General features: G+C 67.2%; 51 protein-coding genes and 2 tRNA genes (2 of these 53 running past the window's edge). 18 read left to right on the plus strand and 35 right to left on the minus strand.

Annotated elements, in window-relative coordinates; genetic code table 11:
- From AC1MFL_RS02080 to dinB, 6 genes are all read right to left on the minus strand, one after another.
- On the minus strand, positions 1–1,156 hold the 5' portion of the coding sequence (locus AC1MFL_RS02080) for a peptidoglycan D,D-transpeptidase FtsI family protein (protein WP_479813075.1). It extends 641 nt beyond the left edge of the window; 1,156 of the gene's 1,797 nt are visible here — the first part of the coding sequence; the start codon lies at positions 1,154–1,156; its stop codon lies off the left edge, out of view.
- Positions 1,157–1,199: 43 nt separating this feature from the next.
- Positions 1,200–1,889 carry a cell division protein FtsL gene (gene ftsL, locus AC1MFL_RS02085; RefSeq protein ID WP_479813077.1) on the minus strand — a complete coding sequence of 230 codons (690 nt, stop codon included), beginning with the start codon at positions 1,887–1,889 and terminating at the stop codon, positions 1,200–1,202.
- Positions 1,886–2,884 carry a 16S rRNA (cytosine(1402)-N(4))-methyltransferase RsmH gene (rsmH, locus tag AC1MFL_RS02090; protein WP_479813078.1) on the minus strand — a complete coding sequence of 333 codons (999 nt, stop codon included), beginning with the start codon at positions 2,882–2,884 and terminating at the stop codon, positions 1,886–1,888. Before rsmH ends, ftsL begins: the two co-directional genes overlap by 4 nt.
- A 193-nt stretch (positions 2,885–3,077) precedes the next feature.
- Entirely contained in the window at positions 3,078–3,506 is a 429-nt protein-coding gene (mraZ, locus tag AC1MFL_RS02095; protein ID WP_226761014.1) for a division/cell wall cluster transcriptional repressor MraZ, read from the minus strand.
- A 537-nt stretch (positions 3,507–4,043) separates the two neighbouring features.
- Complete coding sequence (locus AC1MFL_RS02100) at positions 4,044–4,418, minus strand: DUF3040 domain-containing protein (protein ID WP_479813080.1); 375 nt, start codon at positions 4,416–4,418, stop codon at positions 4,044–4,046.
- Positions 4,419–4,695: 277 nt separating this feature from the next.
- Positions 4,696–5,958, minus strand: coding sequence for a DNA polymerase IV (gene dinB / locus AC1MFL_RS02105; RefSeq protein ID WP_479813082.1), 1,263 nt, complete (start codon positions 5,956–5,958; stop codon positions 4,696–4,698).
- A gap of 74 nt (positions 5,959–6,032) precedes the next feature.
- Here dinB and AC1MFL_RS02110 point away from each other — a divergent pair, with 74 nt between their 5' ends.
- The gene (locus AC1MFL_RS02110) at positions 6,033–6,566 is read left to right on the plus strand and encodes a hypothetical protein (RefSeq protein ID WP_479813084.1); all 534 of its coding nucleotides are present in this window, start codon (positions 6,033–6,035) and stop codon (positions 6,564–6,566) included.
- Entirely contained in the window at positions 6,563–7,657 is a 1,095-nt protein-coding gene (locus tag AC1MFL_RS02115; RefSeq protein ID WP_479813085.1) for a polyprenyl synthetase family protein, read from the plus strand. Before AC1MFL_RS02110 ends, AC1MFL_RS02115 begins: the two co-directional genes overlap by 4 nt.
- A 148-nt stretch (positions 7,658–7,805) precedes the next feature.
- On the opposite strand, the gene AC1MFL_RS02120 is transcribed toward AC1MFL_RS02115, so the two are convergent.
- Positions 7,806–8,159, minus strand: coding sequence for an Rv2175c family DNA-binding protein (locus AC1MFL_RS02120; protein ID WP_226761685.1), 354 nt, complete (start codon positions 8,157–8,159; stop codon positions 7,806–7,808).
- A 303-nt stretch (positions 8,160–8,462) separates the two neighbouring features.
- On the opposite strand from AC1MFL_RS02120, the gene AC1MFL_RS02125 reads away from it, so the two are divergent.
- Together AC1MFL_RS02125 and AC1MFL_RS02130 are read left to right on the plus strand one after the other, a co-directional pair.
- Entirely contained in the window at positions 8,463–9,839 is a 1,377-nt protein-coding gene (locus AC1MFL_RS02125) for a lytic transglycosylase (RefSeq protein ID WP_479813087.1), read from the plus strand.
- 120 nt (positions 9,840–9,959) lie between these two features.
- Positions 9,960–12,095, plus strand: coding sequence for a Stk1 family PASTA domain-containing Ser/Thr kinase (locus tag AC1MFL_RS02130; protein WP_479815267.1), 2,136 nt, complete (start codon positions 9,960–9,962; stop codon positions 12,093–12,095).
- A 185-nt stretch (positions 12,096–12,280) separates the two neighbouring features.
- Here AC1MFL_RS02130 and AC1MFL_RS02135 read toward each other — a convergent pair whose 3' ends face one another.
- Positions 12,281–13,714 carry a class II 3-deoxy-7-phosphoheptulonate synthase gene (locus tag AC1MFL_RS02135; protein ID WP_479813089.1) on the minus strand — a complete coding sequence of 478 codons (1,434 nt, stop codon included), beginning with the start codon at positions 13,712–13,714 and terminating at the stop codon, positions 12,281–12,283.
- Positions 13,715–13,793: 79 nt separating this feature from the next.
- The gene (locus AC1MFL_RS02140) at positions 13,794–14,537 is read right to left on the minus strand and encodes a lysophospholipid acyltransferase family protein (protein WP_479813091.1); all 744 of its coding nucleotides are present in this window, start codon (positions 14,535–14,537) and stop codon (positions 13,794–13,796) included.
- Positions 14,538–14,648: 111 nt separating this feature from the next.
- Between AC1MFL_RS02140 and AC1MFL_RS02145 the strand changes: the two genes are divergently transcribed.
- Genes AC1MFL_RS02145 through AC1MFL_RS02155 form a run of 3 tightly spaced genes read left to right on the plus strand, consistent with a single transcriptional unit; the run spans position 14,649 to position 16,898 of the window.
- Entirely contained in the window at positions 14,649–15,473 is an 825-nt protein-coding gene (locus AC1MFL_RS02145) for an alpha/beta hydrolase (protein WP_479813093.1), read from the plus strand.
- Positions 15,470–16,273: an alpha/beta hydrolase gene (locus AC1MFL_RS02150; RefSeq protein WP_479813095.1), complete on the plus strand. Its 804-nt coding sequence runs from the start codon at positions 15,470–15,472 to the stop codon at positions 16,271–16,273. Before AC1MFL_RS02145 ends, AC1MFL_RS02150 begins: the two co-directional genes overlap by 4 nt.
- Positions 16,266–16,898: a hypothetical protein gene (locus AC1MFL_RS02155; RefSeq protein ID WP_479813097.1), complete on the plus strand. Its 633-nt coding sequence runs from the start codon at positions 16,266–16,268 to the stop codon at positions 16,896–16,898. The genes AC1MFL_RS02150 and AC1MFL_RS02155 overlap by 8 nt, the downstream gene beginning before the upstream one ends.
- Before the next feature lie 125 nt (positions 16,899–17,023).
- On the opposite strand, the gene AC1MFL_RS02160 is transcribed toward AC1MFL_RS02155, so the two are convergent.
- Positions 17,024–18,115, minus strand: a complete 1,092-nt coding sequence (locus AC1MFL_RS02160; protein ID WP_479813099.1) for an ROK family glucokinase — start codon at positions 18,113–18,115, stop codon at positions 17,024–17,026.
- Between the two features lie 242 nt (positions 18,116–18,357).
- On the opposite strand from AC1MFL_RS02160, the gene AC1MFL_RS02165 reads away from it, so the two are divergent.
- Positions 18,358–20,178 carry an AMP-dependent synthetase/ligase gene (locus AC1MFL_RS02165; RefSeq protein ID WP_479813101.1) on the plus strand — a complete coding sequence of 607 codons (1,821 nt, stop codon included), beginning with the start codon at positions 18,358–18,360 and terminating at the stop codon, positions 20,176–20,178.
- A gap of 235 nt (positions 20,179–20,413) precedes the next feature.
- Here the strand turns inward: AC1MFL_RS02165 and AC1MFL_RS02170 are convergent, their stop codons facing one another.
- Entirely contained in the window at positions 20,414–23,809 is a 3,396-nt protein-coding gene (locus AC1MFL_RS02170) for a pyruvate carboxylase (protein WP_479813103.1), read from the minus strand.
- Positions 23,810–24,144: 335 nt separating this feature from the next.
- Here AC1MFL_RS02170 and AC1MFL_RS02175 point away from each other — a divergent pair, with 335 nt between their 5' ends.
- Positions 24,145–24,993: a ParA family protein gene (locus AC1MFL_RS02175; protein WP_479813105.1), complete on the plus strand. Its 849-nt coding sequence runs from the start codon at positions 24,145–24,147 to the stop codon at positions 24,991–24,993.
- A 129-nt stretch (positions 24,994–25,122) separates the two neighbouring features.
- Here the strand turns inward: AC1MFL_RS02175 and AC1MFL_RS02180 are convergent, their stop codons facing one another.
- The 5 genes from AC1MFL_RS02180 to gcvH form a co-directional block, all read right to left on the minus strand.
- A complete protein-coding gene (locus AC1MFL_RS02180) occupies positions 25,123–25,719 on the minus strand; it encodes a MerR family transcriptional regulator (RefSeq protein WP_069951277.1) in 597 nt (198 codons plus the stop codon).
- A gap of 270 nt (positions 25,720–25,989) precedes the next feature.
- A complete protein-coding gene (locus tag AC1MFL_RS02185) occupies positions 25,990–26,493 on the minus strand; it encodes a bifunctional nuclease family protein (protein ID WP_226762347.1) in 504 nt (167 codons plus the stop codon).
- Positions 26,493–27,209, minus strand: a complete 717-nt coding sequence (gene ftsR, locus AC1MFL_RS02190) for a transcriptional regulator FtsR (RefSeq protein WP_479813107.1) — start codon at positions 27,207–27,209, stop codon at positions 26,493–26,495. Before ftsR ends, AC1MFL_RS02185 begins: the two co-directional genes overlap by 1 nt.
- 23 nt (positions 27,210–27,232) lie before the next feature.
- The gene (locus AC1MFL_RS02195) at positions 27,233–27,709 is read right to left on the minus strand and encodes an FHA domain-containing protein (RefSeq protein ID WP_479813109.1); all 477 of its coding nucleotides are present in this window, start codon (positions 27,707–27,709) and stop codon (positions 27,233–27,235) included.
- 153 nt (positions 27,710–27,862) lie between these two features.
- The gene (gene gcvH, locus AC1MFL_RS02200) at positions 27,863–28,249 is read right to left on the minus strand and encodes a glycine cleavage system protein GcvH (protein ID WP_479813111.1); all 387 of its coding nucleotides are present in this window, start codon (positions 28,247–28,249) and stop codon (positions 27,863–27,865) included.
- Between the two features lie 146 nt (positions 28,250–28,395).
- Between gcvH and AC1MFL_RS02205 the strand changes: the two genes are divergently transcribed.
- Complete coding sequence (locus AC1MFL_RS02205) at positions 28,396–29,265, plus strand: Fpg/Nei family DNA glycosylase (protein WP_479813113.1); 870 nt, start codon at positions 28,396–28,398, stop codon at positions 29,263–29,265.
- 91 nt (positions 29,266–29,356) lie between these two features.
- Here AC1MFL_RS02205 and AC1MFL_RS02210 read toward each other — a convergent pair.
- The 7 genes from AC1MFL_RS02210 to AC1MFL_RS02240 form a co-directional block, all read right to left on the minus strand.
- Positions 29,357–29,427 (minus strand) — tRNA-OTHER (locus tag AC1MFL_RS02210).
- Between the two features lie 173 nt (positions 29,428–29,600).
- Positions 29,601–30,410, minus strand: a complete 810-nt coding sequence (locus AC1MFL_RS02215; RefSeq protein ID WP_479813115.1) for a hypothetical protein — start codon at positions 30,408–30,410, stop codon at positions 29,601–29,603.
- Positions 30,411–30,597: 187 nt separating this feature from the next.
- A complete protein-coding gene (locus tag AC1MFL_RS02220; RefSeq protein ID WP_479813117.1) occupies positions 30,598–30,909 on the minus strand; it encodes a hypothetical protein in 312 nt (103 codons plus the stop codon).
- 670 nt (positions 30,910–31,579) lie between these two features.
- On the minus strand, positions 31,580–32,761 hold the full coding sequence (locus AC1MFL_RS02225; RefSeq protein ID WP_479813119.1) for a phage major capsid protein: 1,182 nt from the start codon (positions 32,759–32,761) through the stop codon (positions 31,580–31,582).
- 320 nt (positions 32,762–33,081) lie between these two features.
- On the minus strand, positions 33,082–33,333 hold the full coding sequence (locus AC1MFL_RS02230) for a hypothetical protein (RefSeq protein ID WP_479813121.1): 252 nt from the start codon (positions 33,331–33,333) through the stop codon (positions 33,082–33,084).
- A 197-nt stretch (positions 33,334–33,530) separates the two neighbouring features.
- On the minus strand, positions 33,531–34,628 hold the full coding sequence (locus AC1MFL_RS02235) for an AAA family ATPase (protein WP_479813123.1): 1,098 nt from the start codon (positions 34,626–34,628) through the stop codon (positions 33,531–33,533).
- Positions 34,629–34,950: 322 nt separating this feature from the next.
- Positions 34,951–35,121, minus strand: coding sequence for a helix-turn-helix domain-containing protein (locus AC1MFL_RS02240; RefSeq protein WP_479813125.1), 171 nt, complete (start codon positions 35,119–35,121; stop codon positions 34,951–34,953).
- Between the two features lie 147 nt (positions 35,122–35,268).
- On the opposite strand from AC1MFL_RS02240, the gene AC1MFL_RS02245 reads away from it, so the two are divergent.
- On the plus strand, positions 35,269–35,859 hold the full coding sequence (locus AC1MFL_RS02245; protein ID WP_479813127.1) for a helix-turn-helix domain-containing protein: 591 nt from the start codon (positions 35,269–35,271) through the stop codon (positions 35,857–35,859).
- A gap of 1 nt (position 35,860) precedes the next feature.
- Positions 35,861–37,132: a tyrosine-type recombinase/integrase gene (locus AC1MFL_RS02250; protein WP_479813129.1), complete on the plus strand. Its 1,272-nt coding sequence runs from the start codon at positions 35,861–35,863 to the stop codon at positions 37,130–37,132.
- 56 nt (positions 37,133–37,188) lie between these two features.
- Here the strand turns inward: AC1MFL_RS02250 and AC1MFL_RS02255 are convergent.
- From AC1MFL_RS02255 to AC1MFL_RS02300, 10 genes are all read right to left on the minus strand, one after another.
- Positions 37,189–37,265: transfer RNA gene (locus tag AC1MFL_RS02255), tRNA-Pro, on the minus strand.
- Positions 37,266–37,417: 152 nt separating this feature from the next.
- Positions 37,418–38,968: a ribosome biogenesis GTPase Der gene (der, locus tag AC1MFL_RS02260; RefSeq protein ID WP_479813131.1), complete on the minus strand. Its 1,551-nt coding sequence runs from the start codon at positions 38,966–38,968 to the stop codon at positions 37,418–37,420.
- Positions 38,965–39,690: a lysophospholipid acyltransferase family protein gene (locus AC1MFL_RS02265; protein WP_479815269.1), complete on the minus strand. Its 726-nt coding sequence runs from the start codon at positions 39,688–39,690 to the stop codon at positions 38,965–38,967. Before AC1MFL_RS02265 ends, der begins: the two co-directional genes overlap by 4 nt.
- Positions 39,691–39,718: 28 nt before the next feature.
- Complete coding sequence (gene cmk, locus AC1MFL_RS02270; RefSeq protein ID WP_479813133.1) at positions 39,719–40,447, minus strand: (d)CMP kinase; 729 nt, start codon at positions 40,445–40,447, stop codon at positions 39,719–39,721.
- Positions 40,447–41,556, minus strand: a complete 1,110-nt coding sequence (locus AC1MFL_RS02275) for a prephenate dehydrogenase (RefSeq protein WP_479813135.1) — start codon at positions 41,554–41,556, stop codon at positions 40,447–40,449. Before AC1MFL_RS02275 ends, cmk begins: the two co-directional genes overlap by 1 nt.
- 2 nt (positions 41,557–41,558) lie before the next feature.
- Positions 41,559–42,848 carry a pseudouridine synthase gene (locus AC1MFL_RS02280; protein WP_479813137.1) on the minus strand — a complete coding sequence of 430 codons (1,290 nt, stop codon included), beginning with the start codon at positions 42,846–42,848 and terminating at the stop codon, positions 41,559–41,561.
- 112 nt (positions 42,849–42,960) lie between these two features.
- Positions 42,961–43,737: an SMC-Scp complex subunit ScpB gene (gene scpB / locus AC1MFL_RS02285; RefSeq protein WP_479813139.1), complete on the minus strand. Its 777-nt coding sequence runs from the start codon at positions 43,735–43,737 to the stop codon at positions 42,961–42,963.
- Positions 43,734–44,585 (minus strand): segregation and condensation protein A, encoded by an 852-nt coding sequence (locus AC1MFL_RS02290; RefSeq protein ID WP_479813141.1) that lies wholly within the window; start codon positions 44,583–44,585, stop codon positions 43,734–43,736. Before AC1MFL_RS02290 ends, scpB begins: the two co-directional genes overlap by 4 nt.
- 8 nt (positions 44,586–44,593) lie before the next feature.
- Entirely contained in the window at positions 44,594–45,493 is a 900-nt protein-coding gene (locus tag AC1MFL_RS02295) for a ParA family protein (RefSeq protein WP_301227750.1), read from the minus strand.
- 252 nt (positions 45,494–45,745) lie between these two features.
- Entirely contained in the window at positions 45,746–47,101 is a 1,356-nt protein-coding gene (locus AC1MFL_RS02300) for a cation:dicarboxylate symporter family transporter (RefSeq protein WP_479813143.1), read from the minus strand.
- A gap of 138 nt (positions 47,102–47,239) precedes the next feature.
- On the opposite strand from AC1MFL_RS02300, the gene AC1MFL_RS02305 reads away from it, so the two are divergent.
- Together AC1MFL_RS02305 and AC1MFL_RS02310 are read left to right on the plus strand one after the other, a co-directional pair.
- Positions 47,240–48,964, plus strand: a complete 1,725-nt coding sequence (locus tag AC1MFL_RS02305) for a sensor histidine kinase (RefSeq protein WP_479813145.1) — start codon at positions 47,240–47,242, stop codon at positions 48,962–48,964.
- Positions 48,961–49,674 (plus strand): response regulator, encoded by a 714-nt coding sequence (locus AC1MFL_RS02310; RefSeq protein WP_479813147.1) that lies wholly within the window; start codon positions 48,961–48,963, stop codon positions 49,672–49,674. The genes AC1MFL_RS02305 and AC1MFL_RS02310 overlap by 4 nt, the downstream gene beginning before the upstream one ends.
- A 315-nt stretch (positions 49,675–49,989) precedes the next feature.
- On the opposite strand, the gene AC1MFL_RS02315 is transcribed toward AC1MFL_RS02310, so the two are convergent.
- Positions 49,990–51,891, minus strand: a complete 1,902-nt coding sequence (locus tag AC1MFL_RS02315; RefSeq protein WP_479813149.1) for an acetate--CoA ligase — start codon at positions 51,889–51,891, stop codon at positions 49,990–49,992.
- A 186-nt stretch (positions 51,892–52,077) separates the two neighbouring features.
- On the opposite strand from AC1MFL_RS02315, the gene AC1MFL_RS02320 reads away from it, so the two are divergent.
- The 4 genes from AC1MFL_RS02320 to AC1MFL_RS02335 all read left to right on the plus strand — a co-directional run bounded on the left by AC1MFL_RS02320 (position 52,078) and on the right by AC1MFL_RS02335 (position 56,358).
- Entirely contained in the window at positions 52,078–52,719 is a 642-nt protein-coding gene (locus AC1MFL_RS02320; RefSeq protein WP_479813151.1) for a GntR family transcriptional regulator, read from the plus strand.
- A 12-nt stretch (positions 52,720–52,731) separates the two neighbouring features.
- Entirely contained in the window at positions 52,732–54,252 is a 1,521-nt protein-coding gene (locus AC1MFL_RS02325) for an MmgE/PrpD family protein (protein ID WP_479813153.1), read from the plus strand.
- Positions 54,252–55,154: a methylisocitrate lyase gene (gene prpB, locus AC1MFL_RS02330; protein WP_479813155.1), complete on the plus strand. Its 903-nt coding sequence runs from the start codon at positions 54,252–54,254 to the stop codon at positions 55,152–55,154. Before AC1MFL_RS02325 ends, prpB begins: the two co-directional genes overlap by 1 nt.
- 64 nt (positions 55,155–55,218) lie before the next feature.
- Positions 55,219–56,358: a bifunctional 2-methylcitrate synthase/citrate synthase gene (locus AC1MFL_RS02335; protein WP_479813156.1), complete on the plus strand. Its 1,140-nt coding sequence runs from the start codon at positions 55,219–55,221 to the stop codon at positions 56,356–56,358.
- 92 nt (positions 56,359–56,450) lie between these two features.
- Here AC1MFL_RS02335 and AC1MFL_RS02340 read toward each other — a convergent pair whose 3' ends face one another.
- Positions 56,451–57,158, minus strand: the 3' portion of a protein-coding gene (locus AC1MFL_RS02340; protein ID WP_479813158.1) for a hypothetical protein. It continues 774 nt past the right edge of the window; the window shows 708 of its 1,482 coding nt (coding positions 775–1,482); its start codon lies off the right edge, out of view; its stop codon occupies positions 56,451–56,453.

The raw sequence follows: 57,158 nt of genomic DNA on the forward strand, positions 1-57,158 counted from the left end.
CCTTGCTGAGCCGCTCGCCCACCATCACGGTGCCGGTGTTCATGGAATAGCCGATGATGCCGGCCAGGGTCCGTTCCTCAGTGCCGTGGACAAAAGCGTCGGTGAAGGTCTGGCCGTCGACGGTGTAGGTCGGCGGAACGGTGATGTGATCCAGCGGGTGGGCGGTGCCTTCTTCGATCGCGGCTGCGGCGGTGATCATTTTCTCCACCGAACCGGGCTCGTAGGCTGCCGTGACGGCCCGGACGCCGCGGTCCTTGGCGTCGGACTTGCCCGGGTCGTTGGGGTCCGGGGAGTTGGTGTCCGCCATGGCGATGATGTTGCCGGTCTTGACATCGGAGACGACTATGACGCCCCATTCGGCGCTGAGCTTGTCTTTCTGGCTCTGGATCGCCTGCTGGGCGAAGTACTGCAGGTCGGAGTTGAGAGTGAGCTTGAGGTCCTTGCCATTGACGGCGGGGGTCAGCTGGTCCACTCCGACCGGGATGCGCAGCCCGTCGGCGCCGATTTCGAAGAGCCGTTTGCCGGGGGTGCCCCGGAGGATCCCGTCCTGGGTCTGTTCAAGGCCGGCCTGTCCGGTGGTGCCGTCCCTCAGGAAGCCGACAATCCCGCCGGCCACCGACCCGTTGGGATAAACCCGCTTGGTGGTGCCCACGGTGACGATGCCGGGGATCTGCAGTTTGGAGATCCGGTCCTCGACGTCAGGCTTGAGGTCCTTGGCCACGATGTAGTACGGCCTGTCTCCGGTGAGTGCCTCCTTGACCGCGGCCATGTCCATGCCCAGCAGCGAGGCAAGCTCGGAGATGCCCTGGTCGCGGGAGACTTTGACCAGCTCATCCTTGCCCTCGTCGAACCGGCGGAACGACTCGGTTTTGGTGTTGACTCTCTGGTCCACCACAACGTTGTAGCGGATCACGCTGCTGGCCAAGACGGCGCCGTTGGCATCGAGGATGCTGCCGCGCTCGGCCGGGAGTTCTATCGGGGTAAGCCTGTTCTGGAGGGCGGCTTCGGCCATGCCCCCGACGTCGAGGCCCTGGACGAGGAACAGCTTTCCGCCGACGACGAGCAGGAGCGTCAGCATGACGCCAAGGCCCAGCCGCAGCCGCAGGGTGGCGCTTGGCGCTTTCGCCTTGCGTGCCCTGCCGGAGTTCTTTGCCACGATGTGTCCTTGCTGCTTGCCTGGCTGGTGGTCCGTCCTGCGTTTACTTTCCCGGGACCTTCTGCGCGGGGGCCGGGACCGAGCCCCCGTGGAGTTCGACAGCCGGCGGGGCCGGCACTGCGGCGGGTGCGGCTGCTGCCGCGGCGGCCGTTGCAGCTGCCGGCGCGGCGGCTGCCGGCGCGGCGGCTGCCTCGGCGGCGGGCTTGCGGTTCGCGAGCGGCTCATTGACGGTCGCGGGCGGAACGACGACGAGTTGTCCGGCTACGGCCGGCGCGGCGATGACGGCGCCGGGGGCGTCGCCCTTCACCGCGGGCTTTGCCTTGCCGCTGACCTTCAGGGTGGAGAGGTCGATCTGGCCCTTGGCCGTGGAAGCCACCATGCCCAGTTCGGTGGCCTTGGCGGCCAGGTTCTGCGGGGCGTCGAAGTTCTGCACCTGCTGGGTCAGGTCCTGGTTCTGCTTCGTCAGCGTGGACTGCTCGCTCCGCAGCTGTACCAGCTGGTACTGCGCCGTGGAGACGGAGATGTTCAGGACCAGCACTGCCATCAGGGCGACGGCGAGGAGGCCAAAGCAGAGCACGACGAACGGGGCGCGGCGCTTGCGCGGGGCTGAGCGCACCAGCGAGAGCGGGGTGCGCGCCTTCCGGTCCGGGCCGGTGCCGGGGGTGATCCCGGGCAGGGCGCGGGCCGTCGCTTCTGTGGCAACGGGGAATCTGCTGACAGCTGCGGTGCTCATGCGGCCCTCCTGGCTTTGATGCGTTCCACGGCGCGGAGCCGGGCGGATGCGGCGCGTGGGTTCTCGGCGATTTCGGCGGCGGTGGGCACCTCGGTGCCCTTCGTCAGGGATTTCAGCTCTGCCTTGTGCTCTTCCAGTTCCACCGGGAAACCCAGTGGTGCGGAGGATCTGGACCCGGCTTGGAAGAAGCCCTTGACGATCTTGTCCTCCAGCGAGTGGTAGGACATCACGACGACGCGGCCGCCGACGGCGATCGCGTCGATGGCCGCGGGGATGGCGCGTTCCAGGACGTCCAGCTCTTCGTTGACCTCGATCCGGAGCGCCTGGAAGGTGCGCTTTGCGGGGTGTCCGCCGGATTTTGCCGCGCCGGCGGGTACGACTCCGCGGATCTGTTCCACGAGCTCACCCGTGGTGGTGAAGGGCTTCACGGCCCGAGCGGTGACGATCCGGTTGGCGATGCGGCCGGCAAACTTCTCTTCGCCCCACTTCCGGATGATCCGGACCAGATCCTCTTCGCTGTAGTTGTTGACGACGTCGGCGGCGGTCTGGCCGCGGCTCGTGTCCATCCGCATGTCCAGGGGCGCGTCGAAGGAGTAGGCGAAACCGCGCTCCCGTTCGTCCAGCTGGAGCGAGGAGACCCCAAGGTCCATGAGGACTCCGTGGACTTCGTCGAAACCGAGGTCCGCCAGGACCTCGGGGATTTCGTCGTACACGGCGTGAACGAGGTCGATCCGGTTGGCGTAGGGCTGGAGGCGCTCCCCGGCGAGGGCCAGGGCTTCTTCATCACGGTCGATGCCGATCAGGTGCAGATCCGGGAAACGCTGCAGCATCGCCTCGGCATGGCCGCCCATGCCCAGGGTTGCGTCGATGGCCACGGGGGTCTCCCCTCTGCTGCGCGCCGCTTCGAACCCGGGTGCCAACAAATTGATGCACCGGTCCTTGAGAACCGGTACATGGCGTTCAGACGTAGGCTTCGACTGGTCAGGGTCCGTCATACCTGCGTCCTTTCGTTGTCCGGCTGATTCGTTGGAGTGCGGCTGCTGCGCGTGCCGCTTCTTAATCCAGATCCCCATCCGCGCCTATCCTGCGTCCGCCTGGCTCCGGGGAAGTGAGCCAGGAAAACAGCCGGATGGGCGGCTGGAGATCTCAATCAAGAATCGTGCCGTGCTGCTTGGTGCGTGTGGGGCTTCAGAAGATCCCCGGTATTGCGTCGTCGGTCTCCGAGAAGGCCGTCTCCTTTTCGGCGAGGTACTCGTTCCATGCCTGGGCGTCCCAGATCTCGGCACGGGTTCCTGCACCAATGACGGCCAGTTCCCTTCCGAGTCCTGCGTACTCCCGGAGCGCCGGCGGAATCGTCACGCGCCCCTGCTTGTCAGGTACCTCGTCGGAGGCTCCAGAGAGGAAGACCCGGATGTAGTCGCGAGCTTGCTTGCTGGAGAGTGGAGCCTCCCGCATTTGCTCGTGAACACGGCCGAACTCCGCTTCACTGAAGACGTAGATGCAGCGTTCCTGGCCCCTTGTGAGCACCAGGCCGCCGGCAAGCTCCTCTCGGAACTTCGCGGGAAGGATGATCCGACCTTTTTCGTCCAGACGCGGCGAATGTGTGCCGAGAAACACGGCCCACCGCCCGTCTGTTCGCAGGAAGCCCAACGTCCCCCGTGCTGCCACTACCCTCTTACGTCCTCCACATTACTCCACATCCCTCCACAGTCAACGACACGCCGAACGTTTCTGCGTCAACTTGTGCTGCAAGCCGGACCGGGCTCCCCGCAATGGCAGGGATCCGGGCCTGGTGGGGCGCAGTGGAGGGGACCGGGGGGCCCGGGGGCGCGGGGGCGCGCGGCGGCGGCGTGCGGCGGCCCGGGCAGGGCAGGGCCCGGGGCCGGGCAGGGCAGGGCCCGGGCAGGGCAGGGCCCGGGCAGGGCAGGGCCTGGGGGCCGGGCAGGGCAGGGCCCGGGCAGGGCAGGGCCCGGAGAGGGCCTCGGAGGAGGGCACTGCGGGGCTCTGTCCGGCGACGAACGCCGTGGCCTGCCGTCGTTAACGGCAAAAGACCCGCCGAAGCGGGTCTTTTGTGCCACGGGGGTCCAGCCGTGGTGGAAAGTGGAGGGCGCTACTGGAGGTCGGGTGCTGGAGCGCGGGTGCGCCGCCGGGCGGTCAGGACTCCCCGCGGTGCCTCTCGTCCCAGCGTTCCTCAAGATTGCTCATGAACGAACTCCTGGGCTTCCCGGATTTCCGGGCTGCCCCTCCGGCTTTGGCTTTGCCCACGGCCGCACCGCGCATGGTTGCGTAGTACACGCCCGCGCCCATAACGACGAAGCCAAGGACTCCTACGAAGATGTTCTGGATCGTCACGCCAAAGAGCAGTAGCACGACGCCGGCGAGGGTCGCCAGGACGCCGATCACCAGATGGCGGGTTGAGAATGAACGTCCTGCGTCCGAGCCCATCGTGCTGGCGAACTTGGGATCGTCCTCATGCAGCTGCTTCTCAAGTTGCTCCAGCAACTTCTGTTCGTGCTCCGAGAGCGGCATCACGACCTCCTTAAGTAGGCCAACGTCCAGACTGACGCGGCCAGTGTCACTAAACCCACAACGTGCGGGATTCCCGTGTGGTTCCCAATGGCCGTCGTTGGTCGAATTGGGGATACCACAGCCCCTTCAGGGGCGATCAGCTGGTCATGCATCAGTCCGAACGCTCGATCCAGTCGTACTAAATCTACGTATAAATAAGGATAGTTTGTCGCGCCCTGTTCTGAAAGATGCCTAACGTCCTCTTGACTTCATCCAGGAGTGAAGGGGATCTCCAGGGTCAGCCCGGGTTGCCCCCGGGGTCCAACAGCCGTGCCGGAAGCACCGATTTGGTGCCAAACTTGCGGGTCACCTGGTCCAGGACCTGCTCGGCGGCGCGCCAGTTGTCATCCCTGCGGTCAAGGCTCAACTGCAGGGGCGCCTGGGCGGCCTCCTCGAGCTGTTCGGCCCTGATTCCCACGAGCCGGACGGTCATGGGGCGGTCCCCGACTGATTCGAGCAGCTGGACGGCGACGGCGTACAGCAGCTGGGCGCTGTCGATCGGGGTGCTGACGGTCCGGCTGCGGGTGATTGTGGAGAAGTCCGCGTAGCGCAGCTTAAGGGCCACGGTGCGGGCGTGCATGCCGGCGCTGCGGAGCCGCTCCGCCGTCCGGTGCGAGAGGCGCAGCAGTTCCCGGTGCAGCAGTGCCTCGTCCGCGGTGTCCACCGCGAAGGTCTCCTCCGCGCCGATGCTCTTCTCCAGCCGGACCGGGGTTACCGGGCGGGGGTCAATCCCCCACGACAGGCGGTAGACGTGCTCCCCGGAGGCACCGAGCACCTTCCGGAGGGACGGCAGCGGGGAGGCCGCGACGTCCGCGACGGTCCGGATGCCCATCCGCGAGAGCACCTCGACGGTCTTGGCCCCGACACCCCAGAGGGCACTGACGGGCAGGCTGTGCAGGTACGGGACCGTCTCTTCCGGGCCGATGAGCAGGAGGCCGTTCGGCTTGCACCGGGTGGAAGCAATCTTCGCTACGAACTTGCTGGCGGCAATCCCCACGGACGCGGTGATGCCCAGCTCGCTGCGGACACGGGTGCGGATGAGTTCACCGATCCGGCGGGGCGGACCCAGCCGGCGGATCGCTCCCCCGACGTCGAGGAAGGCCTCGTCCACGCTGAGGGGCTCCACGAGTTCGGTAATCGACCCGAAGATGTCCATGATCTGGCCCGACACCTCGTAGTAGAGCTTGTGCCGGGGCTCGATAACGACGGCGGAGGGACACATCCGCATGGCAACCACCATCGGCATCGCTGACTTGACGCCAAAGCGCCGCGCTTCGTAGGAGGCGGACAGTACGACGGAACGGTCGGCGGGGTAACCCACGATAACGGGCCTGCCGACGAGTGCCGGACGGGTGCGCAGTTCCACGGAGACAAAGAATGCATCCATGTCCACGTGCATGATGCTGCTCCGCCGGAGCTCGCGCAGGTGGGCCTCGCTGGGCCGTCCGGCTGCGTCGTGGGGAGGCTGCTCCCGCTGCTGTTTATCCTGGTCCGGCCGCACGACTTCAATCCTATGCCCCGGGACTGACTAAACTGGAGGCTGAATCCGGCGTCAACCCCAGGAGGAAAGTCCCTGTGAAGGTATTTGGACCGAGCAAACGTGCTGCGGCAGCTGTTCTGGCGGCGGGCACGCTGATGGCCCTGGCCGCATGCACGCCCGCCAACCCCGGGACCGCTTCCTCGGGCTCCCCGTCAGCTTCGGCTGCGCCCACCGCGGCGCAGCCTTCCACCTCGGCGCCGGCCAGCCCCTCCGCCGAGCCCGGCACATCGGCCACCGTCGGCGCCATGGTGCCCGGCTTCCCGGAGAAGCTTCTGCCGGTGATGCCGGGGGCGAAGGTTGTTTCCAGCAGCTTTGACAAGACCACGGCACCCGCGACGGTGGCGCTGGTAGGCAGCATCTCCGCTCCCGCGGCCGAGGTGCTCGCCTTTTATACGAAGGAACTGGTTGCCCAGGGCTTTACGGCCGTTCCCGGGGAAACGGTGGGAGCGGTGCCGTCCAAGGACTTCCTCCGCGGCAACAACGAAACGGTCAACATCTCGGTGGTGGAATCCGCCGGCGTTTCCACCTTCACCATCGGTGCGAACGTCGCCGCCGAGTCCGTCAAGTGACGCTCGCGGAGCAGTTGCGCCTGGAGCAGGCCGCGTTCGTTGCCGCCGTCGCCGGAAAGCTCACAGATTTCCTCACGACCCGCCAGTCCGTGATGTCCTCGATCTCCCCGGACATTGATCCGCTGATGGGATCCATCTCGAACCTGGTCACGGGCGGAAAACGGATGCGGGCCCTTATGTGCTACTGGGGCTGGCGGGGCGCCGGCGGGGAGGCCGGAGCCAACGAGGTGGTGACCGCGGGTTCCGCGCTGGAACTCTTCCAGGCCGCGGCCCTGATCCACGACGACATCATCGACCGCTCGGACACCCGCAGGGGCGGGCCCAGTGTGCACCGGCGCTTCAGCGAGCTGCACGAGACGCAGGGCTGGGCGCTGGACAGCGAACGGTTCGGCCACGCTGCCGCTATCCTGACCGGCGACCTCTGCCTGTCCTTCAGCGAGGAATCGTTTACCGAAATCGGGGAGAGTGCAGCTTCCGGGAGCCGGGCACGGCTCATCTTCAACCTGATGCGCGCCGAGGTCATGGCAGGCCAGTACCTGGACATCCTCGAGGAAGTCGCCGGGCCCAAGCGGGACCGCGCCGGAGCCGTCAGCCGCGCCCAGTCCATCATCCGCTTCAAGTCCGCCAAGTACTCCACGGAACATCCGCTGGCTTTGGGCGGCGCCCTGGCCGGCGCCCACGACGAGCTGCTGCGCGGATACTCGGCGTTCGCCCTCCCGCTGGGCGAGGCCTTCCAGCTCCGCGACGATGTCCTGGGAGTCTTCGGCGATCCGGTGACCACAGGCAAACCAGCGGGGGACGATCTCCGTGAAGGAAAACGGACCGTGCTGATCGCCTTCGCCCTGGACCTGGCCAGCCCTGCCGAATCGGCCTTCATCGACGCCAAGCTGGGGAGCCCCGGGCTGGTCGATGCCGACGTGGACGAGATCCGCCGGATCATCTCCGATTGCGGCGCGCTCCAGGCGACCGAAGTACTGATCGAGGACTTCGGCCGCGCAGCCTTCTCTGCCCTGGATCTGCTGCCGCTGGAGGAACTGCCCAAGACGGCGCTCCGGAAGCTGGCCGAGGCCACCGTCAGCCGCGCGGCCTGAGCCGCCCGCAACCCGGTTGCACCGCCAGACCCTGCTGTACCCCAAACACTGCCGCACCGACAGCGCAGGCCCCGCACCTGGTATTCACGGTACGGGGCCTGCGTAAATCAAGGACTGCGCCAGTAAAACATCGGTGGGTAGCCGGCGGCTACCAGGCCAGGGACTGCGCCCGGCGCCGGATCTCCGTTTTGCGCCCCTCACGCAGGGCATCGATCGGACGGCCGCGCAGGGATTCGTCCGCGGTAAACAGCCAGGTGATGAGTTCCTCGTCGGAATAGCCTGCGTCCGCGAGAACAACGATCGTCCCCTTGAGGCTGTCGACAGGATGGCCATCCTGGATGAAGTCGGCAGGAACGCAGCGGATCCGGCGCTCACCAACACGCAATGCCGCCAGCGCACGTTCGTCAAGGAGCGCATGGACCTTTGTAATCGAAACGTTCAGAAGCTGTGCGACATCGGGCAGGGGCAGCCATTCGCCCACAAGGCTTTCTACATTACTCACGGATCAAGATTGCCATGCCGGGAGCCTCACCGCCTAGTCGGCACCCACCCGACAAGGGGAACCCGGTGCCCGCCCTATCAATGCAGACCGTCCGGGCGCCTCGTTCCGGCCGCGTCGCCGGCTCCCCCACCGACACTCCGGCAACCCTCTTTGCGGAATGTCAAACAATTCTTGTGCTAATTCCCAATTCATGAGAGATTCACATAGACCACATTTGTAACAGTAATCACTTGAGTCACACTGTTAACATGAGTAATGCCGGCCAGACCCGCAGCGTTCGCCGCTGAGAAGAGGACCTTTCCCATGACGACCTCACGTTCGCCAAAGCCCACTGCGAGGCACAGCCTGCCGATGATAGCGGCTACGACGGCGGCCCTTCCGGCCGTCGTTCTTTCTTCTTTGGCGATGGCGCAGCCGGCTGCGGCGGAATCCCGGCCCCGGGTCATCCCCGCCACACTGGCTGCTGCCATGCAGGCCCAGGCCCAGTTCCAGTCGGCCCGCCCGCTCGCTTTGGCCCTGATTCCGGCCGGATCCGTCCCGTCGGCCGTCCCCTCCGCATTCCGCCCTGCCCAGGTCGCTGCCCCGGCGGAGTACACAGTCGCCCGCGGTGACACCATCAGCGCGATCGCCGGGAAGTTCGGTCTGGACACCTCCGCCGTCCTGGCGTTGAACGAGTTGCAGGCGAACACGATCATCTACCCCGGGCAGAAGATCAAGCTCGACGCTCCGGACGCAGCGCCGGAACCGGAGGCTCCGGCCCCGACGGCGGCCGCTGCCGCCGGCAGCGTCTACACCGTGAAATCGGGCGACACCCTCGGCGCCATCGCGGCACGCCTTGGCGTCAAGCTCTCCGAGGTCTTCGGCTGGAACGGGCTCAACCTGGGTTCCATCATCTACCCCGGCCAGCAGATCAAGATCGGCAGTGGCACTGCAGCGCCCGCGCCGTCGGCTCCGGCCGCTCCCGCCCCGGTGGCGCCGGCCTCGACCCCGGCCGCCCCCGCCTCGGGTTCCTACACCATCAAGTCCGGCGACACGCTCTCCGGCATTGCGGCCCGGAACGGCGTCAAGCTCGCCGATGTCCTCTCCGCCAACCGGCTGACGATGAGCAGCATCATCTACCCCGGCCAGAAGCTCGCGCTTCCGGGCGCGTCCATCGCCCCGGCTTCCACACCGCCCGCGGCGACTGTCACGCCGCTCGTCCCGAGCACCTTCCTCGGCTTCACCTACCCGGCCGCCGTGGTCAACTCGGCCAACGAAAACAAGGCCCTGCTGAACGCCTCGCCGGTGCCCAGCCGGGAGGAAATGAAGACGATCGTGGCGGACACCGCCCGCCGCATGGGCGTAGATCCGTCCCTGGCACTGGCCTTCGCCTACCAGGAATCGGGATTCAACCACCGTTCGGTCTCCCCCGCCAACGCCATCGGCACCATGCAGGTCATCCCGTCCTCCGGCGGGTGGGCTTCAGACCTCGTGGGGCGCCCGCTGAACCTGCTGGACCCGTACGATAACGTCACGGCCGGCGTCGCGATCATCCGCCAGCTGGTGCGCACCAGCGCGGACCTCGACACGGCCATCGCGGGGTACTACCAGGGCCAGTATTCGGTCAGCAAGTACGGCATGTACGACGACACCAAGCAGTACGTGGCATCCATCAAGGCACACCAGAGGACCTTCAGCTAAGGAGCCCCGGACAGCCGCGGCCGCAGCAACCACCCGCTCCGGCCGGGTGCTGGAGCATAACGATAAGGGCCCGGATCGCTTGTCGATTCGGGCCCTTATCCGTGCAGCGATTAGGATCGTATAGTGCAGGATTACTCGTCGGACCCTCTCGTTGGCACTCTGGTGGATGGCCGGTACCTGATTCAGTCCAGGCTCGCCAGCGGCGGGATGTCCACTGTCTATGTGGCCACCGACCGCCGTCTGGAGCGCGATGTGGCGCTGAAGGTGCTGCACCCCCACATGGCCGGAGACCCGCAGTTCCTTGACCGTCTGGGCCGCGAGGCCAAGGCCGCCGCCCGGCTGTCGCACCCCCATGTCGTGGGGGTGCTGGACCAGGGCGAGGATGACCGGGTGGCCTACCTGGTGATGGAGTACATCAAGGGCCACACCCTGCGCGATGTGCTCAAGGAGAAGGGCGCGCTCCCGCCGCGCCTGGCCCTGGCGCTGATCGATCCGGTCGTCGAGGGGCTGGGAGCGGCCCACAACGCCGGCCTCATTCACCGTGACATCAAGCCTGAAAATGTGCTGATCGCCGACGACGGGCGGATCAAGCTCGGCGACTTCGGACTCGCCCGGGCCATCTCGACGTCGACCAGCACCGGGGCCCTGATTGGCACCGTGGCGTACCTGTCCCCCGAACTGGTGCTGGGCCGGCAGGCCGACGCCCGCAGTGACATCTACTCGGTGGGGATCATGCTCTACGAGATGATCACCGGGCGGCAGCCGTTCGACGGCGAGGTTCCCATCCAGGTCGCCTACCAGCACGTCAACTCAACCGTCGGCGCCCCCTCGGCGCTGGTTCCGGGACTCGCCGGCGAAATCGACGAACTCGTCCAGTGGTGCACCGCCAACGACCCCGATAAACGCCCCGTCGACGGCAACGCCCTGCTCTCCGAGCTCCGGCACATCCGGACGAACCTCAGCGACGCCGAACTCGACCTGCAGCCGCCCGGAGCGCGTCCGGCCCTGCCGGTTGTTCCGCCCGCCCCCAGTCCGCCGGCCCGGCGCCCTGGTGGGGCCCCTGATCCGCGCACCGTCGAGGGCGCCACCGAAGTCATCGGCGCCCGGCAGCAGCCCACGGAATTCATTGCCCGCGGCAGCAACCCCACCACCGTAATGTCCGCTGCCCCGCGCCACCCCGGCTACGGCCCACTGTCCGCCCCGGACGAGGCACCGTACCCCGGCGGGCAGTTCGACGGGCAGTTTGACCAGGGGCCCGGATCCGCAGTTCCTGCCAGCAAACGGGCCCAGCGCAAGCAAGACCGTGACGAGGAGAAGGCGCGCCAGAAGGCCGCGGCCACACCGGTCCGGAGCCTGCGCGAGGGAAGCCCGCGGCGCCGCGGCCTGCTCTGGATCCTCGTGCTGGTCATCGCGGCGCTGCTGGCCGGCGGCGCGGGCTGGTTCTTCGGCATGGGTCCCGGCTCCCCCGGCACGATCCCGGAACTCGCGAACAAGACCGTCGCCGAGGCCCAGCAGCTCCTCCGCACGGCCGGTTTCCAGTCCACCACCAAGGACGTCTTCGACGACGGCGTCGCCCCCGGCGTGGTGGTCGGATCCGAACCTGCGGCCGGGGAGGTCATCCGGAAGTTCCAGCCGGTCTCCCTGGCAGTCTCCAAGGGCCCCGAGCTGTTTCCGCTGCCGGAACTGACCGGGAAGTCCCTGGACGACGCGAAGACGGCCCTCAACGGCGCGGGCATGGCCCTGGGGCAGATTGCTGAAACTTTCGATGAGTCCGCCCCCGCCGGCACGGTTCTAGCCCAGGCACCGCGCAGCGGCAACCCGGTCCGGCACGGCACCCCCGTGGACCTCACCGTGTCCAAGGGCCCGCAACCCATCCCGGTCCCGGACGTGCGCGGCCAAGAGCAGGGTGACGCGGTCAAAGCCATCAACGCCGCCGGCCTGAAAGCCGTGGTCGCTCCCGAGACCGCCTTCGACCGCACTGTGCCCAAGGGCTCCGTGGTGGCGCAGGACCCGGCTTCCGGCAATCTGACCAAGGGCGGAACCGTGACCCTGACCGTTTCCAAGGGCCCGAAGCTCGTCCAGGTGCCAAGTTTCATCGGGAAACAGGCCTCGGAGGCCCAGAAAGCCTTGGAGAAACTCGGCTTCAAGGTCAAGATCGACGACATCCTGGGCGGATTCTTCGGAACGGTCCGCGCCCAGGATCCGGTGAACACGAGCGTCCCCGAAGGCTCGACGATCACCCTGACCGTGGTTTAACGTTGGCCTAACGTTGGCCTGACCGGCCCCTGCTGCCCGGCGGCCCCGGCGGCTCGGGCGGCCAGGCGGCTCCGAAGCCGCCCCAGCCCCCGCCCCCGACGCCCGCCCAGCGCGGGCCCGGTCCACAGAAAAGCTCCGCCCGGCTGGTTCAGCCGGGCGGAGCTTTTTTGTTGCGGGCTCTTTGTTTAGTGCTTGGAGAGTGCCCCGGCCACCAGGAAAGCCATCTCGAGGGACTGCATGTGGTTCAGGCGGGGATCGCAGACGGATTCGTACCGGTCCAGGAAGGACTCCTGGTCCACCGGATCGGCGCCGCCCAGGCACTCGGCGACGTCGTCGCCGGTCATCTCAACGTGCAGGCCACCCGGGACCGTGCCGAGCGCGTGGTGGACCTCGAAGAAGCCGCGCACCTCGTCAATGACGTCGTCGAAGTTGCGGGTCTTGTAGCCGTTCGGCGAGGTGACCGTGTTGCCGTGCATGGGGTCGGTGACCCAGAGGACCTGGGCGCCGGACGCGGTAACCCGCTCCACGATCGGGGGCAGCTTCTCGCGGATGTTGCCGGCACCCATCCGCGTGATGAAGGTCAGGCGGCCGGGTTCGCGATCCGGATCCAGCTTGTCGATCAGGCGCAGCGCGTCGTCGCCGCTGGTGCCCGGGCCAAGCTTGACGCCGATCGGGTTGCGCACCCGGGAGAGGAAGTCGACGTGGGCGTGGTCCAGTTCGCGGGTCCGCTCACCGATCCAGAGGAAGTGCGCGGAGGTGTCGTACGGGAAGCCGGTGCGGGAGTCGATGCGGGTCAGTGCGCGTTCGTAGTCCAACAGCAGCGCCTCGTGGCTGGCGTAGAACTCGACACGCTTGAGCGCCTCGAAGTCCGCCCCGCAGGACGCCATGAACTTGATGGCACGGTCGATATCCCGGGCCAGGGACTCGTAGCGCGCGTGGGCGGGGTTCTCGGTGAAGCCCTTGTTCCACTGGTGTACCAGCCGCAGGTCCGCGAAACCGCCCTGGGTGAACGCGCGGATCAGGTTCAGGGTGGAGGCGGAGGTGTGGTAGGCCTTGAGCATCCGGCTGGCGTCATGCGCGCGGGATTCCGGCGTGAAGTCGTAGCCGTTGACGATGTCGCCGCGGTAGGCCGGGAGTGTGACGCCGTCGCGGGTCTCGTCGTTGGAGGAGCGCGGCTTGGCGAACTGCCCCGCCATCCGGCCCATCTTGATGACCGGCATGGCGGCGCCGTAGGTCAGGACGACCGCCATCTGAAGGATGGTCCGGACGCGGGCGCTGATCTTGTCCGCCGTGGCCGCCTCGAACGTTTCCGCGCAGTCGCCGCCCTGGAGCAGGAAGGCCTTGCCCTGTGCCGCGGCAGCGAGCCGTTCGCGCAGGATGTCCACTTCGCCGGCGAAGACGAGGGGCGGGAGTACGGAAAGTTCCTTGACGGACGCCTCGAAGACGGCTTTGTCCGACCAGCTCGGCTGCTGGGAGGCCGGCAACTCCCGCCAGTGGTCCAGGCCGGGATAGTTGGCGGCACCGCTCTGGGCGGTGCTGGTCAGGGCGGAACCCGCCAGGGGCGAGCCATTCGGGGAACTGTTCAGGGGGAGGGCCGTAGCCGCAGATAGCTCAGTCACCCTCTAAGGATAGTTGCCTCCGTGGCGATCGTCAGACCCGCGCCGTCATTGACTGCGCCGGTGCCGTCACACGGTCCGCTCACACACTCCCGGGTGCTGCGGGGCCGGTGCCGGCGGGGCCGTCCTCCGGCACCTCGGTGGCTTTCCGGGCGAGCCGGAGCTTGACGACGGCGGCGTACTCGTCGACGTACTCCTGGCCGGAGAGGCGCATCAGTTCGTACATGATTTCGTCGGTCACGGACCGCTGGATCAGCCGGTCATTCTCCATGCCGTAGTAGCGGCTGAAGTCCAGCGGCTCACCGAAGATCATCCCGATGCGCCGGATATTGGGCATTCTTTTGCCGATCGGCTGGACCTTGTCCGTGCCGATCATCGCGACCGGGATCACCGGGACCCGGGCCTGCAGCGCCAGCCGCGCCACCCCCACCTTGCCGCGGTACAGCCGGGAGTCCGGGCTGCGGGTTCCCTCGGGGTAGATGCCCAGGAGCGAACCGTTCTTCAACACGTCCATGCCGGCATCAAGCGAGCGGGCGGACGCGGCCCCGCCGGAGCGGTCCATCGGAAGCTGGTTGGTGAGCCGGAAGAAGGTGGCCGTGAGCCTGCCTTTAATCCCCTTGCCGGTGAAGTACTCCGATTTCGCGAGGAACACGACGGGCCGGGGCACCATGAGCGGCATGAAAATGGAATCGGAGAAGGAGAGATGGTTGGAGGCCAGAATGGCGGCGCCTTCGGCGGGGACGTTGTCCAGGCCCTTGACCCAGGGCCTGAAAAGCGTCTTCAGGACAGGTCCGAGAACGAACGTCTTCATGAACCAATAAAACACGTGGTGTACCTCTCCGGAAGGCGTCTGGCGGGCCCCGCATCGGACCCGGCCAGCACTTCAATGACACCCTACTCTAGTGAGTTTTGTCCGGAAGAGTGACACGATGGGCTCATGACCGGAAGCAGCACTCCCCTGGCGCCCGCGGCGTTCAATTATCCGGGCCACGGCAGCAATGCGGGCATCGGCGTGGCCCTCTGCCACGGCTTCACCGGCAGCCCCCTGAGCGTCCTGCCCTGGGCCGAGCATCTGGCCCGGCAGGGCTTCGCCGTGTCGGTCCCGCTGCTGCCGGGGCACGGCACCGACTGGCGCGACCTGGCCCGCTGCGGCTGGCAGGACTGGTACCGGGCCTTCGAGACGTCCTACCTTGAACTCGCCGCCGGAACCCGGGAATGCTACGTCGCCGGACTGTCCATGGGCGGCACCATCGCCCTGCGCACTGCGGCCCGCCACGACGTTGCCGGAGTCGCCGTCGTCAATCCGGGGCTGAGCTTCTACGACCGCCGGGTGCGCTATATCGGCCTTTGGAAGCACTTCCAGCGCACCACCGTTCCCGCCCAGGAAGCCAACCCAACGGCGTCGGCCACCGCGGACGGCGACTACTCTCTCACCCCGCTGGAAGCCGTCCACCAATTGAGCCGGCTCTTCCGGGCGGCACTGCGGGAACTGCCCGCCGTCGCCGCTCCGGCGCTCGTGTTCAAGTCCGCGGCGGACAGCGTGGTGCCGCCCTCCTCGGTCGAACTGCTGCGGAACCGTCTGGGCTCGCGCGAGCTTGAGGTGGTCAGTTTGCCGGACAGCGGGCATGTGGCCACGCTCGACGTCGATGCCCCCCTGATCTTCGAACAGTCCACCCGGTTCTTCCTGCACCATGCGGCCGCCGGACATCAGCCCGCGTCGCCACCAGGGAAGACCGCCCCTTCAGCCCCGGAGACCCCATGACCATCCCCCTGGACCACACGCCGTTCAGCAGCCCGTTCACCGGAACCGGGCCCCGCACCGGAGTCCTGGTCTCGCACGGTTTCACCGGCAGCCCGCACGGCGTGCGGGACTGGGCCAGGTCGCTGGCCGACGCCGGCTACGCCGTGCGGATGCCGCTCCTGCCGGGGCACGGCACCAGCTGGCAGGAACTGTCCCGGACGCGCTGGCAGGAATGGCACTCGGCGCTCGACGCCGCCTACCTCGACCTGGCCGGGGACTGTGAGCAGGTGGTGGTGGCCGGGCTGTCCATGGGCGGGGCGCTGGCGCTGCGGATAGCCGCCACCCGCCCGGTGGCGGGGGCCGTTCTGGTCAACCCCGGCCTCGTCATCGACGATCCCCGCGCCCCGCTGGCCGGCATCCTGAAATTCGTGCTCAAGAGCACCCCCGCGATCGCCAACGACATCCTCAAGGAGGGCATCGACGAGGGCGCCTACGCCCGGACACCGGTTGCCGCGGCGCACGAGCTGAACAAAATGTTCAAGGACACCCTGCGGCTGCTCCCGCGGATCACTGCTCCCGTGCGCGTGTACCGCTCGGCAGTGGACCATGTGGTCTCCGAGTCGAGCATGGTGGCCCTGCGCCGCGGCCTGACCCACGCCCCGCTGGAGGTGGTCCGGCTGGAAAACAGCTACCACGTGGCTACGATGGACAACGACGCGCCCCTGATCTTCCGCGGCTCGGCCGAATTCATCCGGTCGCTGGTTGCGGGAGACCCTCCGGACGCCGCCCACGCCAGCCAAAAGGACACGTCAGATGACTAGACCGGACCCCAACGCTCCGGACCCGGATTCCAGCGCCAACCAGGAGGACGCCGTCTGGCTGGATCTGGTCGCCAGGCTGGAGGGCAGGGACCAGGGCGCAAACCCGGGCCCCGCGGAAACCCGTGAGGCCGCCGAAGGCCCGGAGCTGCCGAAGGTGCCCGTCACGGACGGCGCGGGGGCCGACAGTGCCGCAGTGCCCCGGCCGTTCAGCGACTTCGACCCGCTGGGGCTTGCCGCCGGGGTGCCGATTGAACTCTCCGCCGAGGAGCGGCTGGCACGGGGCGAGGCCGCCGTGGGCGCCTTAGAGGGTCCGGCCGCGGCCGGTGGCCAGGACGGTGGACCGGGCCCGCGTGACTATGAAGCCTCGGACGACGACCCGTTCGGGCCGGGCGAGTTCGTGCCGGAGGAACCTCCCAGCCTCGCCGGAACCGACCCGCTGACCGTACTGGCCTGGCTCGGTGCCGTCGGTGGTCCCGTGGCCCTGCTGCTTTCTGCGATGTTCTGGCGCTCCGCACCGCTGATGGCCATCCTCGGAATGGTCGCCGCCTTCGCAGCCTCGCTGGTGTTCCTGATCATGAAACTGCCGGGCGAAAAGGATGAGCACGACGACGGCGCCCGCATCTAACTGATTCCCTCGCGTTCGGGCGCTTTCCATGGCGTCCGGGCGCCACCCGGGCCGCCGCGGGGGGCGCCGGCTCACGGCGGCGCCCACTGGCGCCTGACGCCCCGTTTCCTGCCGGTGGCAGGCTGCTAGCTGTGCATGCGGCTGCTGACCCGGGACAGGTCCGCGGCGCCGATCAGGCCGGCGTTCGGGCCGAGGGCCGCGAGCTCGATTTCCGCCGCGGGCCGGAAGCCGCGGCCGGTCAGGTTCCGGGCGAAGGCCTTCCGGGCCGGCCCGACCAGCAGTTCACCGGCGTCACAGAGTCCGCCGCCGATCACGAACTTGCCCGGATCCAGCGCGGCGGCAAGGTTCGCGAGGCCCAGTCCGAGCCATTCCCCGACGTCTTCGAGCAGCTCCCGCGAGGTCGCGTCCCCGGCCTTCGCCAGCTCGGTGACAATCACGCCGGTGATGCGATCCACGTGGCCGTCGACCGCTTTGAGCAGTTCCTGGGCCACCGGGGAGTTCGCGGCGGCGAGTTCCCGGGCCTCCCGCCCAAGTGCATTGCCGGACGCGTACTGTTCCCAACAGCCCCGGTTGCCGCACTCGCAGCGGTGGCCGCCGGGCATGATGATCTGGTGGCCGAACTCCCCCGCCACACCAAAGCGCCCGCGTTCCAGCCGGCCGTCCATCACCATGGCCCCGCCGATGCCGGTTCCGAGGGTGATGCAAACCAGGCGGCTCTGGCCCTGCCCGGCGCCGAAGCGCCACTCCGCCCAGCCGGCCGCATCGGCGTCGTTGGTCAGCAGCACCGGCCGGCGAAGCAGCCGCTGCAGGTTGTCGCGGAGGGGCTCGTTGCGCCAGGCCAGATGGGGGCTGAAGAGCACCGTGCCGCCGTCGAGGTCCATCCAGCCGGCCGCGCCGATCCCGACCGACCAAATCCGGTGGCCCTCGCCCAGCTCCTCGACCAGCTCCACAATCACCTGTTCCACCGCACGGGGGTCGTTGCCCGGCGTGGACCGCTTGGCCTGGGCCAGGATCCGTCCCTCCGCGTCGACCACACCGGCCGCCACCTTGGTCCCGCCGATGTCCACGCCAATGGCGAGGCCCTTGCGGCCCAGCCGCAGGTGCTCACGGAAACCCTGGCCGGCCGGCCCGGCGGGTGCGCCGGCCAGCGTCCTGCGCCGCCAGGCGGCCGTCCTGCGGTACGGGCCGGGCTGCTGTCCAGGTGTAGGTGTGTGCATGGTTCCCTATCCTATTCGCCGGAACGGCCGGGCACGGGCCGCATCACCGGACAGCCCGGGGATCTCCACAGGACCGGGGCTCCGCCGGCAGCCATTGCCTGAAAATCCTCTCCGGCGGCCGCGCCGGGGTTACCAAACTGTAAGGTTACTCGCCGGTAGGTGTTGTAGAACACACATGCCTGGAACCGCATACTAGTGTTAGTCGTACCCCTCGCGGGTCCATGGATATCAAAGGAGCTAACGTGCGAGAAATCAGTGTCCCGGCCCTGGTGAACACCCCCCGGGAAATGAACGTCACGGATCTGGTCCTGCGCCAGGCGGCCAAGGCCTCGAATCCGGCACTGTTCTCGAAACTTGACGCCGCAGGAGCGTGGCAGGACATCCGGGCCACCGACTTCCTGGCCGATGCGTCGCTGCTCGCCAAGGGCCTGATGGCCAGCGGCGTCGCCGCCGGCGACCGGGTCGGCATCATGTCCCGCACCCGGTACGAATGGGCCCTCATTGACTTCGCCATCTGGTTCGCCGGTGCGGTCTCCGTGCCGATCTATGAGACCTCCTCCCCTTCCCAGGTGGCCTGGAACCTGGGCGACTCCGGCGCCGTCGCCGCTTTCGGCGAGACCGCTCACCACGAAGACATCATCCGGCAGGCCGCGACCTCCGAAGGCCTCACGCACCTTGCCCACGTCTGGCAGCTCGAAGGAACCGGCCTCGACGAGGTCCGCGCCGCCGGTGCGACGGTCAGCAACGAGGAGCTTGAGGCGCGCCGCAGCCTGGCCACCCTCGACGACCTCGCCACGATCATCTACACCTCCGGCACCACCGGCCGGCCCAAGGGCTGCGAGCTGACCCACGGCAACTTCGTGGAACTCTCCGAGAACGCGCTGGCCACTTCGCTGAACAAGATTGTCCACGAACAGGCCCGGACGATCATGTTCCTGCCGCTCGCCCACGTGTTCGCACGCTTCATTTCAGTGCTCGCGGTCGCCGCCGGCGTCACGGTGGCACACACGCCGGACATCAAGAACCTCCTGCCGGACCTGCAGAGCTACAAGCCAACCTTCATCCTCGCGGTGCCGCGGGTCTTCGAGAAGGTCTACAACTCGGCGCTCACCAAGGCCGAGGACGGCGGCAAGGGCGCCATCTTCCACCGGGCCGCCGACACCGCCATCGAATTTTCCCGCGCGCGCCAGGCCGGCAAGATCAGCCTGGGCCTCAAGCTCAGGCACACCGTTTTCGACAAGCTCGTCTACGGCAAGCTCCGCGCCGCCATGGGTGGCGAGGTGGCCCACGCTGTCTCCGGCGGCGGCCCGCTGGGCGAGCGGCTGGGGCACTTTTTCCAGGGCATCGGCATGCAGATCCTGGAGGGCTACGGGCTGACCGAAACGACGGCCCCGGTCACCGTGAACACGCCGGACCTGATCAAGATCGGTACCGTCGGCGCCCCGATTCCCGGCAACGCCGTGAAGATCGCCGACGACGGCGAAATCCTCGCCAAGGGCGTGTGTGTCATGCGCGGCTACTACAAGCGCGAGGACCTCTCCGCTGAGTCCTTTGTCGACGGCTGGTTCCGCACCGGCGACATCGGAATGCTCGATGAGCAGGGATTCCTGACCATCACCGGGCGCAAGAAGGAAATCATCGTCACGGCCAGCGGCAAGAACGTTGTACCGGCCCTGCTGGAGGACCAGATCCGGGCCGACGCGCTGGTCTCGCAGGTGCTGGTGGTCGGTGACAACCGGCCGTTCATCGGCGCCCTGGTCACCCTCGACGAGGAGGCCCTGCCGGGCTGGCTGCACCGCCACGGGCTGCCCGCTTCCACGACCGTTGCCGAAGCCACCGACAATGCGGCGGTCAAGGCCGCGGTGCAGGAACTCATCAACGGTGCCAACCAGTCGGTCTCCCAGGCCGAGGCGATCAAGTCCTTCCGGATCGTGCCGGCCGACTTCACGGAGGCCTCCGGTCACCTGACGCCGTCGATGAAGGTCAAGCGGGCCCAAGTGATGAAGGACTTCGAAAACGTCATCGAGGAGATGTACGGCGCCCCGCGTCCCAGCCAGGTCTAGGCGCCCCGCCCCACCCCAAACAAAGCGCACCCCCAAACAACGCGCACCCCCAAACAACGCGGGGTCAGATACGGCCCATCCGCATGCCACGGAGGGGCCGTATCTGACCCCGCGTTGCTGTGCCGCGTTGGTGTGCCGCCTCGGTGTGCCGCCTTGGTGTTTGTGGTTCCGATACGGCGAAGGGTCCTTCCAGCTTTGGCCGGAAGGACCCTTCGTTGTAGTCGCTGCGTTGCGGCTATTCGACGACCAGCAGAAGGTCCCCGCCCTGGACCTGCTCGATCGCGCCGACGGCGAGGCGCGAGACGGTGCCGGCCACCGGCGTCGTGATGGACGCCTCCATCTTCATGGCTTCGATCGTGGCGACGGTGTCGCCGGCCTTGACCGACTCGCCCGCCTTGACGGTCAGGGTGACGGCGCCAGCGAACGGTGCGGCCACCTGGCCCGGCTGGGAGGCGTCGGCGCGCTCGGCGGCCTTGACGTTGCTGACCACGGAACGGTCACGGACCACGACTGGGCGGGACTGGCCGTTGAGCGTGCACATGACGGTGCGCATGCCCTTCTCGTCCGGTTCGGAAACCGCCTCGAGCGAGGCGATCAGGCGGACGCCCTTCTCCAGCTCGATCTCGTGCTCGGCGCCGCGCTGCAGCCCGAACAGGTAGTCGCGGGTGTCCAGCACCGAAAGGTTGCCGTAGGACTCCACGCTCTTCTGGTAGTCCTTGGTGGGACCGGCGAAAAGGAGCCGGTTGAGCGTCTGCTGCACGGTCTTGGAGTCGGACTTGAGCGCAGCGCTGTCCTCGGCGCTGAGCTCGACGTCGCGGACCTTGACCGTGCGGCCCTGCAGGGCCTTGGTGCGGAACGGTTCCGGCCAGCCTCCGGGCGGGTCGCCCAGCTCACCGGACAGGAAGCCGATCACGGAATCCGGGATGTCGTATTTCTGCGGGTTCTCGTTGAAGTCGGCGGGATCGGCGTTGAGGCCCACAAGGTGCAGGGCCAGGTCACCCACGACCTTGGAGGACGGCGTGACCTTCACGAGCCGGCCCAGGATGCGGTCGGCGGCGGTGTACATGTCCTCGATGGCCTCGAAACGCTCCCCGAGTCCCAGCGCGATCGCCTGCTGGCGCAGGTTGGAGAGCTGGCCGCCGGGGATTTCGTGCTGGTAGACCCGTCCGGTGGGGCCCGGGAGGCCCGATTCGAAGGGTGCGTAAACGCGGCGGACGGCTTCCCAGTAGGGTTCCAGGGCGCAGACGTTCGCCAGGCTCAGCCCGGTGTCCCGCGGCGTGTGGGCAAGGGCTGCCACCAGGGCGGAGGCCGAGGGCTGGCTGGTGGTGCCGGCGAGCGAGGCGGAGGCGACGTCGACGGCGTCGACTCCGGCGTCGACGGCGGCCAGCAACGTGGCCAGCTGCCCGCCGGCGGTGTCGTGCGTGTGCAGGTGGACCGGGAGGTCGAAGCGTTCGCGCAGGGCCGTGACGAGGCGTGCAGCCGCGGCGGGACGCAGCAGGCCCGCCATGTCCTTGATCGCCAGGATGTGAGCGCCGGCGTCGACGATCTTCTGTGCCAGCTCCAGGTAGTAATCCAGGGTGTACAGCGTCTCATCCGGGTCCAGCATGTCCGCGGTGTAGCAGAGTGCGACCTCCGCGACGGCGGTGCCCGTCTCACGGACGGCGCGGATTGCCGGTGCCATCTGGTTGACGTCGTTGAGCGCATCGAAGATGCGGAAGATGTCGATGCCGGTGGCGGCGGCCTCGTTGACGAACGCGACCGTGACCTCTTCCGGGTACGGGGTGTAGCCGACCGTGTTGCGGCCGCGCAGGAGCATCTGCAGGCAGACGTTCGGCAGCGCCTTGCGCAGCGCGGCGAGCCGGTGCCAGGGGTCCTCGCCGAGGAAGCGCAGGGCCACGTCGTAGGTGGCACCGCCCCAGGCCTCGACGGAGAGCAGTTCCGGGAGGAGCTTGGAGACGGCCGGGCCGGCTGCCACGAGGTCGCGGGTCCGGACCCTGGTGGCGAGCAGCGACTGGTGGGCGTCGCGGAACGTGGTGTCCGTGACGGCGACCGCGTTCTGCTCGCGGAGGGCCTTCGCGAAGGCTTCCGGGCCCAGCTCCAGCAGCCGCTGCCGGGAGCCGGGCGCGGCGGCGGCGTCATTCAGGGCGGGGAGCTTGGCGGCGGGATCGCTGTGGACCGTGAGCTCGCCGTTGGGCTTGTTCACGGTCACTTCGGCGAGCCAGGTCAGCAGTTTGGTGCCGCGGTCAGCGGAGACCCGGGCCTTGAGCAGCTGGGGGCGTTCGTCGATGAACGAGGTGGCCACGTTGCCGGCAATGAAGTCGGCGTCGTCCAGGACAGCCTGCAGGAAGGAGATGTTGGTCGAGACGCCGCGGATGCGGAACTCGGCGAGGGCACGGCGGGCCCGGGCCACGGCGGCCGGGTAGTCGCGGCCGCGGCAGGTCAGCTTGACCAGCATCGAGTCGAAGTGCGGGCTGATCTCGGCTCCGGAGTAGACGGTGCCGCCGTCGAGCCGGACACCGGCGCCGCCGGCGGAACGGTAGCCGGTGATCTTGCCGACGTCGGGCCGGAAGCCGTTGGCCGGGTCCTCCGTGGTGATGCGGCACTGCAGGGCGGCGCCCTTGAGCTGGACCGTCTCCTGCGAGAGTCCCAGGTCCGCGAGGGTCTCGCCGGCGGCGATCCGCAGCTGCGCCTGGACCAGGTCGACGTCGGTGACTTCTTCGGTGACGGTGTGCTCGACCTGGATCCGCGGGTTCATTTCGATGAAGACGTGCTGGCCGGCCCGCTCCCCGACGGTGTCGACGAGGAATTCCACCGTGCCGGCGTTGACGTAGTTCAGCGCCTTGGCGAACTTCACGGCGTCCCGGTACAGTGCCTGGCGGATGCCTTCGTCCAGGTTCGGCGCCGGGGCGATCTCGATGACCTTCTGGTGGCGGCGCTGGATGGAACAGTCGCGTTCGAAGAGGTGCATCACGTTGCCCTCCGCGTCGGCCAGGATCTGGACCTCGATGTGGCGGGGGCGCAGCACGGCCTGTTCCAGGAACATGGTGGGGTCGCCGAAGGCCGCGTCGGCCTCGCGCATGGCGGCCTGCAGGGCTTCGGGCAGGGCATCGCGGGTGTCGACGCGGCGCATGCCGCGCCCGCCGCCGCCGGCGACGGCCTTGGCGAAGATGGGGAACCCGATGACGTCGGCGGCCGCGATGAGCTCGTCGACGTCCTTGGAGGGCTGGGAGGATCTCAGGACGGGGACGCCGGCTTTGCGGGCCGCCTCAAGGGCTGCGACCTTGTTGCCGGCCAGTTCCAGGACCTCGGCCGGCGGCCCCACGAAGGTGATGCCTGCTTCCGCGGCGGCCCGGGCCAGGCGCGGATTCTCGGAAAGGAAGCCGTAGCCGGGGTAGATGGCGTCGGCGCCGGATTCCTTGGCCACGCGCACAACCTCGTCGACGTCGAGGTAGGCCCGGACGGGATGGCCCTCTTCACCGATCAGATATGCCTCGTCGGCCTTCTGGCGGTGGATTGAGTTGCGGTCCTCGTTCGGGAAGACAGCTACGGTCTTGGCACCAAGTTCGTAGCCGGCGCGGAAGGCACGGATCGCGATTTCGCCGCGATTGGCCACCAGAATCTTCGAAAACATGCTTCTCCTGCATCATCGCGGGTGTATCGGTAAGTGGTCACAGTGTCTAAGACACGGACGGGCAAACACAAATTATTGTGGCGACCGTCACAGCGGTGCGCGTCACGTATGCCGGATTAGGCACGTAGATCACGCAACGCCGGATCCCGGCCCCGGTTGCAGCATATCCATGATCCGCCGCTCCGGCACGCGACGGGGCACCCGATGAGGCGGGTTTCGGCGGAACGGCAACATATGATGAGGGGGTGGGTGGCGCATGCTCGCCCCGGTTCCGGAGAACGCAGGAGCCGGCAGGACCCCGTCCCGGCAACCGGCGTTAGGTATTGGTTTCTCAAGTGCAAGTAGTCAGCATCAGCAGCCTCAAAGGCGGTGTCGGCAAGACATCGGTGACCACAGGACTGGCGTCCGCGGCATTGGCCGCCGGCATCCCCACCCTCGTCGTCGACCTTGATCCCCACGCGGATGCCAGCACGGCCCTCGGAGTCCGGCCGGGCGACCAGCTGGACATCGGCCGGATGCTCAAGTCTCCCCGGCGGGCCCGGCTGGCCGAGAACGTGGTTCCGAGCGGCTGGGCGGACCGCGCATCCGCCAACGGCGGCGCTCCCGCCGGCCGAACAGCCGTCCTCGATGTGGCTGTCGGCTCCGCCTACACCGGCATCTACGACCGCCCCGACCTGGGCCGCCGCGACCTGCGCAGGCTCTCCGCCGTGCTCGCCGGCGCGGAGAAGTACGAACTGGTCCTCGTGGACTGCCCGCCGTCCCTGAACGGGCTCACCAGGATGGCCTGGTCCGCCAGCGACAAGGTCACCCTCGTGGCCGAGCCCGGCCTCTTCTCCGTCGCGGGCACGGAACGCACCATGCGGGCCATCCAGCTGTTCCGGCAGGAATTCGCCCCGAACCTCTCCCCCGCCGGCATCGTCGCCAACCGGGTGCGCACCGGGTCCGCCGAACACACCTTCCGGCTCGCCGAGATGGAGTCCATGTTCGGCGAACTGCTGCTCTCCCCGCACATCCCGGAGCAGGCCAACTGGCAGCAGATCCAGGGCGCGGCGCACTCCATCCACCACTGGCCAGGGGACTCGGCCAAGAATACCGCCGCACTGTTCGACACCCTGCTGGCGAACCTGCTGAAGGCGGACGGCCGGCCGTCCGGCGCCCCGGTCCGGGACCGCGCCCGGCGCTGAGCCCCGGTCGCCCCACCCGGGCAACCCCAAAACAACACAAACGCGGGGTCACTTAGCGCCTGTCCGGCCTGCCGTAATGGGCGCTAAGTGACCCCGCGTCGGTGTTTGGGGGCGTTGCTGGTGGGCGGGTCAGCCGATTTTGCGGGCGGCCCTGCGCTTGCCGAGCTCGTCGCCGGGGAAGGACTGGTCGCTGGCGTGTTCGCTGGGAAGGGCTGCGAGGCTGCCTTCCACTTCCCGCCAGACGCGGCCGACGGCGATGCCGAAGACGCCCTGGCCGCCCTGGACGAGATCGATCACTTCGTCGGCAGAGGTGCACTCGTACACGCTGGCGCCGTCACTCATCAGGGTGATCTGGGCGAGATCCTCGACGCCGCGTTCCCGGAGGTGCTCGACGGCGGTGCGGATCTGCTGCAGGGAAACGCCGGTGTCGAGGAGCCGCTTGACGACTTTGAGGACCAGGATGTCGCGGAAACCATAGAGCCGCTGGGAGCCTGAACCGGCGGCGCCGCGGACGGCAGGTTCCACCAGTCCGGTGCGTGCCCAGTAATCCAGCTGGCGGTAGGTGATGCCGGCCGCCTTGCAGGCAGTGGGACCGCGGTAGCCCGCGTCCTCATCCAGGACAGGGAGATCCTCGGTGAACAGCAGGCCCTGGGCACCGCTAGCGGGCACGGCTACACCAGCCGTCGAGGGCTGCTTGAGCTCGCCCGCTTCGCCTTTCGGACTCACGTGGATCCTCCTTGTCTTGGCTCCCCTGCGGAAAATGCAGCAACAACCAGTTGTCACTAGCTAAACAAAACACGGGTGGATAAAATTCATCCGTGTAATTCTGCCGGGGCTGCACCTTCCAGTGTGACCTGAGCGGCTGTTGCGTGCAATGGGAACTTGTACTTCTGACGTTAGGCCCGCCGGGGCCCAAGGTCAAAGACGTTCGGGGTATTGCCGGGGCGTGTCGAAACTTTCATCCTCGACTTTAACCTTGGCGCGGGGTCAGCCGGCTCAACCGGCGAAGTCTTCAGGCTCAACGTCGTCGAGGAACTCGCGGAAGCGGCGCAGTTCGCCCTCCTCGTCGACGGCGGGACCCGGGTGGGTGTCCTCGCCCTCGTCGTGTTCGGTGATCCGGACGCCCGCCTCTTCCATCACGGCGTCGGCGCACCAGATGCGGCACTTCGCGCGGAGAGCCAGTGCCAGGGCATCGGAGGCCCGGGAACTGACCGTGGTCCCGTTCTCGAACTGCAGCTGCCCGTAGAAGATGTTGTCCTCCACGGCCACAATGTTGACGCTGACGATCGAGTGGCCGAGGGTTTCGACGACGTCGATCAGCAGGTCGTGGGTCATCGGGCGCGGCGGCACGACCCCCTGCTGGGCGAGGGCGATGGCGCTGGCCTCGGGGGTGCCGATCCAGATCGGCACGTGCCGCTCCCCGTGGATTTCCTTAAGCAGGACAAGCGGCTGGTTGGACGGCAGTTCAATCCGCACGCCTACAATTTCGACCTCAATCATCAGATGTCCATCCTCGAGATCCGGTCCTGGACCAGGGCCCGGTGCAGCGTGAGGCAGAGCTCGCTGATTTCCCGGGCAGCCTCGGCGGCACGGGCGTGGGAAGCGGCGTCCTTGCGCGAGGTCAGCGTCGCCACGGCACGCTCCACCAGCCCGAACTCGCGTTCGGCGGCAGCCTGGAACGGCCGCAGGTGCCGCGGTTCCAGTCCGTGGCCCTCCAGTTGGACGCAGGCGCGGGCAACCTGGAGGGCGTGCTCATCGAATTTTCCATTGACATGGCCGATCAGGCCGAAACTCAGGAGCGATTCGACCAGCGGCACGCTCGCGCCGGACTCGGCGCGGAGTTGTTCCTCGGAGAGCCGGCGGACCCGGTTCTGCAGCTCGGCAGCCAGTTCCTCGGAAACGATCCGCGGCGAGACCGTGACCCCGGGCGGCAGATTGTCCGGGCGTTCCCCGCGGTCGATCGCATCGAGGTAGTCCTTGATGACCTTCAACGGCAGGTACTGGTCGCGCTGGAGGGACAGCACGAAGCGCAGCCGCTCGACGTCGCTCTCGGAGTACTGCCGGTACCCGGCAGGTGTCCGCTGGGGATTGATCAGTCCCTTTTCCTCCAGGAACCGGATTTTTGACGCAGTCATGCTTGGGAAGTCGTCGCTCAGCTGAGCCAGGACTTCCCCGATGTTCAGAACCTGGGGTCCGCGCCGTTCCGCTTGTGCCATGGCCACAGGCAGCTACCCCGGAATCAGACGTTGCCTGCTGCGCGGGCAGGGCTCAGGTAGAAGGTAAGGCGGAACTTCCCGATCTGCACTTCGTTGCCGGACTTCAGCTCCACGCTGTCGACGCGGTCGTGGTTCACGTAGGTGCCGTTCAGGCTTCCGGTGTCCACTACTTCGAAGCTGCGCGCCGTGCGGCGGAACTCGACGTGCCGGCGGGAAACCGTGACGTCATCGAGGAAAATGTCGGCGTCCGGGTGCCGGCCCGCCGTCGTGATGTCCGAATCCAGCAGGAAACGGGCGCCGGTGTTGGGGCCGCTGTGCGCAACCAGCAGGGCAGAGCCGTACGGGAGTGCCTCGACCGCGGACCGCTCCTCAGCCGAGAGCTTCGGGGCGATGGTCGGTTCGTCGCGGATCGGGGTGAGGTTGATCGACGTGGTCTCCGAAGCCTTCACTCCACCCGTGCCATAACCGTCACCGGTGTTGTTGCGTTCGTGCCCAAACATTGATTCCTCCATTCGCTGCAGGTGTCCCCCCTGCAAACAACGCATGCCGTCCGGAAAAGCCTGGCAAATCCGGGATACAGCCCCTCGGCGGGCGCTGTTCCGCCGGTTTCCCGACGGTTGTTCCAACGACCCGGCCCGAAAAAGGGCTTAGCTTTAGCCTACCTGTTGTTCGTACTCCGATGCACTGAGGAGCGACTCGACCGCGTCGGCTTCCGCGAGCTTGATTTCCAGCAGCCAGCCCTCACCGTACGGATCCGAATTGATCAGGGCGGAATCCGTGTCCAGGGCCTCGTTGCGGGAGACCACTTCACCGGCAACGGGGGCGTAGATGTCGCTGACGCTCTTGGTCGACTCGACCTCGCCGATGACGTCGTTGGCCTTGATTGTGGTCCCGACCTCCGGCATCTGGGCGTACACGACGTCCCCAAGCGCGTCCTGGGCAAAATCGGTGATGCCCACGCGCACCACGCCGTCCGCGTTCGGGGCAGAGACCCACTCGTGTTCCGCGGTGTAGGACAGCTCTTCGGGAATGATGCTCATGACGGGCCTTTCATCGGGTCAATCACCAATGTCGACGGCGGTCAGCTGAACTGTCCGCCGCTGAAAGTATAGGCATATCCGGCCTGCCCCGGGGAGGACTCTGACATGATGGGGCGATGACAGATCAAGCCGGTATCGGCTAGGCAATGCCGGAGCTTCCGGAAGTCGCGGCCCTGGCGGAATTTCTCGCCGGGAAGCTGCGTGGTTCGGTTGTCACAAGGATCCAGCCTGTTTCGTTCGCGGTCCTCAAAACGGCGGATCCGCCCGTCTCCGCGCTCGAGGGCAGGACCGTGACGGGGGTGCGCCGCTTCGGCAAATTCGTCAGTGTGGAGGCCGACGGCCTGTATTTTGTCTTCCACCTGGCCAGGGCGGGCTGGGTCCGCTTCACCGACAAGCCCAGTGATGTCCCGCTGAAGATGGGCAAGGGCCACATTGCCGTGCGGCTGTTGTTTTCCGGTGACTCCGGCCCGCTGGGCCTGGACCTGACCGAGGCCGGCACGAAGAAGAGCCTGGCGGTCTACGTGGTCCGGGATCCGCACGACGTGCCGGGAATCGCCGCGCTGGGACCTGATCCGTTCAGCCCCGGGTTCGACGTCGACGCCCTGGCGGACATCCTGGCAGCCAGTTCCCAGCAAATCAAGGGGGTCCTGCGGAGCCAGAGCGTAATTGCCGGCATCGGGAATGCCTACAGCGACGAGATCCTGCACGCGGCCGGCATGTCGCCCTTCGCCCTGGCGAAGTCCCTGGACCGGGAGGCGGTCCAGGGACTCTATGACGCCATCCACAGCATTCTGGGGACAGCGCTGCGGGAGGCGGCCGGCAAGCCGCCCACTGAGCTCAAGGACACCAAGCGGAGTCACATGAGGGTCCACGGCCGGACCGGCGAGGCCTGCCCGGTGTGCGGTGACACCGTCCGCGAGGTGTCGTTTGCGGACACGGCCCTGCAGTACTGCCCGCGGTGCCAGACGAAGGGAAAGGTCCTGGCCGACCGCCGCACCTCGCGCTTCCTGAAATAGGCGGCGCGGGTTCGGCAGCGGCGGCGCAAACGGTGCGGGCTAAACAGAAAAACCCGCCGTTCCCTCATCGGGAACGGCGGGTACTTTCTGTTGGTCGGGCTGACAGGATTTGAACCTGCGACCCCTTGAAGCAATCAGCCCAATTCAGCCCAAAACAGCCCGTAACTGAGGCCGCCTATATATACGGAGAAAATCCCCAAAACACCGGCTCAAATCGGGCACCACCGAGGGCCCGGAATCCGGCCCCGACTGCCCGCCTCTGGAACGCATGTCCCCAAAATGTCCCCAACTGCGCCAGCATCGGCTGGGGGGCCGAGGTGGGCCGCTCAGACGAGCTACCTCCGCCGCCGAGCATCCCACAGCCGCCACGCCTCACTGGTCATCAACGTAGCCGCACCGTAGGACTGGACCACCTCAGCAACGCTCGACGTCATGCTCCGCAGTTCCCCACCTTCCGGCAACGGTGTCCGATCAGTGGCCCGCACATGGAACGGCCAAGCCCTCGCATGAGCAGCCGCGCTCGACATCCGCCACTCGTAAGCCAACGACAAGCGGAGCCACTCATCCGTGCCCTCTAGCCCGGACAAATGGACCGCAGCTTCTCGCATCATCGTCGTCGACTGGAGTTCGCCGGCGTAGGGCTTTCCCTTCCGGAGCTCCTTGGATTTCTCAACATCATCCGTCAGCCGTTGCGCCAACGCGTCGAGGTCCGCCAGGGAATCGGCGGGCAGATGCCCACGGATGAAAGCGTCGCCGGTGTAGTCCTTTACGAAACCCAGATGCTTTTTCCGTTCGTCGTACTCCACGGCCAGTGCCCGGAAACGGCGATCCGCGCGGTTGCCGGACAACACCCAGACCGCTTGCGACGCGCCCAGCAACGCGGCCCGCGTAACGGTAAAAAGGGATGACGGCCGGAGTGTTAGGCCCTTCTCAGCCAGATCCGCACCGAGCGCCAGATGATCAACAGCAGTGACAAGCCCATACCAGGCAGCGGACTCCACAGGACGCCCCAACAGACCTTCGTCGTCCTTGCCAATAGAGCTCCGAGGGTCCACCCGCTCGTGCTCCCCAGTGCGCTTCTCCCAAGCCCGAACAGCATCCACAGCGCGTTGCAGCCGCCGCAGCCAAACCTCGTCCTCATCCATCAGGCTACTCTAGCCACCGACAGCGACGGCCAAGCCGCCCGCACCGCTCAATCGCGCCCGATACTCTCCACAACTAACAGGCTGGCGAGCTGCCCCAGCTCCTCACGGAGCGCCGCGACTTCATCCCGCAACACCATGAGCTCCGGAGCACACCCGCATCCGCACACCGCCGGCCCGGCGTCGCCCATCACGCACCGGCCCGCCGACGTCGAGCAGGCACCACACCGGGCACCGCAGCACCGCCCTGAAGTCCCCGCAGCTGGGAAAGTTTCCCGCCGGCCCTCTCCTTTACCACCGGCACCGCCAGGGCCCGGCCCAGATCCTTGAGCGCCGACAAGTACGCCGCGGACAACCGCGTCGACGGCCCGACGTCATAACCGGCGTCGTCCATCTGCCCCGCGAGCTCCCGACACAACGCCAGCAACGCCGCGTGCTTATCCGTCAATATCCCGGCCCCCGCCTTAATGGTCCGCTCCAATGCTTCCCGCTGTGTGTCCATAACTGTTAGACGCCTTCCCGTTTCCGTACAGCCCCGACCGTCAGGGCAAAAACACCGCGGACGGGTAGAGATCACTGCCGGAACTCGCGTTTTCGATCACAAGCCCCAGCGATTCAGACCCCCTTACCCCCCGGTGTGTGTTCAGTGATGCACGCTGCCTTGTTCTTCCGCGTTTCGTGCCGTTTGCGGGTCCCTGGTGCTCCGCCGGTTTTGCGGACGGACAGCGCCTTGTGACGGTTCCGCCAGCCACCGGTGCCGGAAGGTTCCGGCCCCGCGTCCGCCTCCGGTCCGTGTCGTCCGGGAAGCCGGCCGCCGGCCTTGCTGCCGTGGTCGGGATGCCCGCACAGCTTCCGGCCGAGCCCGGCGTCCGCGTTGTCCCAGTTGTCCGCCGTCGTTGTCCGTGTCCGGTCCGTGCCAGCGGTGACCGAGGCCGGCCACCCCCACCCCCACCCCCAAGCGAGGCACCCCCAGTCAGGGCACCCAGCCCCAGGGATGACGACGGGCCCGGAGTCTCCCGGAAAGGAGAGACGCCGGGCCCGAAGTCTTATGCGCTGGAAAGACCAAGGGTCCCGCCCCATGCTAGGGCGTGAAGTCTTCCCATCGTTCCCGCTACGTGTGGACAAGATCAAAAGCCCCGCAGCGGGTGACGTTGACGCAAGTCATTGGCCGGTTACGCGGCCGCCGGGAGGGTAATCTCAGCGACGCCGAGCGGCTGGAACACCGACACCGAGAACCGACCTTCCGTCCGCGCCTTGAGCTGGTTCTTATCGAAGAGCACGCCGGAGGAATCCCACAGGGTTTCGATACCCTGCTGGTCCGTATCGACGGCGACGGCGGAAGCGTCCAGGACAACCGCGGTCCGCACCGCGACGGCAGACGACACCACGACGGGCACGCCCCACACGGTCCGCGCCGCACGATCCACCGGCCCGCCCAGGTCAAAGTTCCCGGACGTGTTCCGCTTGGTTTCGATCTTCTCCCAATCGGCAGGGTTGAGCATGAACACCGAACCCTCATGGCCGGCGGCCTCCAGAGCAGTAAGCGCCGCCCGCAGGGTCACGACATCGTCGGCACCGGCGGCAACCGCCTGAATCCCGGACGTGGACAGGATGCCGGCGATATGGCCCGCCGTGCCGTCGCCGTTCAGAATCTCTGCCTCCACGCCCAGGCCCAGACCGTAAAGCATCTCGTCCGCAATGAACCGCTCAAGGTTCGCGGAGTCCTGCAAAAGATACTTATCGAGAGGCTCGGAGACGTGAGCTACCACCTGCAGCTCGTTGTCCACGCCGGCGATTGAATACACCGACTGCGGCTTAGTGCCGCCCGGCGGGACCACGGCCGCGTTGTTCGTCCGCATGGTCTGCCGCATTGTTTTGAATGTTGGCGAGTCGCGGCGGATCAGCGGGAGGAAGTCCAGGACCGACGTCGCCGGCCGGCCCAGCGGCACGGCGTCACCCGTGACCGGGACGGAGGTCAGCACGGAGCCCGTCTCCACCAGAGCCTTCCGCCCGGCAGGGTCCCCGCCATAGGCGTGCATTTTCTTGGCGATCCCGGCAGCTGCACCCTTCCGGCCGCGGCCGGTCAGCGCAAGACGGTCAACACCGGCACCGGAACCGCCGGGCCCATCAATGCCCGCAGCGAGGGCCCGAGCCTGCGCCAGAATGTCCTCGTCCGACTGCGCCGCCTTGAGCGCGTCCAGGTGCCCAACGGCCGTGGTCCGGAGCCCGTCATATGCGGATTTTTCGGCCGGCGTCAGGTCCCGGCCGGCGTCGGCAGCTTTTTCGGCAATGGTCCGGGCTTCTTTAGCGGCAGCGCCGGCGGCCGCCCGCAAATTCTCAATACGAACACTCATGATGTGACCCTTTCAAGGGCAGGGGAATGCGGCCGAGTCCCGGCGCGCGAAAGTGATTTGAGAACACCAAGCGGGCTCCACGGTCCGGGACCGGGTCCGGTTCCTTGGAACTTGACGCCCGCAAAAGCGCCCTCGTCCCTTGACCTTGACCGGTGCCCAGCTGGCGGCACACATTCCTGGCGGTGCCGTTCCGCGGGCGGATTGAAACGGAAGAACCCGTCGTGACCGTTGGCAGTTGGCACCTACGCCGGCCGCCCGTTTGCGGCGGGCCCGTTGCGTTGGGACCAGACTACCGTCGCCGGCCGCCGGGAGCGCCGGCATTATTCCGGATCCTCAGAGCCGGCCGGGTCCGGTTCCTCGTGCAGGTGCCGGAGCATCAGCGCGGCCCACTCACCCAAGCCCAGATCCGTCCGGACAGTCCTGGCCGCCGTCATCATCCCGAGCAGGTAAACCGTGAGCTCGAGGACCTCGTCCGGGTCCAGACCGGAAAGCATCCCTATCGCGCCGGCCGGGTCCGTCGCGTAAGCGTGGATCAGGCCGAGCGTGTCGCGCTGAATTTGGGTGCTACTCATTTTTGCGTCCTTTTCGTTGAATATCTTCCGGCGTTTCCGCTGCTTCGCATTTCTGTCCCGCCGGTTCCGGATGCGCCGACGTCCGGCCGCGTCATCGTGTTCCGCGTTCCCAGCACATGGGGCCGGGGAACGGGGAACACCCGCCGCGCGCTGTTGTTCCGGGTTCCGCGGGAACAGGCACGGAACACGGAACAACCTCACGAGCCGGCCGTATCTTCAACTTGCCGGCGGTAAACCCTCCAGGTCCGGGTCGCCCGATCAGTGCCCCAGCCCAGACGGTCCTTGATGTCACGAACGGATGCCGGCTTAGGATCAAGCGCCTTCAAACTGGCAAGGTCCGGTCCTGGCACAGCTTCCGGCACCCCATCCCCCGACACCGGGGCCCAAACCGTCCACGACCCGTCGGCGGTCAGCCGGAACGTGCCGGCCAGCGGCTCCTTCTCGCCGCCAGGACTTGAAGCCCGCAAACCCCCGTGCCGGTCCTTCTGTATTCCGAGATAGCAGGAACCGCCACGGCCCGGAGAGAAGGCCTCCTTGATCCGGACGCGCAATGACGCCCCGCCAATCGCCCGGAGTTTCGCCGCCGTACCGGTAGGGCCCTTGGTCTCCGGATTCTTGGCAACATGATCGATGACTATGACGCAGCAGCCGGCACGCGCCAAGGGCTTGAGCGCGTGAGTATGGGCGATAGTGAAATCATCCGGGCTATTGGAGTTGAGGTTCAGCACCGGCAGCAGTTCCCCGACGCTGTCCATCACGACGACGGACGGAACCCAAACGCGCAGGTCCGCAACTGTCGCCATGAGGTCAGCCTTGTCCTCAGGTTCCTTGTACCGGAACACGCCCAAGTCAGACAAAGCTGGCACCGGGGCCCCCAAACCCAACAACCGGGTGACGGTTGACGCCATCCCGTTATGGTCGAGGTCCACCACAGCAGCAGAACATCCGCGACCCAGTGCCTCCGCAACGGCCGCCAACGCAACCCACGTCTTGCCCGACTCCGGCTCACCAAACAGCATATTGACCTGCCCTGAATAGAACACCGCCGCACCGTCGCTACGGATCAGGTGCGACGGAGCCGGAGGCTCAGGCAGCGTACCGGCGAGCAGACCGGCCACGTCGCCGTAAATCACCGCCGGCGTAGCGTTCCCCGTTCCTGCCCCCTCTGTCCGGGGAACGCGGAACGCTGCCGAAACGTCCACCAGATCATCGCGAGCATCCCGCCCGGCTTCCCCGAACTCCGTAACTACGGAGCCCCGTTCTGGTTCCGTCACCGGCGCGAATTGGTAGCTCATGCGCGGCCACTCCCACACCAGGCACCCAGGCGTGCCCGGACCTCCCACGGACGCCAGCCCGCCCGTTCCAGGCGCAGTGTCTCCGCCATCAACTCGCCCCCGTTGAGCCCGAACTGCACCGGAGCCAGCCGGAAGGATTCGGGGCACGGGTCCAATGTGTCCCGGCGTCCGTCTTCCAACGGCGGGCAGCGAAGCGACGCCAGCCGCCGGCGGGCTAGACTCGTAGATAGTTCAAGATTTACCGCCCCCACTGCTTCCCGGCTTTGGGGGTTTTCTTGTGCTGGCCTCATCCTGGACCGCCGCCAGGCCCCAGCCCCCTGATTCACCGGACACCCACAATGTGTTCGTTTTCGTAGGTTTCGACGTCGGCGACGCGATAGCGGACGGCACCGCCGATCTTCACGTACGCGGGCCCCCGCCGTTCATAGCGCCACTGCCCAAGAGTCCGGGCCGGCACCTGCCAACGCTCCGCCAGATCAGCGGTGGTCAACATGCCCGCAGTCATTCTTCGTTCTGTTTCGATCTGCACCAACCGGTCCCTCCGTTTTGTTGCGAACCGCAACACCCCGATGTAACTACAGGATGCCCCTAGATACAACGCGTTGTAGCAGGTGACAACACCAGCGTGTACTGTGACAACATGAAACAGGCAGAAAACCCTAAGAACCGAACGTCTGCCCTCCCTTGGGAGACAGCTTTCGCGAAGTCGCTTGCCCGTCGTCGTCTTGATTTTGAAATGTCGCAGACCGAACTTGCCCGCCGAGCAACTGAAGCCGGCCTACCGCTGTTCCAGCAGCAGATACAGCGCATCGAGAACCTTGCGCGCCCTGTCAGTCTCAACGAGGCCATCCTGCTCGCCCAAATCCTGGAGGGTGACCCATGGCGCATGGCCGCCCGAATGGTCGATGACGACACCGCCGGGAGCATCCTGATGGCAGCGCAGGAGGCAGCACAGCAGGCGGCCTTCCAGGCAATCAACAGGATTACCGACGAGGAAGGACGGCTAGGCCAGGCAGTTCGAGAAGCCGGTGAACGGCTGGAGCAGTACAGCGACTACTTGCGGGAACGTCATCCCGAAGACTTCCACGAAAAGCTCAAGCCCTACGTTGACCATCAGGAGCGCCTGGAATGGACCCAGCTTTTGCTCTTCAACATGACGCGGTACCTATGGGACGAGAACGGCGAGCCACGTCTTCTTTCCCAGCCCCCCGTAAAAGACGCGGAAGGCTGACATGGCACGCGCATGGATAGAAGACCAGTGGCTCACAGCCGACAAGGTCAAGACGCCGAACCACGGCAAAGGGTCCCGCTGGAAGGTCTACTGGTGGGAAGACGGAACAGAGCAGGCCAAGAAGAGACGGTCCAAGCGATTCCAGCGCAAGCCCGACGCCGAGCAATGGGTCGCGAAAACAGAAAACGACCTGCGGGCCGGCACCTACCGGCCGCCCGAACACGCCGAGACCATGTTCGCCGACGTCGCCGCGGAATGGCTCAGCACGAGACTGGACATCAAGCCGGCCACATACCGCCGGTACGAGCGCGAACTGCGCAGCTATGTCCTGCCGCAGTGGGGGCCCCGGAGAATCGGCACCATCTCGAAACCCCAGGTCGCCGCGTGGATCACCGGCTTAAGCAACGGCACAGCCCCGGCCCGGTACAAAGTCAGAGGGACCGACCCGGCAGAGTACGAACCGGCCGGCACCATGAACCGGCCCCTCAGCGCCTCATCCGTGGACCACATCCACACCGTGGCGTCCGCTGTGCTGGGATGGGCGGTGGACACGGACCGGATACCCCGGAATCCCGCAGCCGGCGTCCGGCTGCCCCGAGTCACGGCCCCGGAACACGTCTACCTCAGCCACGAGCAGGTGGAGGCGCTCGCCATGGCAGCACATGACAAGGCCGGAGACGAAACGGACCGCGCGCTCGTCTATATGCTCGCCTATACCGGACTCCGCATCAACGAAGCTTTGGCCCTGCGTGTCTCAGGTTTGGACCTCATGCGGGCCCGCGCCCGGATCGCGGAAACATGGACAGTGGACAAGGACGGCAAGAGAGTACTGGGAACCCCCAAGACGCACGAGAAACGGGCCGTTCCGCTGCCCCGCTTCCTCGTCGCCGAGATGCAGCAGCTCACCGCAGGCCAGCCACAGGACGCCTTCGTGTTCCAGGCCGCACGCGGGGGCCCCATCCACGACCACAACTGGAGGACCCGGGTGTTCAACCTCGCAGTTGATGACGCCGACCTAGCGGCGATGGGCCTGACCCCGCACAAGCTGCGCCACACCGCCGCCAGCGCAGCGATAGCCGCCGGGGCCGACGTCAAAGTGGTGCAGCAGATGCTCGGACACAAGGACGCCACGGAAACCCTGAACACGTACGGCCACCTGTGGCCGGACCGGCTGGACGAGGTATCCCGCGCCCTCGAAAGCGCCCGGACAGAAGCCCTGAACCGGCAGCGCACCCTAGGCAATGTCCCCAAAATGTCCCCAAAGAGCGCCTGACCCGGAAACGACAAAAGGGCCGTTTCCCAGTGTCTACACCGGAAAACGGCCCTAATTGGTCGGGCTGACAGGATTTGAACCTGCGACCCCTTGACCCCCAGTCAAGTGCGCTACCAAGCTGCGCTACAGCCCGTTAGTTCCGCCGTTCTCCGCTCTGGATGAAATTCTCGTGGATTTCCAAAAGATTTCATCTGAGCAGTCCGGCCGAACCACCTCCAAAAGCTTACACGATTCCGGAGGGTGCCCGTGACACCTTCTGCATGTCACGGGCAAGGTGTGTCGGAATTAACGCTTCTTGCCGCGCTTTTCCCGCACACGCATGTTGACCTCGATCGGCGTGCCCTCGAAACCGAAGGTTTCGCGGAGCCGGCGGGTGATAAAGCGGCGGTAGCCCGGGTCCAGGAACCCGGTGGTGAAGAGCACGAACTTCGGCGGGCGGCTGGAGGCCTGGGTGCCGAAGAGGATGCGGGGCTGCTTTCCGCCGCGGACCGGGTGCGGGTGCGCGGCAACCAGCTCGCCCAGGAAGGCGTTGAGCCGGCCGGTGGAAATGCGCTTGTCCCAGCTTTCCAGGGCGGTGTCGAGGGCCGGGACCAGCTTGTCCTTGTGCCACCCGGTCAGCGCCGAGATGTTGACGCGCGGCGCCCACGCCACGTGGGCCAGGTCCTGCTCGATTTCACGTTCCAGGTAGCTGCGGCGCTCGTCATCCAGCAGGTCCCACTTGTTGAAGGCGAGGACCAGGGCACGGCCGGATTCGATGGCGAGCTGCAGGATGCGGACGTCCTGCTCGCTGAGGACTTCGTCCACCGCGAGGAGCACGACGGCGACCTCCGCCTTTTCGAGGGCGCTCTGCGTGCGCAGGGAGGCGTAGAAGTCGGCGCCCTGTGCCATGTGCTGGCGGCGGCGGATGCCGGCAGTGTCCACGAAACGCCAGGTGCGGCCGCCGAGTTCGATGAACTCATCGACCGGGTCACGCGTGGTGCCGGCAGTGTTGTCCACGACGACGCGCTCGGAGCCGGCCAGCTTGTTCAGCAGCGAGGACTTGCCGACGTTCGGACGCCCGATCAGCGCGATGCGGCGCGGACCGCCGGAGCGTTCCAGGCCTTCGATCGTGGAGAACTCGGGCAGGGTGTCCATCACGTGGTCCAGGAGGTCGGCGACGCCCCGGCCGTGCAGTGCCGAGACCGGGTACGGTTCGCCGAAGCCAAGGCCCCAGAGCCGTGCCGAGTCGGCTTCCTGCGCGAAGTCGTCCACCTTGTTGGCCACCATGATGACCGGCTTCTTGGACTTGCGGAGCATCTTCACGACGGCTTCGTCCGTGGCGGTGGCGCCGACGGCGGAGTCCACGACGAACAGCACGGCGTCGGCGAGCTCCACGGCCATTTCGGCCTGTTCGGCGACGCGGGCGTGGATGCCGCGGGCATCGTGCTCCCAGCCGCCGGTGTCGACGACCGTGAAGTTCCGGCCGTTCCAGGTGGCCGAGTACATCACCCGGTCACGGGTGACGCCGGGGGTGTCTTCCACCACGGCTTCGCGGCGGCCGAGGATCCGGTTCACCAGCGTGGATTTGCCCACGTTGGGCCGGCCGATGATGGCCAGGACCGGGTCCAGCTTGACCGGGCCGTCGAAGTCCTCGTCCTCATACTCGCCGCTCAGGAGGGCGGCGTCGTCTTCATCCAGCTCGTAGTCCTCCAGGCCGGCCCGGAGGGAGGCCGCGCGGACCTCTGCTTCTTCATCGTCCAGGGCGGCGAGGTGCTCGGCCACCTGGTCCGTGCCGGTGGGCGTGTATTCGTCTTCGCCGGCGCCGAATTGGCCGGAGGTTTGAGTCGTATCGCTCATTGCACTTTCCTTATGGGGTGATCTGCCGGCGTCCCGGCTACTGCTTCATGACGTTCTTGCGGGGAATCCGCGTCGGGCAAGGGCTGCCCGGTTCTTTGGATCGAGTCCTGGACATGGCGGGCCAGCGCGGCGCGGATCTCGGTTCCGGCCCTGTCCATTGAAACACGCCCGGTCTCGCCGGGCCTGCGGCTGACGTTGAGGGCACCGCCGAAGCTGACGTGCAGCTTGCGGCGGAGCCGGGGAACGGCGTCGAGGTGTTCGCCGCCCATGCGGGTGCCCAGGATGGCCACGGGGACCACGGTCGCGCCGGAATTCAGCGCGAGCCAGGCGACCCCGTTGTTGATGGCGGAGGCTTCGCCGCTGCCGCGCGTGCCTTCGGGAAGGATCCCGACGCACCGCCCTGCGTCGAGCACCCCCTTGGCCGTGAGGAGAGCCCCCCGGTCGCCCGCGCGGTCCACCGCAAGCTGGCCGGAGGCCTGGAGCACGCGGCCGAGGAAGCCGGCGAACATTTCTTTCTTGACCAGGATGTGCATGGCACGCGGCGACGCCCCGAACATCACGGGTCCGTCCAGGAAACTGATGTGGTTGCCGGCGAAGATCACCGGACCGGTGGCCGGGACGTTTGACCGCCCAGTGACCGAGGTCCGGTAGAGGACATGGTCCAGCAGCCAGCCCACGGGCCGGCTCCACAGAGTGGTCCACCGGGCCGGGACCTGCGCCATCGCCGGAACCCGGGCCGGCTGCCCCGCGTCAGTCACGGTTGATGGCCTGGTGGTTGACGATGCCGTGCACAATGCTGAGCGCGGCGTCGACGGTTTCGGCGAAGTCGAGCTCCGAGGAGTCCAGCGTCACCACCCCGTCGGCGGCCCGGGTGAAGTTCACCACGGTTGAGTCCTTCGCGTCGCGCTGGGTGACCTGCGCCGCAAGCTGTTCGGCGTTCTGGCTGCCGCCGAGCTGGATGCCCCGGCGGCGCAGCCGCGCCTCTTCGCTCGCGGTGAGCAGCATCCGCACTTCGGCGTGGGGCGCGACGACGGTGGTGATGTCCCGGCCTTCGACCACCATGCGGTGGTGGTGCTTGTCGATCAGTTCGCGCTGCCGGCGGATCAGTTCGGTGCGGGCACCGAGGGTGGTGGCGACGGCGCTGACGGCGGCGGAGATCGCCGGCTCGCGGATCGCGAGCGTAACATCGGTGCCGCCGACGCGGACGTATTCCTCCAGCGGGCTCGTGCTGATTTCCAGTGGAAGGCTCCTGGCGGCGGCCTCCACGGCGGCGCCGTCGTCCAGGTCCGTGCCGCTGTCCAGGCAGAGCCAGGTCAGCGCACGGTACATGGCGCCGGTGTCGAGGTACGCCAGCTTGAGCCGGCGTGCCACCTCTTTGCTGACGCTGGACTTGCCCGATCCGGACGGTCCGTCGATGGCTACGACGAGGCTTTTTCCGGGGCGGAGGATGTCCACGGTTTCAATAAGTTCCTGGGTCATTACTGGAGTACCCGCCATCCACGGTCATTGAGGGCTTCGATTAACAGTTCGTGCTTGTTCGGCAGCACGGAGATCTCCACCATGCCCACGTTCTGTCCCGAGGAGTGGTCCAGCCGGAGGTCCTCGAGGTTGACGCCGATCTCGCCGATCTCCGTCAGGAGCCTGGCGATCTGCCCCGGGGTGTCATCCACCAGGACGGTCAGCCAGGAGTACGCCTGCGGGGGTCCGCCGTGCTTGCCCGGAATGCGGGACTGGCCGGCGTTGCCTTCGCTGATCAGCTGGGCAAGATCGAGCCGGGCACCGGGCGCTGTCGGGTTCTCGAGCGTGCCGATGACCCGGTTGAGGTCCTCGCGGACGCCGTGCAGGATCTCCACGACCTTCTCCGCGTTCGCGCCGAGGATCTGCACCCAGAGGGTTGGATCACTCGCCGCGATCCGGGTGACGTCCCGCAGTCCGTTGCCGGCGAGGGACAGCGCATGCAGGGGGGTGCCCTGCAGCCGGCTGGCCACGAGTGAGGACACCACCTGGGGTACGTGCGAGACGAGCGCCACCGCCTCGTCGTGTTCCTCGGCCCCGAATTCGGACACGACGGCGCCGAGGTCCACAGCCAGCGCGCGCGCTGCCTGCAGAGCCTGGGGCTGTGTCTCCCCGGACGGGCAAAGGACCCACGGCATGGAGGTGAAGAGCTCGCCGCGGGCAGCGACGGGGCCCGACTTTTCCCGGCCCGCCATCGGGTGGGTGCCTACGTAGCGGCTGAGGTCGGCGCCGCGGCTGCGGAGCTCGGCCTGGATGCCGGCCTTCACGCTGGCGATGTCCACGACGGTGGCCTGGGGGTAGTCCGCGAGGGCGCGTTCCACCACATCCGCCGTGACATCCGGCGGTGCGGCGACGACCACGAGTTCCGGCTGTTCGCCGTCAAGGCGCGCCAAAGGCAGGCCTGCGCCGATGTCGACGGCGACGGCCTGGTTGGTGGGCGAAGGGTCGGAGAGGAAGACTGCCACTCCGCGGCCCCGCAGCCCCAGCCCGATGCTGGTGCCCAGGAGCCCGGTCCCCACGACCACCACCGGACCGTTGAGGTGGCCGCGGCCGTGGGTGCGAAAGGCGGACATGCCTACAGCCCTACGGATGCCAGCAGGTGGCCGACTTCCTGCCTGCCGAGGTTGCGGATGCTGCCCTGGCGCTGGTCGCCCAGGCCGATGGGACCAACCTTTACGCGGACCAGGCGAAGCACCGGGAACCCGACGGCGTCAAAAAGACGCCGGACGATCCGGTTCTTGCCCGAGTGCAGTACGACCTCGATCAGCACGTGCCCCGGTGTGGAGTCCACAAGCTTGAAGGAGTCCACCGACGCGATGCCGTCCTCGAGTTCGACGCCGGCCTTGAGCTCGGCGCCGATGCCCTGCGGGAACGGCCCGCGGACCTGCACGAGGTAGGTCTTGGGGACTTCGTAGGAGGGGTGCGTCAGACGGTTGGCGAGTTCGCCGTCGTTGGTCAGCAGCAGCAGACCCTCGGTGGCGACGTCGAGGCGTCCGACGTGGAACAGGCGTTCGCCGTGGCTGTTGCGCACGAAGTCGCTGATGCACGGACGCCCGTCCGGGTCTTCCATCGTGGAGACAACGCCCTTGGGCTTGTTGAACACCATGTAGACCATGTTCTCGTCCAGCTGGATGCGGAGGCCGTCGACGTGGATCACGGCGGTCTTCGGGTCGACGCGGACGCCAAGCTCGGTGACGACCTGGCCGTCGACTTCAACCCGGCCCTCGGCGATCATTTCTTCGCAGACCCGCCGTGAGGCGACGCCGGCCGAGGCCATGACCTTCTGCAGGCGGATGCCGTCCTGGTCGTGCACCTCGGACTGGGGCACATCGGCGCGGGGTCCGCGCTTGCGGGCCGGCTTGCGCACGGGCCCGAGGTTCTGGCCGAAGCGTTCGCTGCCGAACGCGCGTGCGCCGGCCGTCTTCGGGGCGCCGGTGCGCGGCTTGGGCTTGAGCGCTCCCGGAGTGCCGGGGGCCTTGCCGAAGCCGGGTTTGCGGGCGGCAGCCTTGCGGGCTGCCTCCTTGCCGGAGGGCGCCTTGGACTTCCAGTCACCGGACGCGGGCTTGCCGGCGGGCACGCCGTCGGGTCCCTGCAGGTCCGGGTCGATGAAGGCTTCTTCGCGGGGCTTGGGCCGCTTGAACGGGCGGTCTGCGCCGCCCTTGAAGCCCGCTCCCCCGCTGCGGCTTCCTGCGCCCTGCGCGCCGCGGGCTGAGCCGCCCTTGTAGTCGGCTCCGCCGCTGCGGCCTGCGCCGCCCTGTGCGCCGCGGCCGGAGCCCTGCGCTCTGCTTTGTCCGGCACTGCTTTGTCCGGCACTGTTACGTCCCGAACTGTTACGTGGTGAACCCTGGCGTCCCGCCTGTGTCATGACCCGTCCTTCGTTTGTTGGCCAACGGCCGCTGTCTCCCGACAACCCCCGCCGGCTGGGGCAAAAAGCCTCTGCCCTGGTTTGATATCCGTGCGCAGGCAGTTGTTCCTGCCTACATTCTTCCTGCCTCATAGAACTCTTCGATGCCTTCCAGCCCCGGAAGATGGGGTGAAAGTTGCGGCAATTCCGCGACCGAGCCGATTCCCATTCGCTCCAGGAAATACGACGTCGTGCGGTACAGGATGGCCCCGGACTCAGGATCAGTTCCCGAGTCCTCGATCAGCCCCCGCTGCGTCAGCGTCCGCACGACAGTGTCAACATTGACTCCTCGAATTGCAGACACCCGCGCCCTTGATACGGGCTGGCGGTAAGCGATGACGGCGAGCGTTTCGAGCGCCGCCTGCGTCAGCCTGGCTGTCTGTCCCTCCAGCACGAAGCCGCCGACGATATCGGCGAACTCGGTGCGCGAATAGATCCGCCAGCCTCCGGCAATATTCCGCAATTCAAAACCCCGGGGGGTGGGACTGAAGCCGTTGACACTGGCATCGTCCACATCCGGGGCATTAACAGTATAGCCGTTATACTCCCGCTGCAGTTCCACGAGCAGCCCCTCGACGACGTCGACGGTCAGGTTCAGGCCGGAGGCGAGCTCGGTCGCCGTCGCCGGCTGGTCGATCACCATCAGGACGGCCTCGAGGGCGGCGCGGGCACCGCCGGGGAGGCTGCCGAGGTCGGGGCCGTCGTCGTTTTCGGCTGCCGCCTGTGTCTCAGCGGCTGCGCCAGCGGTTGTCTCAGCGGCTGCGCCAGCTGTTGCGCCGGCGGCCCGTGCCACAGGGGTCGGGTGTCCGGCTGGGTGTCCGGTTGTATCTCCGGTACCGGTGCGGTTCACGGCTGCTCCTCATATTCTTCACTCAGGTTTCCGCTGCTCCAGCCCTGGGCGCCGGCGGTCCAGCGGACCGTCAGGTCCCCGAGCGGGAGCAGCTGTTCGAAGGCCACCGCCTTATCCCGGAACAGCTCCAGCAGCGCCAGGAAGCGTGCCACCACCACGAGGGTGGACTCGGCGTCGGCGATCAGCGCCCGGAAGGTGAGCGGCGTGCCCAGCCGCAGCCGGTGGCCCAGCAGTTCGGCCTGTTCCTTGACGCTGACCGGGGTGCCGTGGAGGTGGGCAAGCCCGACCTCGGTGGGCGCGGCCTCCCTGGGCTTGAGTGCGGCCTCGGCCAGGCCGGCGAACTGCTGCGGGGTGTGCCGCCAGAGGAGCTCCGGCAGCAGTGCCACGAAGTGGCCCTCCAGCGCGACCTGCCGCGGGTACCGGCGGGCCTCCAGCTCAAGGGTGTCACCCATCATGCCGGCCACATGCTTGAACGCCTTGTACTGCAGGAGCCGGGCGAAGAGCAGGTCGCGGGCTTCGAGCAGGGCAATGTCTTCCTCGTCCTCCACCTCGCCGGCAGGAAGCAGCCGGGCCGCCTTGAGGTCCAGCAGCGTGGCGGCGATGACAAGGAATTCGCTGGCCTCATCCAGGGCCCACTCCTCGCCCAGGTTCTGCAGGCGCTTGATGTACTTGATGAACTCATCGGTGACGGTGGACAGCGCCACTTCGGTGATGTCCAGCTGGTGCTTGGAAATCAGTCCGAGCAGGAGGTCGAACGGGCCGGTGAAGTTGGCGAGCCGGACCTCGAACCCGGGCTTCTTCCCGGCCGGCGCGTGCGGCCCCGCTGCGGGAGCACCCGAATCTGCCACGGCCCTGACTAGGGCGCGCCGCCGCGCGAAATGAGCTCTTTGGCCAGGTTGCGGTACGCGTCGGCGCCGATGTGGTTGCCGGCATAGCTGGTGATGGGCTCGGCCGCGACGGTGGCGTCCGCAAATTTGATGGAGCGCTTAATAACGGTCTCGAAGACCTTGTCGCCGAAGGCCTCCACCAGCCGGGAAATGACCTCCCGGCTGTGCAGCGTGCGGGCGTCGTACATGGTGGCGAGGACACCGTCGACCTGCAGCCGCGGGTTCAGGCGGTCCTGGACCTTGTCGATGGTCTCCACCAGCAGCGCCACCGCGCGCAGCGCGAAGAACTCGCAGATCAGCGGGATGATCACGCCGTGGGAGGCGGTCAGTGCATTCACGGTGAGCAGTCCCAGCGACGGCTGGCAGTCGATCAGGACGACGTCGTAGTCATCCTCAACCTTTTTCAGGGCCCGGTCCAGCACCTGTTCGCGGGCCACCTCGTTGACGAGCTGGACCTCCGCGGCGGAGAGGTCGATGTTGGCCGGGAGCAGGTCCAGGTTTTCCACGCCGGTCTGGTGGATGGCGTCACGGATGTCAACCTTGCGGTCCATCAGGACGTTGTAGACCGTGAGATCCAGTTCGTGCGGGTTGATGCCGAGGCCAGCGGAAAGGGCACCCTGCGGGTCGAAGTCCACGACGAGCACGCGGCGGCCGAATTCCGCCAGCGCGGCCGCAAGGTTGATCGTGGAGGTCGTTTTGCCCACTCCGCCCTTCTGGTTGACCATGGCGATGACCCGCGCCGGACCGTGGGAGGACAGCGGAGCGGGCTCCGGAAAGTCGCGTTGCGGGCGCCCGGTGGGGCCCATGACGGCGTCTTCCAGATCGAGTTCGGTGCCTTCCAGAGTTGCTGAACCCTGTTCGCTGCTCACGTATCTATCCACACTTTCGATGACGGTGATTCTCATGCCTGGTCTTGCTGCCGCTGGACGTCCAGGGCCGGTCTTATTCCTCCCAAGGCTACAGCGCCCGACACGGTATTCCGTGGACCTTGACAGCGGCCATTCTTTGAGCCTCAACCCTCTGGTAGAAGTCGAAGGTTCCTGTCACGGCGCGAAAAACCGCCCGGACGCTGGTGCGCGTCCGGGCGGTCCTGGCCAGTCATTGGCGGGGGTCGGTACAGCTCAGGCGTTGGCCAGAACGGGCTTTTCCGGAGCCGCTTCCTCCGCGTGTGCATCGTGTGCGGCGATCATGGTCTGTTCGTTGAAGGGCTCGTTGCCGGAGAGGACACGCTCGACCTGTCCGCCGTCGATCTCCTTGACCCAGGTGCCGATCAGCACGGTGGCCACGGCGTTGCCGGTGAAGTTGGTCAGCGCCCGGGCCTCGGACATAAAGCGGTCGATGCCGACGATCATGCCCACGCCGCCGAGGAGCTGCGGCGCATGCGCCTGGAGTCCGGCAGCCAGCGTGGCCAGGCCGGCACCGGTGACGCCTGCGGCACCCTTGGAGGCAATGATCATGAAGATCAGCAGCGACACCTGGGCGCCCAGGTCCAGCGGAGTGCCCATGGCGTTGGCCACGAACAGCGAAGCCATGGTCAGGTAGATGGCCGTGCCGTCGAGGTTGAAGGAATAGCCGGTGGGGACCGTGACGCCAACGACCGGCTTGGACACCCCGAGGTGTTCCATTTTCGCGATCAGCCGGGGCAGCGCGGCTTCGGAGGATGAGGTGGAGAAGATGAGCAGGTATTCGCGGCCGAGGTACTTCATCAGCCGGAAGATGCTGACGCCGGCGACGATCTTGAGCAGCCCGCCGAGAATCACGACGATGAACAGGGCGCAGGTGATGTAGAAGGCGACCATCAGTGTGGCCATGCTGAAGATGGCCTGCACGCCGGTGGCACCGACGACGGCGGCGATCGCGCCGAACGCTCCGAGCGGGGCCAGCCACATGATCATGACGAGGATGCGGAACACGAGGGCCTGGCCGTAGCCGACGGCCCTGAGGATCGGAGTCCCCTGTGCGCCCATCCGCTGCAGGGCGAAGCCGACCAGGATCGCGGCGAGAAGGGTCGGCAGGACCGGGATGTCGCCCGGGATGATGCCGAGCAGGAAGTCGACCGTACTGTCCGCGGCCGCCTTCTTGTTCGGGTCGTAAGGCGCGAGCTTGAGGCCCTCTCCCGGGTGGATCAGGTTACCGACGACCAGGCCGATGGCCAGTGCGAAGGTGGACATCACCATGAAGTAGCCCAGTGCCAGGCCGCCGACCTTGCCGACCGTGGCCGCCTTGGCGATGGAACCGATGCCGAGAACAATGGTGCAGAAGATGACCGGGCCGATCATCATCTTGATGAGTTTGATGAAACCGTCGCCCAGCGGCTTCAGGGACTTGCCGACCTCCGGGAACATCAGCCCGACCAGGGCGCCGAGGACGACGGCCACGATGACCGCCATATAGAGATAATGGGACTTGTCGAGCCCCTTGCGTTTCTTGACCGGCGTCGCGGCGAGTGCCGCCGACTCTCCTCTTTGAGAGGTCATGGTGTTCTCCTTGGATAGGCTGGACGTCGGTGCGGCACAGGCTGTGGGCCCATCGCGTCCGTTCTGCGTGTTCCACCATCATTGGGGATGCCGTGACGCGCATCACCGTTGCGTTCATATTGGTCATGGAAGGTGTGGATGATCCACCGCTGGAGTATTGCCCGACGGCTGTTTGTGGCCCATCTGCTGTTCATCCTGAGCCTGACGGCGGTCGTTGGCACAGCCACGTTCGTTGACGCACGCGACCACGCCTATGACGAGGCGGGCCGGCGGATGGCCGCCGTCGCGACCGCCGTGGCCGACAGCCCCCTGGTGCTGGAAGCGGCGGGCGCGCCGGATCCCTCCGCGCTGCTGCAGCCCTACGCGATGAAAGTCATGGCGGACGCGAACGCGGATTTCATCACGATCATGGCGCCGGACCGCACCCGGTGGACCCACCCCCGGAACGAGGAACTGGGCAAGCCCTACATCGGTTCGATCGATGCGGCCCTGGACGGCAAGGTCTTCACCGAGATCACGGCCGGCACGCTCGGCCCCTCCGTCCGCACCATCGCGCCGGTCAAGGACGCGGGCGGCACCGTGCGGGCGCTGGTCGCCGCCGGCGTCACCGTCCACACCGTGGACATCGCCGTCTCCGGCAGACTGCCCGCGCTCTTAGCCATCGGGCTGGCCCTGCTCGCGGGCGGATCGCTGGCTTCCTGGCTGCTGGGGCGGTACCTGCGGCGGGTGACGCGCGGCTGGGGTCCGGAGCAGCTCGCCCAGCTCTTCGCCTACTACGAATCGGTCCTCCACTCGGTCCGCGAGGGCGTCATCCTGGTCGATCCGAAGGGCAAAGTCGTGATGTACAACGACCAGGCCGCCGAACTGCTGGGGCTCACACCGCTCTCATCCGACGGCGCAGGAACGCCGGCCGGCGGCGCAGGGGCATCAGTCGGCGGCGGACAGCAGGAGGCCCTATCACTCAAGTCGCTCCCGCTGGCCCCCAGCCTGCGGGAACTGTTCGAATCGGGCCGCACCGCGCTCGACGAGATCCACCTGACCGGCCCGCGGGTCCTCGTGGTGAACCAGGGGCCGGCCGTCGGGCCCGGTTCCGCCGGCGGCCGCACGAATACGGCCGTGTACGGCACCGTGGCCACCATCCGCGACCGCACCGAGATCGAGTCGCTCGGCAGCGAACTGGAGACCATGCGCACGCTCTCCGACGCCCTGCGCGCCCAGACCCACGAGCATGCCAACCGGCTGCACACCATCGTTTCCCTGATGGAACTCGGACGCGGCACTGAAGCCCTGGACTTCGCCACCCAGGACCTTGAGCTCAGCCAGCGGCTGACCGATGACCTCGTCAGCTCCATCGACGAACCCGTCCTCGGGGCCCTCATCATGGGCAAGGCCGCGGAGGCGCACGAACGGGGCGTCGAACTGACCCTCCACACCCCGGGGGACGGGCATGGCCCGTCCCCGGTAACCGGGCTTGCCGTGCAGGACCTGGTGGCGATCCTCGGCAACCTCCTGGACAACGCCATCGACGCCGCCGCCGAGGCGCCGGCCCCGAAACTTGTGGAGCTCACGGTGGCAGCGACCCCCGGGACCCTTGAAATCACCGTGGAGGACAGCGGTCCCGGGATCGATCCGCAGGCCGTGGAGGACATCTTCCGGCACGGCTTCAGCACCAAGACACCGGGGCCGTTCGGCCGGGGCCTCGGCCTGGCCCTGGTCCGCCAGGCGGTGCAGCGGCTCGGCGGCACCATGACAATCACGAGCCCCGCCGGGGCGCTGTTCCGCGTCACACTGCCAACTGCTTCGCCGACCATTCAACCGGCGCTATCGCCGGCGGCATCACTGACCACCGAGGGACAGCAATGAGCACCATCCGTGTACTGGTCGTCGAGGACGAGCCCATCGCAGCAGCAGCCCACGCCGCCTATGTCGGCCGGCTGGAGGGATTCACGCTGGCTGGATCGGCCCCGGACGGACAGTCCGCGCTGCGGCTGCTGACGGAATTCGCGGCTGCGGGCGCCCCGGTGGACCTGGTGCTGCTGGACATGAACCTGCCGGACCTGCACGGCCTGGACATCGCGCGCCGCATGCGTGCCGCCGGGCTGTTTGCGGACATCATCGCCATCACAGCGGTCCGGGAACTGAACATTGTCCGCAGCGCGGTGGCCACGGGCGTGGTCCAGTACCTGATCAAGCCCTTCACCTTTGCCACGTTCGCGGACAAGCTCAGCAGCTACCGGCAGTTCCGGGAGCAGCTGGCCTCCCCCGCCGCCGGGCATGCCGGTCCCGGGGCGTCGCAGAGCGAGGTGGACCAGGCCTTCGCCAGCCTGCGGGCCCCCTCGGAGCTGCCGCTGCCCAAGGGGCTGGCGGCGTCCACGCTGGAGGCGGTGCAGGACTTTATGAAGCTGCAGTCCGGGGCCGTGTCGGCGAGCGAAGTGATGGACGCGCTCGGCATGTCACGGGTAACCGCCCGGCGCTACCTGGAATACCTCGCCGACGCCGGCACGGTCACCCGGACGGCGCGCTACGGCGCCCCCGGCCGGCCGGAGAACGAATACCGCTGGAGGCAAAGCTGAGCGGGCGCTTCTTACTCAGTGTCGACGGATACCGCCAAATTAACTGCCCCTATCGGGGAGGACTGCGGCAGCCGGAAGTAACCCTTCACTCAGCCCAGACTTTCGGCGCGGCCGCCCTGCCCCGGCAGCGGAATCACGCCGTCGGAGCCGACGGAGGATCCAAAAGCCTGCTCAGCGTGACACGGCTGTCGTAACCCCGCTGCTCCCCAGCTGCCCACCCGCAGCAACGGGGTCCCAGCACCCGCCGCGGCGGGTGCTGGGACCCCGCTGCGGTGCCGCACGCCTTGCCTGACCCGGCAACCATGTCCCGGGAGGCTACTCCCCCGCGGCGGCCGGACGCAGGGTTCCGATGAGCTGGTCGATCACACCGGCGTCCTCAATCGTCGAGGGCACCACGTACTCGTCGCCGTCGGCGATCTGGCGCATGGTCTTGCGCAGGATCTTTCCGGAGCGGGTCTTGGGCAGCGCCTCCACCACGGTGACGTGCTTGAAGTCAGCCACGGCCCCGATGTCCCGCCGGACCAGCGCGATCAGGTCCTTGACCAGGATCTCCTCGGGCACGTCGACGCCTGACTTCAGCACCACGTAACCGCTGGGACGCTGGCCCTTCAACGGGTCCGCGAGCCCGATCACGGCGCACTCGGCCACGGCAGGGTGCTGGCCGATCACCTGTTCCATGGCCCCGGTGGAGAGCCTGTGGCCGGCAACGTTGATGATGTCGTCGGTGCGGCCCATCACGAAGAGATAGCCGTCCTCATCCCGGTAGCCGGAATCGCCGGTGGCGTAGTAGCCCTCGAACGCCTGCAGGTAGGAAGAAATGTAGCGCTCGTCGTCGCCCCACAGCGTCGTCAGCGTGCCGGGCGGCAGCGGCAGCGCCAGGACGATGTTGCCCTCCGTCCCGGCCTCGACGTCCTCGCCCGATCCGTCGACGATGTTCAGCTTGAAGCCGGGCATCGGCACACTGGGCGAGCCTGCCTTGATGGGCAGCCCGTCCAGCCCGCGGGGGTTCGCGCAGATGGCCCAGCCGGTCTCGGTCTGCCACCAGTGGTCCACCACCGGGACGCCCAGGGTCCGCGAGGCCCAGTGGAAGGTGTCGGTGTCCAGCCGCTCGCCCGCGGCAAAAAGGGTGCGCAGGCTGGAGATGTCGTACTTCCCCAGCAGCTTCGCCTCAGGGTCCGCCTTCCGGATGGCCCGCAGGGCGGTCGGCGCGGTGAAGAGCACGTTGACCTTGTGGTCCTGGATCACCCGCCAGAACGCGCCGGCGTCGGGCGTGCCCACGGGCTTGCCCTCGTAGATGACGGTCGTGGCCCCGGCCAGCAGCGGCCCGTACACGATGTAGGAGTGCCCCACGACCCAGCCGACGTCGGAGGCGGTCCACATCACGTCGCCGGGGCCGACGTCGTAGATGTTCTCCAGGGTCCAGCTGAGCGCCACGGCGTGGCCGCCGTTGTCCCGCACGACGCCCTTGGGGGCGCCGGTGGTTCCCGAGGTGTACAGGATGTAGAGCGGATCGGTGGCCTTGACGTCAACCGGTGCGGCGGGCGCGGCGGTGGCCATCTCGGCGTCCCAGTCCAGCCAGCCGGTGTGCCCGGCGATTGAGGCGGCGAAGCCTTCCCTGGCTTTGACGAGAACCGGCGTGTCCGACGCTCCGGCCAGGCCGAGCGCTTCCGCGACGGCGGGGAGGTATTCGATCCGACGCGAGGGTTCGATGCCGCCGGATGCCGTGACCACCACGGCAGGCCTGGCGTCGCGGATGCGCGCGGCGAGTTCCTTGGGGGCGAAGCCGCCGAAGACAACGGAGTGCACGGCGCCGAGCCGGGCCGTGGCAAGCATGGCGATGGCCGCCTCGGGGATCATCGGCATGTAGATCACGACGCGGTCGCCCTTGCCCACGCCCTGGCTGCGCAGGACACCCGCGAACCGTGCGACGAGGTCCGTCAGCTCCGCATAGCTGTAGCGCTGCTGCGTGCCGAGCATGGCGGAATCGTAGATCAGGGCATCCTGCGCGCCCCGCCCCGCCGCCACATGGCGGTCCAGCGCGTTGTAGCACGTGTTGAGGACGCCGTCAGGGAACCAGTCGTACAACGGCGCCCTGCTGGAATCGAGGGCACGCTGCGGCGGTGCAGACCACGAGACCTTCCCGGCGGCTTCCAGCCAGAATTCTTCGGGTTTCGCCAGGCTGCGTTCGTAGCTGTCCTGGTAATTCTTCGTAACCATGAAAATGAGTCCCGTCCACGACGATGTGATGGAGCTCATGGTAGCCCCGGCCGGGTGCTCCGCACAAGGCTTGTGTATACACAAATGCCATCATCCGGGGGTCCAGGTCGGGAATCTCGCACAAATGCTGGGCAAATGTGACTTCCATGTATACACTGAACATCGTCAGCCAATGAAGGAGGCAGGATGCGCGCCAGCGATAGGGCCTATGCCGCCCTGCGTGAGGACATCATCGAATGGCGTCTGCTGCCCGGGACGGTGCTCGCGGAAGTGGAGCAGTCCGAGCGGCTCGGCATCTCGCGCACCCCGCTGCGGGAGGCCCTCAGCCGGCTCACCGCGGAGGGCCTCACGACGACGGCGGGCGGCCGCGGCGTCGTCGTCACCGACATCTCGCTGGAAGACATCGACGAACTCTTCGAACTCCGCGAAACCCTCGAGGGCAAGGCCGCGGCTCTGGCCGCCGAACGCGGCGATGCGGCGACCTTCGAACAGCTCCACCACGAACTGTGCCGTGCCCCGGAACTGATCAGCGGCGAGGATCCCGCCCGGCACGACTATTACGGACTGGTCGGACGGCTGGACGGGGCCATCGACGCCGCCATCCACAATTCCTACCTCGCCCAGGCGATGCGCAGCCTGCGCGTCCATCTGGTCAGGGTCCGCCGGCTGGCGGCCGACGACGCCGAACGGCTTACCGCCGCCGCCGCGGAGCACGCCGCCATCGCCGAGGCGATTGCGGCCGGCAACCCCCGGCTGGCCGAGGCCGCCACCACGCTTCACCTGCACCGCAGTCTTTCCCATGTCAAAGCCACGCACAAACCCCACTAACAGAGGAACACCATGGTCAAGGAACACCACGTCCGCGTTTACAAGAGCGAGGAAAACCTGCCCCGCGAAGACCAGCTCGCGTTCAAGATTGCGACAGTGGCCGCCGATCCCGTCGCCGTCTCCGCGGAAGTCACCGACATGGTCATTAACCGGGTGATCGACAACGCCTCGGTGGCGATCGCCTCGCTGAACCGCGCCCCCATCGTCGCGGCCCGCGCCCAGGCGCTAACCCACGGCCCCACCACGGGCGGCAAGGGCTCGAAGGTCTTCGGCATCGAGGAGCGCGTGGCCCCCGAATGGGCAGCCTGGGCCAACGGCGTCGCTGTCCGTGAACTCGACTACCACGACACCTTCCTCGCGGCGGAGTACTCCCACCCGGGCGACAACATCCCGCCGATCCTCGCCGTGGCCCAGCACGTGGGCTCCAGCGGCCAGGACCTGATCCGCGGCATCGCCACCGGCTATGAGATCCAGGTCAACCTGGTCAAGGCCATCTGCCTGCACAAGCACAAGATCGACCATGTCGCCCACCTCGGCCCCTCCGCCGCCGCCGGCATCGGCACCCTGCTGGGACTCGACGTCGAGACGATCTTCCAGTCCATCGGCCAGGCGCTGCACACCACCACCGCCACGCGGCAGTCCCGCAAGGGCGAGATCTCCACCTGGAAGGCCCACGCCCCGGCGTTCGCCGGCAAGATGGCCGTCGAGTCAGCGGACCGTGCCATGCGCGGCCAGACCTCGCCCGTGCCGATCTACGAAGGCGAGGACGGCGTCATCGCCTGGATGCTGGACGGCCCCGACGCCTCCTACACCGTGCCGCTGCCGACCCCGGGCGAGCCCAAGCGCGCCATCATGGACACCTACACCAAGGAGCACTCGGCCGAGTACCAGGCCCAGGCGTGGATCGACCTGGCGCGCAAGCTCCACGGCGAGCACCCGGAGGTCACCGACCCGGCCAACGTGGCGTCCGTGCTGATCAAGACCAGCCACCATACCCACTTCGTGATCGGCTCCGGCGCCAACGATCCGCAGAAGTACAGCCCCACGGCCAGCCGCGAAACGCTGGACCACTCCATCCCGTACATCTTCACGGTCGCCCTGCAGGACGGCTCCTGGCACCACGTCGATTCCTACGCCCCGGAACGCGCGGCACGCCCGGACACTGTGGAACTCTGGCACAAGGTCACCACCGTTGAGGATCCCGAGTGGACCCGCCGGTACCACTCCCTCGACATCGCCGAGAAGGCCTTCGGCGGAACCGTGGTCATCACGCTCACGGACGGCACGGTCATCACCGAGTCGATCGCCGTTGCCGACGCGCACCCGCTGGGCGCCCGGCCGTTCGCCCGCGAACAGTACGTGAACAAGTTCCGCACCCTCGCCGCCGGCCTCGTCGCCGACGAGGAAATCGAACGCTTCCTCGCCGCCGCCGCACGCCTGCCCGAACTCGCCGCCGGCGAGCTGGACCAGCTCAACATCCAGGCCGCCGACGGTGTGATCGATCTGGCCGCCGCACCGAAGGGACTCTTCTAATGCTGTACTCGAAGGTGACGCCGGAGCAGAAGCGAATCCGCTTCCGCGAGCTCCTTGCCTCAGGGACCATCCAGCAGTTCCCGGGTGCGTTCAACCCGCTTTCGGCGCGGCTGATCGAGGAGAAGGGCTTCGCCGGGGTCTACATCTCCGGCGCTGTCCTCGCCAACGACCTGGGACTGCCGGACATCGGCCTGACCACGCTCACCGAGGTGGCCACCCGGGCCGGGCAGATCGCCCGGATGACAGACCTGCCCTGCATTGTCGACGCCGACACCGGCTTCGGCGAGCCGATGAACGTGGCCCGCTCGGTCCAGGAAATCGAGAACGCCGGCCTCGCCGGCCTGCACATCGAGGACCAGTTCAACCCGAAGCGCTGCGGCCACCTCGACGGCAAGAACGTCGTGGACCTGGACACCGCAACCAAGCGGATCCGGGCGGCAGCCGACGCCCGGCGCGACCCGAACTTCCTGATCATGGCACGGACCGACATCCGTGCCACCGATGGTCTCAAGGCCACGCAGGACCGCGCGAAGGCACTCGTGGAGGCCGGGGCTGACGCCATCTTCCCGGAGGCCATGAAGGACCTGAGCGAGTTCCAGGCGATCCGTGACGCCGTCGACGTGCCGATCCTGGCCAACATGACCGAGTTCGGCCAGAGCGCGCTGTTCACCGTGGAGCAGCTGGCCGGCGTCGGGGTCAACATGATCATCTACCCGGTGACGCTGCTCCGTAGTGCCATGGGCGCTGCGGAGCGTACGCTGGAATCGATTAAGGCTGACGGTACCCAGGAGGCCCAGGTCGGGAACATGCTGACCCGGGCGCGTTTGTATGACCTCGTGGACTACGAGGCCTACAACAGCTTCGATACCGGGGTTTTCAATTTCCAGATCCCGGGTCAGTAAGCCCCGCATCGGACTTCCGGCTCCGGCCGGTTTCAACAGGCGACAGGAACGAAGGAGTTTCAGCATGGCTGAACAAGAGATTAAAAAGGGCCTCGCCGGCGTCGTGGTGGATTACACCGCGGTGTCCAAGGTGAACCCGGACACCAACTCGCTGCTCTACCGCGGCTACCCCGTGCAGGAGCTGGCTGCCAAGTGCAGCTTCGAGGAAGTCGCCTACCTGCTGTGGAACGGCGAACTGCCGACCGCGGAGGAACTGGCGGAGTTCACGGTGCGGGAACGCGCCGGGCGTGCGCTGGATCCCGTCGTCAAGCAGGTCATCGACGCGCTGCCGACCACGTCGCATCCGATGGACGTCTGCCGTACGGCGGCCTCCGTGATGGGCGCCCGGCACCCGCTCGCCGAGGACTCCTCGCGCGAGGCCAACATGGCCAAGGCTGCGGACCTGTTCGCTGCGATGCCGGCAGTGGTGTCCTACGACCAGCGCCGCCGTCACGGCCAGGATGTGGTGGAGCCGCGCGATGACCTGGGCTACTCGGCCAACTTCCTCTGGATGGCCTTCGGTGAGGAGCCGGTCCAGGAGGTCGTCGAGGCCTTCAACGTCTCGATGATCCTGTACGCCGAGCACTCCTTCAACGCCTCCACGTTCACGGCACGCGTGATCACCTCGACCCTCTCGGACCTGCATTCGGCCGTGACCGGGGCGATCGGCGCGCTTAAGGGCCCGCTGCACGGCGGGGCGAACGAGGCAGTGATGCACACCTTCGACGAGATCGGCATCCGTCCGGAGGAGTCGCTGGATGAGGCCGCCACCCGCGCGAAGGCGTGGATGGAGGATGCCCTGGCGCAGAAGAAGAAGGTCATGGGCTTCGGCCACCGTGTCTACAAGCACGGCGATTCCCGGGTGCCCACCATGAAGGCCGCCCTGGACAAGATGATCGCCCACTACGGCCGGCCGGAGCTGCTGGGGCTGTACAACGGTCTGGAGTCGGCGATGGACGAGGCGAAGGCGATCAAGCCGAACCTCGACTACCCGGCCGGCCCCACGTACCATCTGATGGGCTTCGACACCCCGACCTTCACTCCGCTGTTCGTTGCCAGCCGCATTACGGGCTGGACCGCGCACATCATGGAGCAGCTGGCCTCGAACTCGCTGATCCGACCGCTGAGCGAATACAACGGCGTCGAAGAACGGCACGTGGCCTAGTTTCGAGCACGTACGACGGCGGGCCGGTCACCTCGGGGAGGTGGCCGGCCCGCTTTTCTGTCGGTGGGCGCAGTGTGCTGGGGCGCTGTCCGCTAGCCCACGTTGATCTTCAGTGACAGCACAATGCGTTTGAGCGTCGCGAACTCGGCCGTTTCCATGTACTTACGTGCCTCCTCGAGGGACTGGAACTGCAGGTCCGACGCGTCGCCCGTGTTGTAGTTCTGGGCGAAGAAGTACTCGCCTGAGGGCAGGCCGCTCACGACGTTCTGCGGATCGCAGGTGGTGCCGTTCACCCCCCAGCTTTCATCCGCAATGCCCAGGTTCCCGGCAAACGGAACCGATGGCTGGCCCAGCTGGCTGACGTCCCACACCCTGAAGATGAACTGGGGAGCTATGGCCCGCTCGCCCTGCCTGTTGGAGGGGAAAGTCATGGCAGTGCTGTCCAGCACCGTGAACGGGGTGCACGGGGAAATGATGTTCGGGCGGTTGCGTGTCTGGTTGAAGCCCAGGGTCAGCAGCACGCGGCCCGAGTCGTTGGTCACGTCGGAGTAGCGGCCGCCTTCGCGGCTGGTCACGGTCCAGTTGTCCGGGTAGTCGAAACTGCCGAGCCCGTTGGCGCTGGTGTACCTGGTCCACGCCGTCGGCTTCCGGACGGATCTGAGTTCCAGCGAAACCAGCATCCGCTTGATGTCCCGGTATTCCTGCGAGGCCATGTAGGCCTTCGCCTCGGCTAAAGACGTGAATTTCAGCTGCGTGTCGCTGCCGTCGGCGGTCAGGATCTGGCCGGTTCCGAAGGTGAT

The sequence above is a fragment of the Arthrobacter sp. BG3 genome (genome assembly GCF_056680185.1).

Bases quoted from the DNA above. Each gene is read 5' to 3' on its own strand.
- ftsL (WP_479813077.1), bottom strand. From the start codon at position 1,889: ATGAGCACCGCAGCTGTCAGCAGATTCCCCGTTGCCACAGAAGCGACG.
- rsmH (WP_479813078.1), bottom strand. From the start codon at position 2,884: ATGACGGACCCTGACCAGTCGAAGCCTACGTCTGAACGCCATGTACCG.
- AC1MFL_RS02100 (WP_479813080.1), bottom strand. From the start codon at position 4,418: ATGCCGCTCTCGGAGCACGAACAGAAGTTGCTGGAGCAACTTGAGAAG.
- AC1MFL_RS02125 (WP_479813087.1), top strand. From the start codon at position 8,463: ATGACGACCTCACGTTCGCCAAAGCCCACTGCGAGGCACAGCCTGCCG.
- AC1MFL_RS02145 (WP_479813093.1), top strand. From the start codon at position 14,649: ATGACCGGAAGCAGCACTCCCCTGGCGCCCGCGGCGTTCAATTATCCG.
- AC1MFL_RS02150 (WP_479813095.1), top strand. From the start codon at position 15,470: ATGACCATCCCCCTGGACCACACGCCGTTCAGCAGCCCGTTCACCGGA.
- AC1MFL_RS02155 (WP_479813097.1), top strand. From the start codon at position 16,266: ATGACTAGACCGGACCCCAACGCTCCGGACCCGGATTCCAGCGCCAAC.
- AC1MFL_RS02160 (WP_479813099.1), bottom strand. From the start codon at position 18,115: ATGCACACACCTACACCTGGACAGCAGCCCGGCCCGTACCGCAGGACG.
- AC1MFL_RS02170 (WP_479813103.1), bottom strand. From the start codon at position 23,809: ATGTTTTCGAAGATTCTGGTGGCCAATCGCGGCGAAATCGCGATCCGT.
- AC1MFL_RS02185 (WP_226762347.1), bottom strand. From the start codon at position 26,493: ATGATTGAGGTCGAAATTGTAGGCGTGCGGATTGAACTGCCGTCCAAC.
- ftsR (WP_479813107.1), bottom strand. From the start codon at position 27,209: ATGGCACAAGCGGAACGGCGCGGACCCCAGGTTCTGAACATCGGGGAA.
- AC1MFL_RS02195 (WP_479813109.1), bottom strand. From the start codon at position 27,709: ATGTTTGGGCACGAACGCAACAACACCGGTGACGGTTATGGCACGGGT.
- gcvH (WP_479813111.1), bottom strand. From the start codon at position 28,249: ATGAGCATCATTCCCGAAGAGCTGTCCTACACCGCGGAACACGAGTGG.
- AC1MFL_RS02205 (WP_479813113.1), top strand. From the start codon at position 28,396: ATGCCGGAGCTTCCGGAAGTCGCGGCCCTGGCGGAATTTCTCGCCGGG.
- AC1MFL_RS02215 (WP_479813115.1), bottom strand. From the start codon at position 30,410: ATGGATGAGGACGAGGTTTGGCTGCGGCGGCTGCAACGCGCTGTGGAT.
- AC1MFL_RS02220 (WP_479813117.1), bottom strand. From the start codon at position 30,909: ATGGACACACAGCGGGAAGCATTGGAGCGGACCATTAAGGCGGGGGCC.
- AC1MFL_RS02225 (WP_479813119.1), bottom strand. From the start codon at position 32,761: ATGAGTGTTCGTATTGAGAATTTGCGGGCGGCCGCCGGCGCTGCCGCT.
- AC1MFL_RS02230 (WP_479813121.1), bottom strand. From the start codon at position 33,333: ATGAGTAGCACCCAAATTCAGCGCGACACGCTCGGCCTGATCCACGCT.
- AC1MFL_RS02235 (WP_479813123.1), bottom strand. From the start codon at position 34,628: ATGAGCTACCAATTCGCGCCGGTGACGGAACCAGAACGGGGCTCCGTA.
- AC1MFL_RS02240 (WP_479813125.1), bottom strand. From the start codon at position 35,121: ATGTTGACCACCGCTGATCTGGCGGAGCGTTGGCAGGTGCCGGCCCGG.
- AC1MFL_RS02245 (WP_479813127.1), top strand. From the start codon at position 35,269: ATGAAACAGGCAGAAAACCCTAAGAACCGAACGTCTGCCCTCCCTTGG.
- AC1MFL_RS02250 (WP_479813129.1), top strand. From the start codon at position 35,861: ATGGCACGCGCATGGATAGAAGACCAGTGGCTCACAGCCGACAAGGTC.
- der (WP_479813131.1), bottom strand. From the start codon at position 38,968: ATGAGCGATACGACTCAAACCTCCGGCCAATTCGGCGCCGGCGAAGAC.
- AC1MFL_RS02265 (WP_479815269.1), bottom strand. From the start codon at position 39,690: ATGGCGCAGGTCCCGGCCCGGTGGACCACTCTGTGGAGCCGGCCCGTG.
- cmk (WP_479813133.1), bottom strand. From the start codon at position 40,447: ATGACCCAGGAACTTATTGAAACCGTGGACATCCTCCGCCCCGGAAAA.
- AC1MFL_RS02275 (WP_479813135.1), bottom strand. From the start codon at position 41,556: ATGTCCGCCTTTCGCACCCACGGCCGCGGCCACCTCAACGGTCCGGTG.
- AC1MFL_RS02280 (WP_479813137.1), bottom strand. From the start codon at position 42,848: ATGACACAGGCGGGACGCCAGGGTTCACCACGTAACAGTTCGGGACGT.
- AC1MFL_RS02300 (WP_479813143.1), bottom strand. From the start codon at position 47,101: ATGACCTCTCAAAGAGGAGAGTCGGCGGCACTCGCCGCGACGCCGGTC.
- AC1MFL_RS02305 (WP_479813145.1), top strand. From the start codon at position 47,240: ATGATCCACCGCTGGAGTATTGCCCGACGGCTGTTTGTGGCCCATCTG.
- AC1MFL_RS02310 (WP_479813147.1), top strand. From the start codon at position 48,961: ATGAGCACCATCCGTGTACTGGTCGTCGAGGACGAGCCCATCGCAGCA.
- AC1MFL_RS02315 (WP_479813149.1), bottom strand. From the start codon at position 51,891: ATGGTTACGAAGAATTACCAGGACAGCTACGAACGCAGCCTGGCGAAA.
- AC1MFL_RS02320 (WP_479813151.1), top strand. From the start codon at position 52,078: ATGCGCGCCAGCGATAGGGCCTATGCCGCCCTGCGTGAGGACATCATC.
- AC1MFL_RS02325 (WP_479813153.1), top strand. From the start codon at position 52,732: ATGGTCAAGGAACACCACGTCCGCGTTTACAAGAGCGAGGAAAACCTG.
- prpB (WP_479813155.1), top strand. From the start codon at position 54,252: ATGCTGTACTCGAAGGTGACGCCGGAGCAGAAGCGAATCCGCTTCCGC.
- AC1MFL_RS02335 (WP_479813156.1), top strand. From the start codon at position 55,219: ATGGCTGAACAAGAGATTAAAAAGGGCCTCGCCGGCGTCGTGGTGGAT.